The following is a 41,600-nucleotide window of genomic DNA, read 5'->3' as shown; positions in this document are numbered from 1 at the left end:
GGCCCCGTCGGGCGCGTCGGCGCCGTCCGGCGGGGCGCCGCCGTCCGGTGCGGCGGGGCCGGCCAGGTGCGCGGCGACCGTGGCCAGCACCGGCTTCGCCGCGCCCAGCCACGGCGGGTGCATCGCACCGTCCAGCCCGACCAGGCGGGCGTTCGGGAGCGCCGCGGCGAGGTCCCGGGCGAGCGCGTACGGGATCGCGCGGTCGTCACGGCGGTGCATCACGACGGTCGGCGCGGTCACCGCGGGCAGCAGCGCGCGGACGTCCGTGGCGTAGATCGCCTCCAGGATCGAGGCCGCGACCTCGGGCGACGCGGACGCGCGCTGGAGCGCGGCGAAGCGCTCGCGCAGGGACGCGCTCGCGCCGGGCAGCCAGACGTCGGCCAGCAGGCGCGAGCCCGCGCCCCAGTGCGCGCGGACCGTGGCGACGATCGCCACGCGCAACGGCTCCGGCGCGACCGCGGTACCGTCGGCGAACGCGCCGAACAGCGCGAGCGAGCGCACCCGCGCGGGCTGGGCCGCGGCGTAGGCGAGCGCGGTCGCGCCGCCCGCGGACAGGCCAAGCAGGTCGAACGCGTCCAGCTCCAGGTGGTCGACGAGCGCGGACAGCGTCGCGACCTCGTCGGCCTCCCCCACGTCGCGATCGGAGAGGCCCGTGCGCAGCCGGTCGTAGCGGATCACCGTGTGGTGTTCCGCGAGCGCGCCGACGAAGGCGCGGAACTCGGGCTCGCTCCAGTCGTGCTCGGCATGGGACACCCACAGCGCCGGGATCACCAGCGGCGGGCCGGAGCCGACGGTCGCGTAGGCGATCCGCCCACCGGGCACGGCGCAGAAACGGAGCTCCTGGTTCACCTGGCGGGCCACGCCCCGGCGATCGCGGCGACGTGGCGGTGGTCGGTGCCGCAGCACCCGCCGACGACGTTCAGGTGCGGAAGCCTGCTCGTAAGCGCGGCGTAGCGCGCGCCGAGGTCCAGCGGGTCGCCCGGGTCCAGCTCGGTCGCCTCGTCGAGCTCGGCGTGGCTGAGCCGCGAGGCGTTCGCGCGCAGGCCGCGCACGCGCTCGACCCACGGGCCGTCGAGCACGGCCTCGAAGTGGGTGGGATGCGCGCAGTTGAGCATGTAGTAGGCGGGCGCGGAGCCGGTCGCGGCGTCGACCTGGGTGATCGCGTCGCCGAGCGCCTGGCCGGACGGGAGCCGGCCGTCGGTCTCAACCGTAAAGGAGATCGCGACCGGAAGGCCGACGCGCAGCGCCGCGCGGGTGACGCCGATCGCCTCCTCCGCGTAGGTCATCGTGATCGCGCACACCATGTCCGCGGCCGTGTCGGCGAACGTGCCGATCTGGATGCTGTGGTACGCCTCAGCGGCCGTCTCCGACAGCAGCTCGCCGGGCTTGTAGCCGTCGTCGGACGGCCCGACGCAGCCGCTGATGACGACCCGGTCGTGCCCGCGCCGCAGCTCCTCCATCAGCGCGACCGCGCGCCGGTTGAAGCCGTCGAGCTCGTCGAGCCCGTACCCGAGCGCACGTGCCCAGCGCGGGCTCGCGCGCCACGTCGGCGTCTCGGCCACGAAGCCCGCGCCGCACTCGGCGGCGAGCGCCACGTACGGCTGGTAGTAGCGCCGCAGCGCGTTCGTCCCCGCCGCGTCGGCGAGCAGGTCGAAGGCCGCGAAGAGCGGCAGCTCGAGCCCTTCGTGGAAGATCAGGGCGGTCTCGATGCCGCCGTCGGTGAGGAAGAGGTCGTCGCCCACGACCTGCGGCAATCGGTCACGAAAGCTCATCGACCGATGATCCAGCCCCGCTCACGCGGGTGAAATGTGGCTCACCACACACTCATGTTCGAGCTGGCCGACAAGCCGCTAGGGTCGATTGTGAATGAGAGTGCTGATGCTCGCGCCGCCCGGCGGCGGCAAGGGAACCCAAGGTACGCGGCTCGCGACGGCGCTCGGTGTCGAGCACATCTCCTCCGGAGATCTGCTGCGCGCGGCGGTGGCCGAGGACACGCCGCTCGGCCGGCGCGTGGACGAGTACCTCAAGGACGGCCGGCTCGCGCCGGACGAGCTCGTCGCCGAAGCCATCCGGCCGCTCCTGGCGACCCGCGCCGACTACGTGCTCGACGGCTTCCCGCGCAAGCTCTCCCAGACGGAGGGCGTGGACTTCGACGTCGTCGTCTACCTCGACGTGCCCGACGCGGTCGTCACGCAGCGCCTGCTCGGCCGCGGCCGCGCCGACGATCGCGAGGACGTGATCGCCGAGCGCCTGCGCCAGTACGACGCCGACACCCGGCCGCTCGTGGACTACTACGAAGAGCGCGGCGTCCTGCTGCGCGTCGACGGCGACCGCCCCGAAGCGGCGATCGCGGACGAGCTGCAGCAGAAAGTGGCTTAGGCCACCGCGGCCAGCGCGGGCTTGCCCGCCAGCGTGCGTGCGGCGGCCCGCAGCGACTCGACCATGTGGTCGACCAGCGGGTTCTCCTCACCCGAGCGCGCCACGGCGACGACCTGGCGTGAGGGTGCGCGCCCGCGCACCGGCAGCACGACGACGTCCGAGCGCGAGCTGACGAGCGCCAGCGTCGGGATGAGCGCGACGCCGATCCCCGAGGCCGCCATGCCCTGCAGCGCCTGGTAGTCCTCGGAGGCGAAGATCACCTTGGGGTCGTAGCCCGCGTCGCGGAACGCGTGCAGGACGACGTTGGAGTCGGCGCACGTGCCCGCCACCTCGGTGATCAGCCACGGCTCGTCGCACAGCTCCTCGAGCGTCACGGACGTCCGGGTCGCGAGCGGATGGTCGGAGGCGACCGCGACGCGCATCTCGTCGTCGCAGATCGGCAGGTACTCGGCGCCCGCGCGCGGCTGGATGGGCGACAGCGGCGACTGCACGATCATCGCGACGTCGACCCGGCCGGCCAGCAGCGCCTCGACCGCGGGCGCGTCGTCCATGACCTGGAGCGCCAGCTCGGCGTCCGGGCGGCGGTTGCGCAGCTCGCGCGTCGCGCCCGGAAGGAGTCCGGCGGCCGCGGAGTTGAACGCCGCCACACGCACCTGTGCGCGGCCGATGCCCGCCGCGTCGCGCACGGCCTCCTCCGCCCGGCGTGCCGACTCGAGCAGCGCGGACGCGTGGCGCACGAGCACGTCGCCGGCCGGCGTGAGCGTCACGCCGCGGGCGCTGCGCTCGAGCAGACGGGTGCCGACGGCCGACTCCAGCCGCGAGATGTGCTGGGAGACGGCGGGCTGGGTGAAGTCGAGTGCCGCGGCCGCCTCGCTGAACGACCCGCGCACGGCGACCTCACGGAAGGTGGTGAGGAGCTTGAGATCGAGCATCACGGAGCATTATGTCATGCCCAGCAACTCATCATTGGACATGATCGTGACCACGGCCGAACATGGTGGACATGAACACCGCCATCCGCTTCGCCAACACCGACGACACCTCCGGCCTGGAGCGTCTTGCCCAGCTCGACTCGAGCGTCGTGCCCGCCGCTCCGATCCTGCTCGCCGAAGAAGGCGGCCAGCTGATCGCGGCGATCTCAGCCCGCAACGGGACGGCGATCGCCGACCCCTTCACGCGCAGCGCGAACGCCGTGGAGCTGCTCCGGACCCGCGCCCGTCAGCTCGGCGCGGGCGAGAGCCGCCCGCACCGAGCAATCAACAGCCTCAGGCTGCAGCTTCGCTGATCGCCGTCCAGACGCGCTGCGGCGTCGCCGGCATGTCGATGTTGCGCACGCCCAGGTGTGAGAGCGCGTCGATCACCGCGTTCCAGACCGCCGGCGTCGCGCCGATCGCGCCCGCCTCGCCGATGCCCTTCGCCCCGAGCGGGTTGCGGGGCGTCGGCGTCTGCGTGCGCTCGGTCTCGAAGGTCGGCAGGTCGCCGGCGCTCGGGATCGCGTAGGAGGCGAGGTTGCCGGTGACGTTGTTGCCGTCCTCGTCGAACGCGATCTCCTCGAACAGCGCCTGCGCCACGCCCTGCGCGATGCCGCCGTGGACCTGCCCTTCGACGAGCATCGGGTTCGCGATCCGGCCCGCGTCGTCGACGCTGATGTGGCGGACGAGGTCGACCATGCCGGTCTCGGTGTCCACCTCGACGACGGCCAGGTGCGTGCCGAACGGGTACGTCGCGTCCGGCGTCGCGAAGTCGTGCTCGGACGCGAGCCCGCCCTCGAAGCCCTCGGGCCGGCGCGCCGGGTCGGCCGCGGCGCGCGCCAGCTCCGCCCAGGCGATCGCCGAGGCGGGTGAGCCGGCCACGGCCAGGCCCTCGCCGTGCACGACCTGGATGTCGCCCGTGTCGGCCTCGAGCAGGTGCGCGGCGAGCCGCTTGGCCTTGTCGAGCACCTCGTCCGTGGCGTTCTGGACGGCCGTGCCGCCGACCTGGAGCGAGCGCGACCCCATCGTGCCCATGCCGCGCTTGACGAGCTTGGTGTCGGACTGGATGACCTTGATGTCCTTCATCGGGATCCCGAGCGTCCCGGCGACCAGCTGCGCGTACGAGGTCTCGTGGCCCTGGCCGTGCGAGGACGTGCCCGCGGTCACCTCGACCGTGCCGTCCTCGGCGACCGTGCACGTCCCCAGCTCGGAGCCGAAGCCGGTCCACTCCACGTAGGAGCAGAGCCCGAGGCCGAGCTGACGCACGTCGCCGCGCTCGCGCCGCGCCGCCTGGTCCGCCCGCAGCCCCTCGTAGCCCGCGTTGGCCAGGCACTTGTCGAGCGCCGCGAGGTACTCGCCCGAGTCGTAGTTGGCTCCCATCACGGTCTCGTGCGGGAAGTCGCTGATGAAGTTCCGCCGCCGCACCTCGGCCGGGTCCATCCCGATCTCGGTCGCGAACAGGTCGATCGCCCGCTCCACGAGCGCCGTCGCCTCCGGGCGCCCGGCGCCGCGGTAGGCGCCGATCGGCGTGGTGTTGGTGACCACGCAGTCGAAGTGGAAGTCGATCTTGGGGATCTCGTAGACGCCGGAGCTCATCAGGCCGGTGAGCATCGGCATCAGCGCCGCGTCGGCGGGATAGGCGCCCGCGTCGGCGGTCACGCGCACCTTCAGGCCCGTGACCTTGCCGTCGCGCGTACCGCCGATCTCGACGTCCTGCACCTGCGCGCGACCGTGCTGCATCTCCAGCATCGTCTCCGAGCGCGTCTCGATGTACCGCACCGCGCGGCCGAGCACGCGGGCGAGGGCGACGACCACGATCTGCTCGGGGTAGCACGCGATCCGGGCGCCGAAGCCGCCGCCGGTCGCGGTCGAGACCACGCGCAGCTTGTCCTCCTCGAGCCCCGTCGACTTGCAGACGGCGTCGCGGTAGGCGTGCGGCCCCTGGCTCGGGGAGTAGAGGATGAAGCCGCCCGTCTCGGGGTCGGGCGCGGCCAGCGCGGCCCCCGGCTCCATCGGCACGGCCGCGATCCGCTGGTTGACGAGCCGCGCGCCGACGCGCACCTCGGCGTCCGCGAGCGCGTCCTCCCCGGTCGGGCCGGCCGCGGCGAGGTTGCCGTTCGGGGCGTCCGGGAACAGGATCGGCGCGTCGTCGTCGAGCGCCTTGGTCATGTCGACGAGCACCGGCAGGTCCTCGTAGTCGATGTCGACGAGCAGGCTCGCGTCCACGGCCTGCGCGCGCGTCTCGGCCACGACGACCGCGATCGGCTCGCCGATGAACCGGACGCGATCGGTGGCGAGCACCGGGCGGCGCATCTCCTCCGGCGTATCCACGGGCGGGCCGGCCGTGGCGAACGGCGCCAGGTTCAGGTCCGCGGCGGTGTAGACGCCGACGACGCCCGGCGCGGCCTTGGCCTCCGCCGTGTCGATCGCGCCGAGCTTCGCGTGGGCGAAGCCGGAGCGGATGAAGATCGCGTACAGCGCGTCGGCGTTGCGGAGGTCGTCGGTGTACGGCCGGGTGCCGCGCAGGAACGGCGGATCCTCGACCCGCTTCACCGATGCTCCGTGACCCTCACCCGAACCGTTCACTGATGACATTGGCTCTCCTCGTTCCCGTGAGTGGCGAACGTTATCCGCGACGGGCCTGCCATGCCTCCGCACGTAGTGCCCAGCGCTCATGATCGCGCCAGCGACCCCCGATCTTCAGGTACCGCGGGGACAGCCCCTCATACTCGAAGCCGAGCCGCTTGACCAGCGCGATCGACGGCGTGTTGCCGGGCTGGATGTTGGCCTCGACGCGGTGCAGGCGGTGGGTGACGAAGGCCTCGCGGACCACGAGCGACAGCGCCTCGGTCATGTAGCCCTGGCCCGCGGAGTCGGCGTACCCGCAGTACCCGAGGTAGGCGCTGTGGAAGTTCCCGCGGACGATCTCGGACAGGTTCACCCAGCCGACGAGCGCGCGGTCGGAGCGGCGGCGGGCGAAGTAGCCGACCTTGCGGTCCGACAGGGCGCGCACGTACGAGCGGTACGCGTCGGGCGTGAGCGGGTTGTAGGCCCACGGGCGGTGGAAGGACCGGCTGGCGTGGTTGGCCGTGAGGAACTCGTCCTCGTCGTCGAGCGTCGGAGTGGTGAGGACCACGCGGGCCATGGCGGGATAGTCTCGCGCGATGCGCTCATTCCGTGTCGCGACGGACCGCCTCGAGATGCAGGTCCACGAGTCCGGGCCCGAGGACGGCGTCCCGGTCGTCCTGATCCACGGCAACCTCTCGACGGGGCGCTTCTACGAGCACCTCTTCGACGGCGCGCCGGAGCGCTACCGGCTGATCGCGCCGGACATGCGCGGGTTCGGGGACACGGAGCGGGTGCCGATCGACGCCACGCGCGGGCTGCGCGACTGGGCCGACGACACGGCCGCGCTGCTGCGCGCGCTGGGCATCGACGCCCCGCCCCATCTCGCGGGCTGGAGCACGGGCGGCGCGGCGATCGCCCACTACGCGCTCGAGCACGGTCCCGTCGCCTCGTTGACCTTCATCGACCCCGTCAGCCCGTACGGCTTCGGCGCGGTCAAGCGCGACGGCACGCCGCACTTCGACGACTTCGCGGGCTCCGGCGGCGGCACCGGCAATCCCGAGTTCACCGCCCGGCTGGCCGCGGGCGACGCGTCCGACGTCGGCGACACCGCGCCGCGCAACGTCCTAAACACGTCCTACTGGCGGATCGGGCACAAGGAGTCGCCCGAGCGCGAGGACCTGCTGGTCGGCGAGATCCTCAAGTCCGTCACGGGTGACGACGGCTACCCGGGCGACACGACCACCTCAGGGCACTGGCCGGGCGTCGCGCCGGGCACGCGCGGCATCCTCAACGCGCTCTCCCCCAAGTACTGCGACTGGTCGGGGATCGTCGACCTGGAGCCCAAGCCGCCGGTCCTGTGGACGCACGGCGCGCAGGACATCGTCGTCGCCGACGGCTCGCCGTGGGAGATGGGGACGCTCGGCTCGCTCGGCGCCGTCCCCGGCTGGCCGGGCGCGGAGCACTTCCCGCCGCAGCCGATGGTCCAGCAGATCCGCGCGGTGCTCAGCGCGTACGCGCAGCGGGGAGGCCAGGTGGAGATGACGATCTACGAGGAGTCCGGCCACTTCCCGCCGGTCGACGCGCAGGAGCGCTGGTCCAAGCAGTTCTTCGCACACCTGGAGCGCGCATGATCCCCGGGCTGTTCGTCGCCGAGCACGAGGTCGAGGTCCCGCTCGACCACGCGGACCCCACGGGCGAGCAGATCACGGTGTTCGCCCGCGAGATCGCCGACCCGGACGGGCGCGAGCGGCCGTGGCTGGTGTACCTGCAGGGCGGGCCCGGGCACGAGTCGCCGCGGCCGACCGGCAATCCGCGCGGCCCGGCGTGGCTGAGCCGGGCGCTCGAGGACTTCCGCGTGCTGCTGCTCGACCAGCGCGGCACCGGGCGCTCCACCCCCGTGACCGGGCGCGAGCCGGCCTCCTACCTCACGCACTTCCGCGCCGACAGCATCGTCCGCGACTGCGAGCGGCTGCGCACCGCGCTCGGCTCGGCGCCGTGGAGCGTGCTCGGCCAGAGCTTCGGCGGGATCACGCTCCTGAGCTACCTGTCGTTGGAGCCCCAGGGCCTGCGCGAGGCGTTCATCACGGGCGGCGTGCCCGGAATCGGCGTCCACGTCGACGACATCTTCGGCGCGACCTGGAAGCGGATCGAGGACCGCAGCCGCCGCTACTACGCCCGCTATCCCGAGGACCGCAAGCGGATGCTCGCGCTGCTCGAGACCGACGGCGTCGCGCCCGACCGGATCCGCTCGATCGGCAACTGGCTCGGCATGAGCGACGGCTTCGAGCGCGTGCACTACGTGCTCGAGCTGCCGCCGCACTCGCCCGCGTTCCGGGCCGACGCGCACGACCCGCTCGACCTCATCCGCAACCCGATCTACGGCCTGCTGCACGAGGCCTGCTGGGCCGACGGCTTCGCCACCAACTGGTCGGCGCTGCGGGTCCGGCCGGAGCTGCCGCCGGAGTACTTCACGGCCGAGCACATCCTTCCGTCGATGTTCGACGGCTCGGTCGCGACCACCGCGGAAGCGCTCGCGCGCCACGAGTGGCCGCGGCTGTTCGACGAGGACGTGCTGGCCGCGAACGCGGTGCCGGTCGCCGCGGTGATCTACACCGACGACCTCTATCTCGAGCGCAGGTTCTCCGAGCAGACGGTGGAGCGCTTCCCGAACTTCACGCCCTGGCTCACGAACGAGTACGAGCACAACGGCCTGCGCGTGGACGGTGGCCGCATCCTCGGCCGGCTGATCGATCTCGCCCGTGGCCGCGCCTGACCTGCGCGACCGGCTCGCCGAGCTCGAGGTCGAGCACGCGACGCTGCTGACCGAGCTCGAGGCCTTCCACGCCGAGTACCTGCGCCGCGTCGGCGTGATCGACGTGCAGGTGCAGGAGCTCCAGGCACGGCTGCTCGCCGCCACCGGCCCGCGCGTGGACGCCGACGCGGCCCAGCGGCGCTACCGGGAATCCACGACCGCGCTGGAGGCCGTTCCCGCCCCGCCCGGCCCGCCGCCGAGCGAGGACCTCAAGACGCTGTTCCGCGACGCCGCCAAGCGGATGCACCCGGACCTCCAGACCGACCCGGCCGGCCGCGGCCACGCGGAGGCGTTCATGAAGCAGCTCAACCAGGCCTACACGGCCGGCGACGCGGACGCGATCGGCAACCTCGTCCGCCAGTGGGAAACGTCGCCGTACGCGACGGCCGCCCCGAGCGGCGCCGCCCCCACGCCCGCGCTCGCCGCCGCCGTCGAGCAGGCCGAGCAGCGGCTGGAGCAGACGCGCGCGTCCAGCCTCGCGACGCTGATGGAGCAGACCTTCCTGGCCTCGATGCAGGGCCGGGATCTGCTCCAGGAGCTGCGCTGGAACGCGGAGGAGGAGCTCGCGAACGTTCGACTCCGCGTGGCCACTCTGGACACGTAGACGAATCAAGCCAACTGTCATTCGGCCGACTAACCGGGTCGGTGTCGAAGCGGATCGCACGGAGGACCCCCAAGGCCCGCACCTGGACGGCGTGGCTGCTGCTTGCCGTCTTCGTCCTGATCGCCGGCACCACCGCGTGGCTCTGGCGCGCGCAGGTCGAGCGCCAGAACGAGCAGTCCTTCAGCGCCCAGGCCGCGTCGATCGGCGCCTCCGTGACCACCGCGGTGCGCCGGATGGACGACCTCACGCTCGCCGCCCGCACGCTGCTCGGCTCACGGCCCGCGATGACCGACACCGAGTTCAAGCGCTGGTACCGCTCGATGGGCGTCGACCAGCGGTTCGCGGGCGTCGCCGGCTTCAGCTACGTCGAGCTCGTCCGCGAGCGCCGCGCCGACGTCTACCCCGCGGGCAACCGCCCCTACTACTGCCTCCCGAAGCTGAGCGTCGCCGGGCCGGGCATGTCCCAGACCATGGGCGAGCTGACGGTCCCCGGGCTCGACCTCTGCCAGCTCACCAAGCTGCTCGGCGAGACGCGCGACACCGGCGAGTTCAGCGCGTTCGTCGTGACCTCGAGCCACGGGCACGAGATGTTCGAGGTGATCGCGCCGGTCTACAAGGGCGGCGGCGTGCCCACGTCGCTGTTCGGCCGCCGCGCCGAAGCGACGGGCTGGATCATCGGCCTCTTCGACGCCGAGCCGATCCTCGCCTCGGCGATCTCCAGCATCGGCGGCGTGTCCGTCAGCCTGGAGCGCGAGCAGGCCGCGGTGCCCGACTACCGGATTCCGACCGGCGCCGGCGCCGCGTTCCGAACGCTTTCGGAGACGATGCACAGCGACGCGGTGGCCCGCGTCGGCAAGGTGGCGGTGGGCGACCGGATCACCCGACGCATCTCCGTCGAGGCCGACGGCCGCTGGACGGTCGCGGTCACCGGCGCCGAGCCGACCGGGGTCAGCGACCCCGAGGTCCAGGGCGGGCTCGTGTTCGTGAGCTGGCTCACGCTCGGGCTGCTCACGTTCGTCCTGGTCCAGGTGCTCGCCCGCGGCCGTGCCCACGCGCTGAAGATGGTCGAGGAGAAGACCGGCCAGCTGCGCCACCAGGCGCTGCACGACGCGCTCACCGGCCTCCCGAACCGGGCGCTGATCATGGACCGCACGGAGCAGATGCTCCGCCACGCTCGCCGGTCCGGCGTCGACGTGTCGGCGATGTTCATCGACCTCGACGGCTTCAAGGGCGTCAACGACACGTACGGGCACCCGGTCGGCGACGAGCTGCTGCGCGTCGTCGCGACGCGGATCAAGCACGTCCTGCGCGACACCGACACGATCGGCCGGCTCGGCGGCGACGAGTTCGTCGTGCTGGTCGAGGGCGGAGCGGAGCAGATCGCCCAGCGCATCGTCGCCGTGCTGCAGGAGCCGTTCGAGCTCGGCACGGGCGGCAGCCCGGTCACGATCACGGCGTCCATCGGCATCGCCACCGGCGACCGCGAGGCCGCCAAGGACCTGCTGCGCGACGCCGACATCGCGCTCTACGAGGCCAAGGGCGCCGGCCGCAACCGCTACGCCGAGTTCCGCCACGAGATGCACATCGCCGCGCACGAGCGGCTCGAGCTGGAGTCCGACCTGCGCGGCGCGCTGGGCCGCGACGAGCTGTTCCTCGTCTACCAGCCCATCCTGGAGCTCGACAGCGGCGAGGTGACCGCCGCCGAGGCGCTGCTGCGCTGGCAGCACCCGACGCGCGGGCTGATCCCGCCGACCGAGTTCATCGCGCTCGCCGAGGAGTCCGGCGTGATCGTCGACATCGGCGCCTGGGTGCTGGAGACCGCCTGCGAGCAGGCCGCGCAGTGGGCGCAGGCCGGCATGCCGACCCGCGTCTCGGTCAACGTGTCCGCCCGCCAGCTCGACGATCCCGCGCTCGTGACCACGGTCCTCCAGGCGCTCACGCGCTCCGGCCTTGACGCCGACCTACTGACGCTGGAGATCACGGAGACGGCGCTCATGCGCGACGCCGAGTCCGCCGCGCAGGTCCTGCACGAGCTGCGCCGCTTCGGCCTGCGGATCGCGATCGACGACTTCGGCACGGGCTACTCGTCGCTCGCCTACCTGCAGCAGTTCCCGGTCACCGCGCTCAAGATCGACCGGACGTTCATCGCCGCGAGCGAGCAGAACGACGCGCTGATCTCGACGCTCGTGGCGCTCGGCCGCAGCCTCGGCCTGGTCACGATCGCCGAGGGCGTCGAGGAGGAGAGCCAGCTGGAGCGCCTGCGCGAGCTCGGATGCGACCGCGCCCAGGGCTACCTGTTCGCGCCGCCGCTCGAGGCGGCCGCGCTGGAGCGCTTCCTCGCTGACCACCGCGCGCTCGTGTAGGTACGGACAGCCGCACCAAAGACGGCGGTCGAGCGCATTGACCGCCTACTCACCGCCGCTTTAGGCTCGCCCTGTGAGTCAACGCGAGGTCGATTCGGTCGCACAGTCGGACCCGGTCGCCCCCGCGGAGACCGCCGCGATGCCCGTGGTCCCGCTGCCCGGGCGGGCCGTGCCGCTCGCCCGGATGGGCGTCGACCAACGCGCCGCCGCGGTCCGCGCGCTGAGCGCCGGAGCGGGCAACGCGAGCGTCGCGCGGATGCTCTCCCGCAGCATCCTGAGCGACCTCAAGGAGTTCAAGCACGGCATCGAGATCGACCTGCCGACGGCGTCGACCGAGGAGAAGCTCGCGGAGATCGAGCGGCTGCTGGGCTCGCAGGGCGGCGCGTTCGGCGCGACCGTGGTGTGGGAGTCGATGCCGGACCTGCTCACGGTGGCGAAGGCCAACGCGGCGCTGTTCATGCGCAGCGCCAAGCGCGACCCGTCGCTGCTCGAGAACGAGGCCTTCGACAGCGTGCGCGAGCGCTTCAAGGCGGCCGTCGAGGGCCGCGTGCTCGGCAACCTGCAGGCCAACCGCGACTACGTGACCGCGCAGATGGAAGCGGTCGGCGTCACCGCGGGAACCGAGCCGGAGTCGGCCGAGACGACCGCCGAGCAGGACCTCGCGGTGCGCAAGGCACAGCTCCTCGCCGAGCAGGTCGCGGCCTGGCAGGCGGGGATGGCCAACGCGAAGCTGATCAAGGTCGGCCGCAACACGGAGCACCGCAGCGGCGGCTGGCGGCGCGACTTCGCGTCCGACGTCGAGGTCCCCGCGCTCTTCGACCCCGACAAGCCGCCGCAGATCAGGGGCCCGCGCGAGGGCAGCGGGGAGAGCGGCTACCAGGACTACGACGCGGTCAAGGGCCACTACGACACGCTCGACAAGGCGGTCAAGAAGGTCCTCGCCGACTCGCCCGCCGTGTACGCGATCGTCACGCACGGCGAGGCGGGCGCGGCCAAGGACCTCGCCAAGCAGGACACCAAGCAGGCGCGGGCGCAGATCGGCAAGGCGATGACCGCGATGGGCGCGAAGATCGACGAGGCCGTGCCGCTCGTCGGCGACGACCTCGACTACCGCGACTTCATCCCGGTCCACCAGCAGCTGATGGCCGGCGGGCCGTTCTCGGGTGAGCTCGAGAAGGCGATCATCGCCCGTGACGTCGAGGGCCACGAGATGGGCAAGGTCCTGCGGTCGCTGGCGCTCGGCGCGCTCAGCGCCGCCGCGTTCCTCGTCGCCGAGTTCGCGACCGCCGGCATGGCGACGTTCATCGCCGTCGCCGTCGGCATCACCGCCAGCGTCGGCAACGCCGCGATCTCGATCGAGGACTACCTCGACAAGGCGAAGGCGATCGACGCGCACACGGGCGACGCCCGCAACGACATCGTCACCCAGGAGCAGGTCGACAGCGCGCTGTTCCAGGCCGTGATGGACTCGGCGCTGGCGTTCATCGACGGCGCGGTCGGCATCGCCTCGGCCGCGTCCAAGCTCGGCGGGCCGGCGGCGAAGCTGCTCGAGGCGGCCGAAGCCGGCGCGGCGAAGATGGGCACGGCGGGGCTCTCGGAGGCGCTGAGCGGCGCCGATCTCGGGCTCAAGCAGCTCGCGATCGAGAAGTCGCTCGGCGAGGCCGGCATCGAGGCGACGATCAAGGCCTCCGGCAAGAGCGCCGAGGAGCTCGCGACGATCGTTGGCAAGGAGAGCGAGGCGGGCAAGCGCCTGCTCGCCGCCGGCAACCTGGGTGGGGAAGCGCTCGAAGGCCTGGTGGCCAACCTCGCCGACTTCGCCAAGCTCGAGCCGGCCGAGCGCGCGGCGACGATGCGCGCCGCGATCGACCAGTTCGGCTACGCGGGCGCCCTGCGCCGGGCCGGCGGCTGGAAGACGGTGACCAAGACGCTCGGCGAAGGCCATCCGATCGCGACCGAGCTGGACGCCTGGCGCTCCTCGCTCGTGCGCGACATGCAGGCCTGGATGGAGGCCGCGTCCAAGGGCGAGTCCAAGGCCGTGCAGACCGGCACCGCGGCGTCCACGTCCGATGTCGACCTCTCCACCGTCGGCCGCGACGCCGCCCAGCAGGCCGACCGCGCGCTCGAGTACATCGCGCGCCGCGCCGGCGTCTCCCGCACCGAGCTGGAGTCGGTGCTGGACCTCGACGCCGCCGTCAACCCCGCGCGCATGCACCTGCAGGACGTCGTCAAGGACCTGTCCCCGCAGGCGCGAGCGGCGATCGACCGCGAGGCCGCGCGGTTCGAGGAGGCGCTCGCCAAGGCCCGCGCCGACGGCACGTTCACGCCGCTGAGCAAGGAGCAGGTCGGCGCGCTCAACAAGCGCATGGACGACTGGTCCGCGGCGCTCGCCAAGCTCGAGGCCGAAGGCGGCGCTGAGGCCGAGAAGGCGGCGCTGATCCAGAAGATCGGCCGCACCCAGGCCGAGGTGCTCGCCTCCAGCGACACGATGTACGGCACGGGAGGCTCGATCCGCACGTGGGTGACCGAGCGCGCGGCGGCGTCGGGCGTGAAGTCCGACCTGGAGAAGCTGGCCGAGGCGGGCGTGAAGGTCGACCCCGCCGCCGCGACGATCTGGCCCGGCCAGCGCTTCACGTCGATCCTGGGCGAAGGCCACTTCCTCGACCGCGCGTTCGCCGCGATCGCGCGCGGCGCCGAGGGCCCGGCGCTCGTCGGCGCGATCAAGGACCTCGGCAAGCACGGCGGGCGCGTCGTCGAGATCCTCGGCCGCGACGTCGCCGTGACCGGCATGAGCGCCGCGAAGATGGAGTCGCTGGCCGAGGCGCTGGCGGGCTGGCTGAAGGCCTCCAAGGGCCCGCTGGCGGACACCGTCAAGGACGCCGCGGAGCTCGCGCGCATCCGCGGCGAGCTCGCCGGCCAGATCGGCCAGCTGCGCACGGCGATGAACAACGGCACCGGCGCGCTACGCGCCCAGGCCCAGCTCGGCCCGGCGCTGTCGGCCTCCGAGCTGGCGGGCATCGACGCCTGGGTCCGCGCCCAGGCCGCGGCCGAGCTGCGCGGCCAGGCGCTCCTCGACAGCCTGCTCTCGCTCGAGCAGTCGGTCTCGCTCCCGGCGAAGGTGGGCTCGGCGGCGGCGGCGACCCCCGAGCCCAACACCTCTACGCCTGACGGCCCGGTCTACTCCCCTCCGCCGTCTTCAACGCCTTGAACGCCGCGCCGTTGATGCGGCGCGCGTGGTCGTGGAGCGCGACGACCGCGGTCTCCCCCTTCAGCAGCGCGAACGAGCGGAAACCGCCCGTGCCGCCGTCATGCATCAGCAGGCCGTGCCCGCCCGGGGCCTTGAACCAGGCGAGCGAGGCGCGGGCCGGCTCCGACGTCAGGAAGCGCAGCACGTCGCTCGCGGTCGACCGCAGGCCGCCCGCGCCGGCCAGCGCGGCGAGGTTCCAGGGCGGCGTGGGGCGGCCCGCGAACGTGTGGCCCTGGACGAGGCCCGGCGTGTCGAGCCCGGTCCGCGTCATCGCGAGCGGATCGGTGAGACGCGTCCGGATCAGCTCCCCGTAGGTGCTCGACGCCGCGTGGCCGAGCGCGAAGCCGAGCAGCCCGTAGCCGTAGTTGGAGTACGCGACGCGGCCGCCCGGCTCAGCCTTGGGGGCGGTGCGCGCGATCACGTCCGGCATGCGGTCGGCGGTGAACTGCGCGTACGGGTCCCTGCGGTCCCAGCGCTCGAGCTTGCGCGGGACCCGCGGCAGGCCGGAGCGGTGCGTGGCGAGGTCCTCGAGCGTGATCGGCCTGCCTTGGACGGGCGGCGCGACCGGCAAGTGCCGCGCGACGGGATCGTCGAGCGCGACGACCCCGTCCTCGACCAGCAGCGCCAGCAGCGCGCCGGTCAGCAGCTTCGTGAGCGAGCCGATCTCGAACACCGCATCGGTGCCCGAGATCGTCGTCTCACCGGCGTGGCGAACTCCAAGCGTCTTCACTCAACCCAATCTAGGGTCCTCTGCACCGCTTTCTTCCAGCGCGCGTACTCCTTCTCGCGCGTGTCCTCGTCCATCTGCGGCTCCCAGCGCTTGTCCTCCGCCCAGCGCTCACGGAGCTCGTCCTGGCTCGCCCAGAAGCCGGTCGCCAGGCCCGCGGCGTAGGCGGCGCCCAGCGCGGTCGTCTCGGTCACCTTCGGACGGATCACCGGCACGCCGAGCACGTCCGCCTGGAACTGCATCAGCAGGTCGTTGCCGGTCATGCCACCGTCGACCCGCAGGTCGGTGAACGGCACGTCGGCCACGTCGTTCGCGGCGTCGACCACCTCGCGTGACTGCCAGGCGGCGGCCTCCAGCGCGGCGCGGGCGATGTGGCCCCGGTTCGCGTAGGCGGTGAGGCCGACGATCACGCCGCGCGCGTCGTCACGCCAGTACGGCGCGAACAGGCCGCTGAACGCCGGGACGAAGTACACGCCGCCGTTGTCGTCCACGGTCTTGGCCAGCTCCTGCACCTCGGGCGCGGAGTCGATGATCTTCAGCCGGTCGCGCAGCCACTGGATGAGCGCGCCGGTGACGGCGATCGAGCCCTCGAGGGCGTAGGTCACCTTGCCGTCGCCGAGCTTGTAGGCGGCGGTGGTCAGCAGCTTCTCGGTGTGGACGATCTCCTCGCCCGTGTTCACGAGCAGGAACGAGCCCGTGCCGTACGTGTTCTTCGCGTCGCCGCGGTCGAAGCACGTCTGGCCGAACAGCGCCGCCTGCTGGTCGCCGAGGATGCCGGCGATCGGGGTGCCGCCGATCGCGGTGCCCTTGACCTCGCCGTAGACCTCCGAGCTCGACTTGATCTCGGGCAGCATCGAGCGCGGGATGCCCATCAGCTCGAGGCTCGGCTCGTGCCAGTCGAGCGTCTTGAGGTCCATCAGCAGCGTCCTGGACGCGTTCGTCACGTCGGTGACGTGCTGCTCGCCGCCCGTGAGGTTCCAGATCACCCACGAGTCCATCGTCCCGAACGCCAGGTCGCCGTTCTCCGCCCGCTCGCGAGCGCCGTCGACGTTGTCGAGGATCCACTTGATCTTCGGCCCGCTGAAGTAGGTCGAGAGCGGCAGGCCCGTGGCCTCGCGCACGACGTCCGCGTCGCCGAGCTCCCGCACGATCTTGTCCGTGCGCGTGTCCTGCCAGACGATCGCGTTGTAGACCGGCTCGCCCGTCTTGCGGTCCCAGACGACCGTCGTCTCACGCTGGTTGGTGATCCCGACGGCGGCGATGTCGCCCGCCTCGAGCTTGGAGTTCGCGAGCGCGCCGCCGATCACTTCCCGCGTGCGCGTCCACACCTCCTTCGCGTCGTGCTCGACCCAGCCCGCCTTGGGCGTGATCTGCTCATGCTCGCGCTGATCGACCGTGACGATGTTGCCGTCCTTGTCGAAGACGATGAAGCGGCTGCTCGTCGTCCCCTGGTCGATCGCGCCGATGTACTCCGCCATTGGCTTGCTCTCCTCCTCAGTCGATCGCCGTGCGGCCCTCTTCGGACACGTCCGGGTCAGGTTTGATCCCGCGGGCGATCAGCGTGTTGCGGATGCAGAAGTCATAGATCGCCGCACCTACGCCGGCGCCGACGATCGGCCCGAGGATGGGTATCCAGAAGTAGGTGTTGATGTTGCCGTAGTTGCCGGGCATCGCGTTGTCCCCCCAGCCGGCGAACCACGCGAACATGCGCGGCCCGAAGTCACGTGCGGGGTTGATCGCGTAGCCCGCGTTCGCGCCGAACGAGATGCCGACGGCGACGACGATGAAGCCGATGATCAGCGGCGCCAGGTTGGCCTTGACCACCGCGTTGTACTCGTCCGTGACCGCGAAGATGAACGCGACCAGGATCGCGGTGCCGATCACCTGGTCCAGGAACGGCCCGAACCAGTTCTGGTAGTACGGCGCGGGGCTCGTGCCGAAGATGCCGAACGTGCCGGCCCCGCTGTCCGCGTCGCGGACGATGTCGTTCGCGGTCTCGTAGCTGACGATCGCGTAGCGGTAGTTGGCGTAGACGACCGCGGCGCCGGCGAACGCGCCGAGCACCTGGGCGACGATGTACCCCGGCACCTTGTTCCACTCGAAGCCGCGACGCCACGCGAGCGCGAGGGTCACCGCCGGGTTCAGATGCGCGCCGGACACACCACCGGCGACGTAGACGGCGAAGCACACGGCAAAGCCCCAACCCCACGTGATCAGCAGCCAATCGCCGCTGGCCGCGAAGATCAGCTCGCCACGTCCGGACTGGTTGAGCGCCGCGACCGCCATCGCGACCACCCCGTTGCCGAGCAGGATGATGATGAACGTCCCGAGGAACTCGGCGACGTGCTCCCCCAGCACCGACTGTTGCCAGCGCCAACGGCGGGTACCACTCATGCGGGTCTCTCCTCTCGCTAGCCTCCGAGGGGAAACCTACTCCCCGCAGGAGCCCGCTCTTGAACGACCGCAGCCGTCTTGGTCCCGAGCAACGCCGCGAAGCGCTTACGCGCTTGGAGTCCGAGGTATTCGATGTCGTGGTGATCGGCGGGGGCACCGTGGGCGCCGGTTCGGCTCTGGACGCGGCCACACGCGGCCTCAACGTGGCGCTCGTGGAGGCGCGGGACTTCGCCTCCGGCACCTCGTCACGGTCGAGCAAGCTCGTGCACGGGGGCTTGCGCTACCTGGAGCAGCGGGACTTCGGCCTGGTGCGTGAGGCGCTGCGCGAACGTTCCCTGCTGTTGAACGTCATTGCGCCACATCTCGTGCAGCCGGTCCCGTTCATGCTGCCGCTGACCGAGCACTGGCAGCGCCCGTACATCGGCGCCGGGCTGATCCTGTACGACTCGCTCGGCGGCTACAAGGGGCTCAAGCGCCACCGGCACCTGACGAAGCGGGGCGCGCTGCGCATCGCGCCGGCGCTCAAATCGGACTCACTGGTCGGTGCGCTCCAGTACTACGACGCGAAGGTCGACGACGCCCGGCACACGATGACCGTGGCGCGAACGGCGGCCTCACTGGGCGCCGCGGTGGTGTCCAACGCGAAGGTCGTCGGCTTCCTGCGCGAAGGTGAGCGGGTCACGGGCGTCAAGGTCCGCGACATGGCCAGCGAGGCGGTGATCTCGGTGCGTGCGCACGAGGTCGTCAACGCCACCGGCGTGTGGACCGACGACGTCCAGCACCTCGTCGGCGAGCGCGGCAAGTTCCAGGTGCGCGCCTCCAAGGGCATCCACCTCGTGGTGCCGAAGGATCGGCTCCAGCTGGACACCGGCCTGATCCTGCGCACCGAGAAGAGCGTGCTGTTCGTGATCCCGTGGGGCCGCCACTGGATCATCGGCACCACCGACACCGACTGGAATCTCGACAAGGCGCACCCCGCCGCGTCGTCGTCGGACATCGACTACGTGCTCGAGCACATCAACGCGGTGATCAACCAGCCGCTGACGCGCGAGGACGTCGAGGGCGTCTACGCGGGGCTGCGGCCGCTGCTCACGGGCGAGTCCGAGTCGACGTCGAAGCTCTCGCGCGAGCACACGGTCGCCGTGCCCGTCCCGGGCCTGATCGCCGTGGCCGGCGGCAAGTACACGACCTACCGCGTGATGGCCAAGGACGCGATCGACGCGGCCGTGCACGGCCTGGACCGCCACGTCCCGCCCTCGGCCACCGACGTCACGCCGCTGGTCGGCGGCGACGGCTTCCAGGCGCTCTGGAACCGCCGCGAGCGCGTGGCCACCGAGTCGGGCGTGCACGTCGCGCGGATCGAGCACCTGCTGCGCCGCTACGGCACGCGCACCGACGAGCTGCTCTCGATGATGAAGGACGAGCCTGCGCTGGGCGAGCCGCTGCCGGGCGCGGACGACTACCTGTGCGTCGAGGTCCGGTACGCCGCCTCCCACGAAGGCGCGCGCCACCTGGACGACGTGCTCGCACGCCGCACCCGGATCTCGATCGAGACCTGGGACCGCGGCCTGGAGTCGGCCGAGCCGGCCGCCCGCCTGATGGCCGGTCCGCTCGGCTGGGACGAGGACACGATCGCCCGCGAGGTGTCGCTCTACCGCGAGCGGGTCGCGGCCGAGCGTCGCTCGCAGGAGCAGCCCGACGACCGCGCGGCGGACCTGGAGCGGCTCAGCGCGCCGGACGTGTTCAGCCCCGCCGGCTGAGGTAGACGCCCAACCCCACGGGCGTCAGCAGGAGGAGGAGCACCGCGGCGCCGATCAGCTGGCCGCCGTCGGCGCCCTCCCGCTGCATGCCCCAGTAGGCCCCCAGGCTCGCGGCGATGTAGAGGCACACGAGCGTCACGGCTGCGAACAGGACCGTGGCGCCCGTCCCCCACTTGCGCCCGGCCGGGCGCGCCGGCCGCGGCGGGCGCGGCGCCTCGGCGTCCACGATCTCCTCGGGCGCGCCCAGCCGCGCCAGCACCTCACGTACCTCGGCGTCGCTGGGCTCCGGGCTCAGCGCCTCCAGCAGGTGCGCCTCGATGTCGTCGACCAGCTCACGTCGCCGGGCGCGCGGCAGGTGGGCGGCCGCCCGGTCGAGCCGCTCCAAGTAGTCCTCGGCGAGCGGGTGCAGGGTGTGCGTCATGCGGGTTCCCCATGGCCAGCAGGCCATCGACGGACCGGGAGAAGCGCCGCCACTCGACGACGAACGCGTCGAGCGTGGCCTCCCCCTCGGCGGTGAGCGTGTAGTAGCGGCGTGGCGGGCCGGACGTGGACTCGCGCCAGGTGGTCTCTACGAGCCCTTCCTTGCGCAGCCGCGAGAGCAGCGGGTACAGCGTTCCCTCGCTGGTGACCATCCCGTCGGCCTCGCCGAGCGTCGTCACGAGCTCGTACGCGTAGCGCTCGCCGTCGCGCAGGAGCGCGAGCACGCAGTACTCGAGCACGCCGCGCCGCAGCTGGGAGATGGCCGGTGCCATGCGCAGCAAGGTACCTGGCCACGCGGACCAGTGCAAGGGGGGGAATGCCGGGCGCGGCTCGCACGTCTGGCGCGACATGCGCACACACAGAGCAGTGGTGGCGGCGGTGCTCGTGCTCGGCGTGGGTGCGCCGGCCGCCGCCGCGCACGACGCGGAGATCTTCGCCACGAACAACACCGCGATCATCACGGACCCCGCGGACCCGCGGCTGGACGATCCGTTGATCGCGTTCGAACGTGAGGCGAGCCGGCTGATCGAGGACGGCGGCGGGCGGGTGCGGGGCTCGGACCTGCTCGACGGCGTGTTCTTCGACTCCGGCTCCGGAAGCACCACCTTCGAGCGCTCGCGGGTGTTCGCGGTCGGCGGGGTCGAGCCGGACGAGCTGCACACGATCGCCGACACGATCCGCGCGCGCTTCAGCCAGCAGTCGGTGCTGACGTTCGACCGGCTGCCCGCCTCCGATCCGCGCGTGGATGGAGTCGAGCTCGACGTGCCGAGCGTGACCGCCGACGAGCTGCGCACCGGGTTGCTCAATGACCGGCCGGCCGCCGAGCGGCTGTTCGGCGGCTCGGTCACGCAAGCCGACCACCTGCGCCTCGTCGCGGCGGTCGAGGACCGGCAGTTCGCGCTGGACTTCGCGCAGCGGATCGGCGGGGACGCCAAGCGGGCGCGGATCGCCTACGGCGACCGCGAGTTCGTCGAGGGCCCGCTGCCGGTGCGGGTCGAGCAGCGCACGCTGATCGTGGAGGGAACGGCCGATCCCGACGACCTCGCGCTCGCGTTCGAAGGCGGGCGCGTCCGCGTCGGCGACGCCACGTTCGCGCGGCACCGCTTCGACCGCGTGCGCGTCGACTTGGGCGACGGCCTGGACACGCTGACGATCAGCGGCCGGCGCCGCGTCGAGCTCTCCGCGCAGGGTGACCGCGTGCGCTTCGACGAGGTCGAGCTCGACAACACCGACGTCCTACAGGTGGAGACCGGTGACGGCGCCGACACGCTCGCCGTCGGCGACCTCTCGGCCACCGACACGTTCCAGGTCATCGCCGACCTCGGCGCGGGCGCGGACCGGGCGACCGTCTACGGCTCCGAGGACGGCGACCAGATCTCGTTCGGCACCTTCGGCGTGCTCGCGCCCACCTACGTGCTGTTCGACCAGCCCGAGCGGATCGACCGGCTGACGATCGACGGCCGCGGCGGCGACGACATCCTCAGCGCATCCGTGGACTCGATGGCGGTGACGCTCGTCGGCGGCGCTGGCGACAACGTCCTGCTCGGCGGACCGGGCGACGACCTCCTCGTCGGCGGCCCCGGCTTCGACGACGCCCGCGGCGGCCTCGGCCGCGACACCGCGAAGCTCGGCGGTGACTTCGACCGCTTCAGCTGGCGCGCCGGCGACGGCAGCGACAGCGTCGACGGCGGCGCCTCCCGCGACTCGGTCTTTATGGAGGGCTCCAGCGCCGCCGAGACCTTCACCGTCAAGCGCGGCCGGATCGTGCACGACTCAGACGTCCTCACCGTCGACGACCTCGAGGAGCTGAACCTCGTGGCCGGCGGCGGCGCCGACACGATCGACGTCGCCGACCGGCCCGGCCTGGAGCTCGTCGACGTGAGCCTCGCCGGCCTCCCGATCACGGCCAAGGGCGACAACGCCGCCGACCGCGTGCTCGTCGACGGAACGCCCGGCCGCGACCGCCTGACGCTCACCGGCAAGGGCACGACGGCGACGCTGACCGGACTCCAGGCGAAGGTCAACGTCAGCCACGCCGAACCGGCCGACACGCTGCGGATCGACACCGGCCGCGGACGCGACGACGTGGATACGAGCGCGTTCACGCCCGGCGTGATCGGGTTGCAGATCCTGGACTAGCGGACCCGGAGCTCGGTCTCGCCGAGCTCCAGCACGTCCCCGCGGCGCAGGCGCGCCCGGGTGACGAAGTGGCCGTTGAGGCGCGTGCCGTTGCAGGACCCGAGATCGCGGACGAGGCAGATTCCCGCCCGGACCGCGATCTCGGCGTGCCGGCGGGAGACGCTATCGTCGAGCAGCGGGATCTCGCACCCGGAGCCGCGGCCGAGCGTCCAGCGGCCGCGCTCCTCCAGCGGCCACTCGTGGTCGTGGAGGACGAGCCCGCGGACCGGCTCGCGGGCGAAGAGGCGCCAGCGCGGGAGGTCCCAGACCGCGTCGTCGGCACGGCCGCTCAGCGCGAGCGCCGTGCGCACCTCGAGCGTGGCCGTGCTGACGTGGCCGGCGCCGTAGGCGTCGCGGAGCCTGCGCAGCGCTCGGTCGGCCGCGTCCACTCACCGCATCATGCCACCGCGATGTCGCAGACGAGACCGCTCAGGTCGGGCTCGTGACGAGCGGCGTCCTCGCCCTCGAGCGCGAAGCCCTCGCGGACCCAGTACTCGAAGCCGCCCAGCATCTCCTTCACCTCGGTGCGACCGGCGGCGACGAGCCGGGCGCAGGCCTTCACCGCGCCGTTGCAGCCCGGGCCCCAGCAGTAGACGACGAGCGGACCGGCGGGGAGGTCGGCGATCGCCGTGCGGCGCAGGCAGATCGCGCCGGGGATGTGCGCGTCGTCGTAGGCGCGCTCGCTGCGGGAGTCGATCACGGTGAACGTGCCGTCGTTCAGCGCCTCGGCGACGTCGGCGGCGTCGGTCTCATGAAGCAGGCGCTCGGCGAAGTAGTTGGTCATGAGCAGCATGCTCCCGAGACTTGCGACATCCGACCAGTGACCTGATGGACGACATGCGTCAAGATCTGGCCACCATGCCCGCGCATCGTGTCGTCGCCCTCCTCCCCCCGCGGATCGCCCCGTTCGAGCTGGGGATCGTCACCGAGGTCTTCGGGCTCGAACGGCCCGAGCTCGACGTGCCGTGGTGGTACGAGCTCACGCTGTGCGCCGAGCATCCGGGCGTGATCCCGGCCACCACCGGCGGCTTCAGCTTCGTCGTCGAGGCCGGGCTCGAGGCGCTGCGCGACGCCGACACGATCGTCGTGCCGGGCTGGAGCGGGGAGCCCTCAGACGCCGTGCTGGCCGCGGTGCGCGAGTCGAGCGCCCGGATCGTGAGCATCTGCAGCGGGGTGTTCCTGCTGGCCGCCGCGGGCCTGCTCGCCGGCCGGGAGGCGGCGACGCACTGGCGTTACGCGGAGACGCTCGCGGCGCGCCATCCGGAGCTGACCGTCAACGCGGACGTCCTGTACGTGGACGGCGAGGACGTGCTCACGAGCGCGGGCAGCGCCGCGGGGATCGACCTGTGCCTGCACCTCGTGCGCCGAGACCACGGGTCCGCCGTGGCCAACGCGGTCGCGCGCCGGCTGGTCATCCCGCCGCACCGCGACGGCGGCCAGGCGCAGCTGATCGACCTGCCGATGCCCGCGCACCCGGACGACGACCCGATCGCGCGCGCCATGGCCTGGGCGCTCGAGCGCCTGCAGGAGCCGCTGGACCTGGCCACGCTCGCCGCGCACACCCACATGAGCGTGCGCACGTTCACGCGTCGCTTCCAGCGCGCGACCGGCACGACGCCGGGGCGCTGGCTGATCGAGCAGCGCGTGCGGGCCTCGCTCGCGCTGCTGGAGGCGTCCGAGGACTCCGTCGAGACGGTGGCCGCGCGGGTCGGGTTCGCCACGGCGGCGACGTACCGGCATCACTTCACCGCGATCATGCGCACGACGCCAACGGCCTACCGGCGCGCGTTCTACGCCGCCGCCGCGTAGTCGTTCTGGAGGCGCTGGCGCCCACGGTGCAGTCGGCTCATCACGGTGCCGACGGGGATCTGCAGCACCTCGGCCGCCTCCGTGTAGGCGAGCCCAGCGACATCGACCGCGGCGATCACCTGACGCTGCGCGGTCGGCAGGGCGTGGATCTTGGCCAGCACCTCGCGGGTGTGGATGACCTCGACCGGCTCACCGTGGGCGGGCGCGACCAGCCGCGTGTCCTCATCCTCGAGCGGCGCCAGCACGGGCCGCCGGTCACGCGTCCGCAGCGCCGAGATGTGCGTGTTGCGCAACGCCTGGTGCAGGTACGGGCCGGCGCCGGCAGGACCGACGGTCCGCGGCCGCGCCAGCACCTTCACGAGCGTGTCCTGGACGAGGTCCTCGGCGTCGTGGTGCGAGCGGGTCATGGCACGGGCGGCGCGGCGGAGGGAATCAATGTGGACGGGAAGCGTCTCTGGGTTCAAGGACTCGGTGGGCATGCACCGAGACTCCCGTTTGGCGCGCCCGCGCCATATGGGGGAACTCCCCCTGCCTGCCCCCAACATAAAGGGGTCAGACCCCTAAACGCGACAGCTGTCGCTAAAGAGGGACAGTCCCTCTTTAGAAATGGGTGTCCCGGGTTGGGCGGGACGAAGGTCCCATTGAGGGTCCTACCTGGGCGCGGGAAGGCTCTGGGTACGTCATGTCGCCCGCTCGCCAGCTCAGCCCCTCCGCCCTCGTCGCCGCCTCCGATGCCCGATTGGTGGCGCTCACGCGGGCCGGTGACGAGCGCGCGTTCGCCACGATCGTGGATCGCTATCGCGGTCCGCTCGCCCGTCACTGCCGGCGGTTCCTCGCCGCCGCGCCCGCCGACGACGCGCTCCAGCAGACGTTCATCAACGCGCACGGCGCGCTCACCGACCCCGGCGCCACGCTGCCGCTCGCGCTCAAGCCGTGGCTGTACCGCATCGCCCGCAACGCGGCGCTGAACATCGCTCGCGACCCGCAGCTCGCGTTCGGGCCGGTCCCGGACGACTTCCTGGGCCACGAGAGCGAACCCGAGGACGCGTTCGCCCGTCGCGAGTGGTTCGACGGCGTCGTGGACGCGATCGGAGCGCTGCCGGACTCCCAGCGCCAGGTGATCGTCCGCCACGCCTTCAACGGCGACAGCCACGAGCGGATCGCGGCCGACCTCGGGATGACGGCGGGCGCGATCCGCCAGCTCGCCTACCGCGCCCGCGGCACCCTCCGCGCGGCGGCGTGAAGCTAAAGTGGAACTAAGGCTGAACTAAAGGCCCTGGGTCTTTAAGCTCGCGGCGCCGGGCATCCGCTCCCTCCCGGTCCGAAGCGCGGCCCCCTCCCGGTGTGGCTTCCCGCCCCCGGGGGCGGTGGGTTTGCGCGCGGCGACCTCGCGCCTGCCCCGGTTCTCACGGCGCGACGCGGTTGGGACGCTGGATCGCGATGATCACGACCCTCTCCACCCGCACCGAGGCGCGGCTCTTCCGGGCCGGGAGCGCGCTGCTCGGGCTGCGGGTGCTCGACGACACCGTCCTGCAGCCACCCGCCGGCGTGCCGGTCACCGACCGACCGTTCGCCGCCCTCGTCCCGCTGGCGCTGCTCGCCGTGGCGGCGTGGGCGTACCCGCGGCTTCGGGGGACGGCACGCGGCGCGCTCGCGCTCCTGCTCGGGGTGCTCGGCGTCGCCACCGGACTCGACGCCGTCTACTACACCAGCGAGCTCGGCCTCTCCAGCGACGACGTGACCGGCTGGCTCGCCCTCCCCGCCACGCTGGGGCTGATCGGCCTCGGTACGGGCACGCTGTGGCGGACCCTCCGGCGTGGCGGACGCCGGCTCGCCCGCCGCACCGCCCTCGGCGTGGGGCTCCTCGTGACGGCTTTCATCGCCGTCCTGCCGGTCGGAGTCGCCTACGTGCACTCGCACACGGCACGGGCCGTCGTGCCGGAGAACCGCATGGGCGTGCCGGTGCGGGACGTCACCTTCACCTCCACCGACGGGCTGAAGCTGCAGGGCTGGTACGCCCCGTCGCGCAACGGGGCGGCCGTGATCGTCTTCCCGGGCCGCAAGGGCCCGCAGGCGCAGGCCCGCATGCTCGCCCGCCACGGCTACGGCGTGCTGCTGTTCGACCGCCGCGGCGAAGGCCGCAGCGAGGGCCAGCCGAACGGCTGGGGCTGGGGCGGCGGCCGCGACGTCAAGGGCGCGATCGCGTTCCTGGAGCGGCAGGGTGTCGACCGGATCGGCGGGCTCGGGCTCTCGGTCGGTGGCGAGCTGATGCTGCAGGTCGCGGCCGAGACGCCGGCGCTGGACGCGGTCGTCTCCGAAGGCGCGGGCGCGCGGACGATGGGCGACGAGCTCGACGCCGACCTGCGCTGGTACGACCACGTGGGCGCCGCGATCTCGTACGGCCTCCGTGACCTCACGCTGGCGATCGAGACCGGGGAGACGCCGCCGCGGCGCCTGGACGGCCTCGTGGAGCAGCTCCGGCAGCCGGCGCTGCTGATCGCCGCGCCGAACAGCCCCAACGGCGAGCGACTGAACCGCCGCTACACCCAGGGATCGAACGCCGAGCTGTGGGAGATCCCCGAGTCGGCGCACATCGGCGGCCTCCGTGCCCGCCCCGCGGAGTACGAGCGGCGCGTCGTCGGCTTCTTCGACCGATCGCTGTAGGACCCCTTAAACACAAACGCCCGCGGCATGAGCCGCGGGCGCCCGCGCAGAACTGGTGTGGTTCTTAGATCGACGTCACGTTGACGGCGTTCGGGCCCTTCGGGCCGTTCTCGGCCTCGAAGGAGACCTTCGCGCCCTCGGCGAGGGTGCGGAAGCCGTTGCTGTTGATGCCGGTGTGGTGGACGAAGAGGTCCTTGCCGCCGTCATCGGGCGTGATGAACCCAAAGCCCTTTTCGTCGCTGAACCACTTCACGGTTCCGGTAGCCATTGGTTGTGCCTCCACGGAGTTGTGTGCTGCGAACGCGGAGGAGCCATGAAGCAACTTGCGGGCGCTGCGCACTGCTTATGGCCAGGATTCGATTTCCCGGCCCGTACTCCACGTATTCTAGACAGATCCTGCTGCCTCATGCAGTGCTCACGCCTTAGGATGCCCCCACCGGCACCATCGAGGAGGGAGAGACGGGTGGGCGACCAGGAGCTCGAGTTCGCAGAACGGTGGCGCGACAACGCCTACGGATGCTTCTCATCCGGGCACAAGTTCTGCCGTGAGGTCTGCCCCGTGATGCAGGTCACGCGGAACGAGAACCACACGCCGACGGCCTTCCACGCGAGCATCGTCGCGATGGAAAAAGGCCTGCTAAACGTGGAAGATGTCGCCGACGACTTCGTCCATTGCACGCAGTGCGGCGCGTGCGAGCTGCGGTGTCCGAACACGCTGATGACGGGCGACTTCTACCGCCATCGCACCCGCACGGTGGACGTCGTGAAGGCCATGCGCGCGCTCATGGTCGAGACCGGAAATGAGCAGGAAGCGTGGAAATTGTGGAACGAACGCCTTGCGCTCGACCACAACGAACCCGTCCTCGGGGACACAAGAGTTTCACAAGAACATGTGGCCGACTGGGCGATCGGGCTGGACATCCCGGTCGGCGGGCAGACGCTCCTGTTCGTCGACTGCGAGGCCGCGTTCTTCCGCACCTCCTACACACGCGCGTTCGCGCAGCTGCTCCAGAAGGCCGGCGTCGAGTTCGGGCTGATGCGCGAGCAGTGGTGCTGCGGCGGCCCCGCGGCCGAGATGGGCTACCAGGACCTGGCGCTCAAGCACGCGACCCACAACGTCGAGGACTGGCGCGCCGTGGGCGCGACCCGCATCATCGCGCCCGACCCGCACGACTTCATCGCCTTCACCGAGGACTACCCCAAGTACTTCGGCGAGGCCTACGACTTCGAGATCGTGCTCGGCGTCGAGCTGATCAACGACCTCGTCAAGGGCGGCAGGATCGAGCTCACGCAGCCCGTCGAGCGCACCGTCACCTACCACGACCCCTGTCGCCTGAACAAGCGCAAGGGCGTCCACGAGGCGCCGCGTGAGCTCATCCGCGCCATTCCCGGCATCACCTTCAAGGACGTGGACCGCGTCACCCAGTGGTCCTACTGCTCCGGCGGTGGCGGCGGGCTGCCGGTGGCCAAGCCCGAGATCACGAAGGAGATCAGCCGCCGGCGTGTCGCGAAGGCCGCCGAGCTGGAGGTCGACACGCTGATCAGCGCCTGCCCGTGGTCCGAACGCCCGCTCTCCGAAGCCGGCCACGAGGCCAACCTCGGCGTGATGGACCTGTTCGAGCTGGTGGCGGTGAGCGCGGGGATCGAGCCGTGAGCCCCGTCGCCTTCAAGAGCGCCGTCGACGACCACGTCGTCGAGGAGCTCAGAGCGATCATCGGCGACGACGCGCGCGTGCGGCCGGACCAGTCCAGCCGCGCCTTCCGCAGCCGCGTCCCCGCCCCGTTCCCCGTCCACCGCTGGGCGGAGCACTACCCGGACGTCGTGATCCTCCCGAAGACGGCCATCGAGGTCTCCGAGGTCGTCAAGCTCGCGAACCGCCACAAGATCCCGATCGTCCCCCGTGCCGGCGGCACCGGCCTGAGCGACGGCGCCGTCCCGCTGCGCGGCGGGATCATGATCGACTGCAAGCTCATGAACCAGATCCACGAGATCGACCTCGTGGACCGCACGGTGACCGTCGGACCGGGCATCAACATGCTCAAGCTCAACGAGGAGCTCAAGCAGCACGGCGTCATCTATCCCGACGACCCGGCGAGCTACCCGTGCAGCCTCGTCGGCGGGCGCATCGGCACCGGCGGCTGGAGCCTGCTCGGCGCCCGCTACGGCCACACGCGCGACCTCGTCATCAGCATGGAGGTCGTCCTCCCCACCGGCGAGATCGTCGAGATCGCCGAGGGCGGCGGCCGCAAGCTGCGCAAGTCCTCCACCGGCCTCACGCTCAAGCAGCTGTTCACGGGCCACCAGGGCACGCTCGGGATCACCACCCAGGCGACGCTCGAGCTGGTGCCGCGCCCGGAGGTGGAGTTCGCCGCGTTCTTCGCCTTCGACGAGTACATCAAGGCGTGGGAGACGACGGGCATCCTCACCAAGTCCGGGCTGGCGACGATCGCGGGCGTCGTGCTCTTCGACGAGAAGAAGATCGAGTACCTGCGCCGCGACGACGAGGCCTACATCCCGCAGCCCGACACGGTCAACGCCGTCGTCGCGGTCGCGATGTACGGGCGCCGGTGCGAGGTCGAGCCGGCGTCGAAGGAGATCATGCGGCTCGGCAAGTCCAACACCGGCAAGTACCTCGGCGACGAGATCTCCGCCGGCGACTGGGCCTCACGCCACGACCGCTACGCCACGCCCCTCCACGGGCGGGACCTCGACGGCCAGGCCGTGCTCATGAGCTGGCACTGCGAGGACGCGGCGCTCAACTACTCCGTCCTCCCCCAGGTGCGCGAGGAGTGGCACGCGATCGTCGCCCGCTACCGCGAGCGGTACGGCATCTTCGACGACTGGGGCATGTTCGCCTACACGTCGGGCGCCCACAAGCCGTGGGCCGACTACCTGGTCGAGATCGACGTGGGCATCTGGGAGCAGAAGCTCAACGACGAGTACTGGGCCGCCTGGGTCGACTGCAAGCGCGAGATCGCGCAGGTCAGCCTCAAGTACGGCGGCTCGATCACCGCCTGCCACGGGGCCACGCGCGAAGGCGACGCCGACCTCGTCCCCGAGGAGATGGGCAGCGCCTGGCCGGTCGTGAAGGCGATCAAGCGCGCCCTGGACCCCAACAACGTCATGAACCCCGGCAAGCAGTCGCTCGACGAGGCCTACGAATGACGATCTTCCGCCTCGGCGAGCAGACGCCGCCGCCACCACGCCGCATCACCGACACCGTCGTCGAGCGCCTCGAGCATCAGTACGAGGTCGACCCCGATCTGATGCAGATCACCCCACAGCAGGACATGCCGGTCTGGGACTCCCGCCGCATCTTCAACGCCCGCTGGGACCACCTGGACTGGATGCACGCCCATTTCGCCGACGAGGTCCTCCTCGCCGGCGAGGAGTCCGAGACCATGGAGGAACACCCGTGAGGTTCAGCTACTGCATGCTGCCGGACTACCCGCTCGACGAGTGCATCGAGATCATCAAGACCGCGGACGAGCTCGGCTTCTACGCCGCGTACTCGGTCGATGAGACCTGGCACAAGGACCTGTGGGTGCTGTTCGCGGCCGCGGCGCGCGAGACGAAGCAGATCCGCTTCGGGCCGAACGTCACGCACGTGTTCCTGCGCGAGCCGACGCTCATCTGCCAGCAGATGGCGACGCTCGACGAGCTGACCGGCGGTCGCACCGAGATCGTCGTCTCCACCGGCAACTTCGGCCTGCTGTCGCAGTACAAGATCGACTGGGAGGGCCAGAAGCCGCTCTCACGCCTGAAGGAAGCGATCCACGTGATGCGCACCTTCCTGAGCGAGGGCGCGATCACCTTCGACGGCGACTTCTTCCAGTACAGCGGCCTGTACACGTTCGCCAAGCCCGTCCAGGACGGCGGCATCCCGATCAAGATGGGCGCGATGAAGGGCCCGCGCTCGTTCCGCACCGCGGGCGAGATCGCCGACGGCATGCACCAGGCGCTCGCGTACAGCCGCGAGGCCTACGACTACTCGTCCGGGCTGCTCAGGGAGGGCGCGGAAAGGGCGGGCCGGGACTACGCGAGCCTCGACAACGGCGCCTGGGTCGTGACCGTGGTCTCCGAGGACAGCGAGGCGGCCAAGCGCGCCGCACGCATCCTCGTCGCGTTCTACATCTCCTCGATGCCCGCCGAGCAGCTCGCCCGCCACGGGATCGACGCGAGCGAGCTGGCGCCGGTGGTCGAGGCGCTCGGCGGCGGCGACGTCAAGAAGGCGATCAGCCTGTTCGAGCCGCACTACGCGGAGAAGCTGAGCCTCGCGGGCACGCCGGAGGAGGTCGTGGAGAAGATCAAGACCGACCTCGAGCCCGCCGGCGTGAACCACATGATCCTCGCGCTCAGCGACCCCGCGCTCGTGAAGCTGTTCAGCGGCGAGGACGTGCCGAACGTCCCCGACATCCGCGGCCAGCTCAAGTTGGTCAACGAACGCGTGATGCCGGCGTTCGGGTAACCGCACCCCCGGACTCGCGGTGCCACGGCGGCAGGGGGAGGGAGCGCCGGAGATGATCGTCATCAATGGCTGCTCTGACCTCCCCCTCCCGCTCCGATTCCGTCGGCTATGGCGTCACGCTGACCTTCGAGACGCTGGGTGCAGACGCCCCGTTGCGCGTTCGTCCCTGGGACGACACCCTCCTGCGCGTGATCGACGGTGTGATCGCCCTCCGCTTCGACGGTGAGGAGCGTCTCCTCTCCCCCGGCGGCGAGGCGATCGTGCCCGCCGGCTTCCACCACACGATGTGCGCCGTGACCGGCGAAGCCCGGATCGTGATGGGCTACCGCCGCGCGTTCAAGGGCGCGGCGTAGCGGTGATCGCGTCGATCAGCCCGTCCCACCCGGCGACGAGCTGATCGAGCGAGTACCCGAGCAGCCTGCGCATGCGCAGGTGGTACGCCGGGTCCAGCATCGCCAGCAGCGCCTCGGCCGTGTAGCGCGGGTCCAGGTGCGGCGTGGCCTCCTCGAGCAGGATCCGCAGGTGCGTCGAGTAGAGCCCGAGCACGCCCGCCGACTCCTTGACGCTCGGCGCGGCCGCGACCATCAGCGGCGCGTGCGTCTCGAGCAGGTCGAGGAAGCCCGCGCCGAACGCGTGCAGGCGCTGCGCGGCCGGGATGCCCGGGCCGAGCGGCGGCGGGCCGGCGATCAGCGCGTCCTGGAAGTCCTTGGTCTGGTCGTCGAGCAGCGCGAACGCGAGCCCGGCCCGGTCGCCGAAGCGCCGGTACAGCGTGCCGGTGCCGACGCACGCCGCCTTCGCGACGTCCTCCATCGAGACGGAGTCGATCCCGCTCTCGGCGACGAGCGTGCCCGCAGCCGCCAGGATGCGCTCGCGATTGCGGGCCGCATCGGCCCGCTCACGGGGCTGTTCCTGAAACTGCGGGAGCTCGAACATCAGACCTCGACCGGAGCCGTGACCTCCCGCACCAGATCGGCGATCAGGTCCGTGTAGCGCTGCGTGAGCTCGGGGTCGTTGAGGGTGCCGTCGTCGGCGAACGCGTAGTCGGCCAGGCCGACCGGCAGCTCCGTCTCGACGGGGTGCGCGCCGGAGGCCTTGAGGGCCTTGCGCGCCTCGGCCTGCGCCCACACCGCGCCGAACAGGCCGGTGCTCGCGCCGACGACCGCGACGGGCTTGTTCTTGAGCACGTTCTCGGGGAACGGGCGTGAGGCCCAGTCGAGGGCGTTCTTGAGCGCGCCCGGGATCGACGCGTTGTACTCCGGCGTGGCGATCAGCAGAGCGTCAGCATCCACGATCGCGCGGAAGAACTCCAGCACGGACTCGGGCGGATCGTTCTCCAGGTCTTCGTCGAAGGCCGGGATGCCCGCGAGGTTGTCCCACTCCACCAGCTCGACTCCAGACGGGAGCAGGTCGCTCGCCGCCTGGAGGAGCCGGCGGTTGTGGGATCCTCGGCGCAGGCTGCCGGCGATGCCGAGGATCCGCATGGCTGCTTAGGCCTGCTCGACGAGCGCGAGCTCGATGGTCAGCGTGACCTTGTTGGCCAGCGCGACGCCGCCCGACGGCAGCGGGGCGTTCCAGTTGATCTCCCACTCGGTGCGGTCGATCTCGGTCTCGAGGTTCAGGTGCGCGCGGGTGTTGCCGAACGCGTCCGGGGCCGGGGCGACCCAGGTGCCCTTGGCCGTGACCGGCTTGGTGATGCCCTTGATCGTCAGGTCACCGGTGACCTCGACCGTGTTGTCGCCGGCGACGTCGAAGCCGGTCGACACGAAGGTGATCTCCGGGTGCTTGTCGGCGGCGAAGAAGTCGTCGCTGAGGACGTGCGCGCGGAACTGCTCAGGAGTGCGGATCGAGATCGACTCGACCTGGGCCTTGCCCTCGAGCTTGCCGTCGGTCAGCGTCGCCTCGACGGCGTCAAGCGTGCCCTTGAAGAGCGAGACGCCCTGATAACGGACGGCGAACGCGAAGTTCGAGTGGACCGGATCGGCGTTGAAGGTACCGGCGAGGGGGCTGGCGGTGGTGCTCATGCGGGGCTTCCTCCAGGGAAGTGAATGTCTCTGACGACCCGTAAACGGAATCGATTCCGCTTACGTGCCCCACTGTAGCGCATCCAATTCCATATGCAACTAGTCGGAAACCAGATCGGTTTTCGTGCATACCTTTCCGGCGGGACCGCTGATGCGCACCATCACGTGGTCGGCGCCCTTGTAGTCCCGCATCCGGTGCGTGTAGGTGAACGGGCCGTGCCGCTTCCCGCGCCAGGCGACGTGCCCGTCGTGGACCACAACCACCCGCCAGTCGGCGGGCTCGGCGACCGTGATCGTCGCCGCGAGCTCGCCCTCCGACGCCCGCAGGTCCAGCGTGAGGCAGTCCGCGGCGGCCCGGACGGTCCCGCAGCCGGCGAGGAGCAGGACGAGCAACGACAGGCAGCGGCGGCGCATGCCACCGCAAGGTGTCAGCGCCCCGGTCGGGGACTCAATGCGACTTTCGGCCCACTCCGTGGCGCTCGGCCCAGAGCGCGGCCTGCGTGCGGTCGGTCACGTCGAGCACGCGGAAGATCCGCGTCAGGTGCGACTTGACGGTCTTCTCGCTGATCTCCAGCCGGCGCGCGATCAGCTTGTTGGGGAGGCCTTCCACGAGCGCGTCGAGCACCTCGCGTTCGCGCTGGGAGAGCCCGGCGAGCGGGTCGGGTTCCGAACGCGCGCTGAGCACGGTGCGCGCGGCGCGCGGGTCCAGCGGCGACTCGCCCCGGGCGGCGGCGCGGATGCCCTCGGCCACGTCCTCGGACGCGGCGTCCTTAAGCAGGTAGCCGCACGCGCCCGCCTCCAGCGCGCCGAGGATCCGCTGGCGATCGCTGAACGCCGTGAGCACGAGGACGTTGGTCTGCAGAGCGGCGAGGATCTGCCGCGTCGCCTCGATCCCGTCCACGCGCGGCATGTCGAGGTCCATCAGCACCACGTCGGGCGTCAGCCGCTTGGCCAGCTCGACCGCCTCGGCGCCGTCGGCGGCGGTGCCGACCAGCTCGACGTCCTCGAGCCCGCCGATGAGGCGGCCGAGGCCGTCGCGGATCACGCCGTGGTCGTCGGCGAGCAGGACGCGGATCATCGGGGGAGCTCCAAGATCACGGTGGTGCCCTCTCCGGGCACCGGGCGAACGAGGAGCTCGCCGCCGGACTGCTCGACCAGGTCGGTCAGCAGCGACAGGCCCACGTGCCCCTGCGCGGCACGGGCCGCCTGCTCGTGCGCGTCGAACCCGCGGCCGTTGTCGGCGACGGTGAGCGTGGTCGGCGTGACCGTGACGTCGACGCGGGTCGCGCCCGAGTGCGCGACCACGTTGCGCAGCGCCTCACGGGCGACGCGGTACACGAGGTCCTTCGCGTGCGGGTCCTCCTCCACGTGCAGGTGCGTCTCGATCCCGGCCTTGCGGAGCGGGCTCAGCAGGTCGTGCAGGACGGGTTCCAGGCCCGCCGTCTCGAGCCGCGGCGGGTGGATCTCGACCAGCAGCGTGCGCATGTCCCGTACACCCTGACGCAACGTGTCGACGGCATCGTCGACCACCCGCGCCTCCTCGTCGTTGCCGCGCCGGCGCGCGTCGGCGGCCAGCGGGGCGAGCCCGAAGGCGACGCCCGCGAGGTCCTGCACGACGCCGTCGTGGAGGTCGGAGGCGATCCGGCGGCGCTCCCGGTCTGAGGCCTCGATCGCGCCCGCCAGCAGGCGCTCGCGCTCCTCGTGGCCGCGCTGGAGGTTGCGCGCGAGCCGCCAGGCCAGCGGGGCCTGGAACAGCAGCAGCACGAGCAGGCCCGCGAGCACCGGCCGCGCGAGCGTCTTGAGGATCTCCGTCGCGGACGCGTTGATCGAGCTGAAGCGCTGGTAGATCTCGAACAGGACCTGCGTGCGGTCGGGCGTGCGGATAGCCGTGTGCGCCTCCAGCAGCTTGCCCTCCTGGCGCTCGTAGCGGTTCTCGGGCTCGGACAGGTCGCTGAGCTCGGCGTCGGCGCCGCCGGTCTCGAACAGCTCGGCCTCCTCCTCCCCCAGCTCGAACTGCTGCCCGATCAGGCGCGGCTCGTCGGAGTAGAGGATCGTGCCGTCCCGCGCCCACACCTTCACGCGCACGACGGTCTCGCCCAGGATCTGGCCTTGGACGATGTCGTCGAGCCGGCGCAACGCGTCCGGCTCGCCGGTCAGCACGCCGTTCTCCAGCGCCGCGGCCTCGATCAGCTTGCCTTCGAGCAGCACGCGCTCGCGGGTGTCGCGCTCGGCCTCCTGGGTGGCGACGTCACGCAGCGCGAAGAAGCCGCCGACCAGGATCACCGCGATCGCGGCGAGGCTGCCGAGCATGAACCGCGTCACGGCGGACGCGACGCGTGGGGGTGCCGAGCGACGCACCCATGCAGTTTTACGGGGTGTGGGCGAGCAACTCCCCCAGGCCCGTGATCTCCACGGCCTGGCGGACCGGGCCGTCACCGGCCACGATCTCGAGCGTGACGCTGCGGGCTCTCAAGGTGCTGCGCAGCTCCAGCAGCCCGCCGAGCCCGGTGCTGTCGATGAAGTCGACGTCGCTGAGGTCGAGCCGCAGGCGATCGCAGTTCTCGCACGACTCGGTGACGGCCGCGCGCAGGTCGCCGACGGTCGAGAGGTCGATCTCGCCGGCGGCGGTGACGATGACGGTGGAGCCGTCACGAGAGGTCCGGATGGTGAGGTCGTCGTCCATGCGTGGCGGTTCAGTACCCCCTCGGTGGCGAGTTCCAACGCCCTGACTTATCGTTTGGCTGGCTGATGACACACAGTGATCTCTCGGACGTCCAGATCAGGGTCCGTGCTTTGGAGAGCGCGCTCGTCGCCGGTGGCCACGTGGACCCCGCCGCGCTCGACGCGCTCGTCGAGACCTACGAGCACCAGGTGGGGCCGCACAACGGGGCGCGCGTGGTCGCGCGGGCGTGGGTCGATCCCGGCTATCGGGAGCGGCTGCTGGCCGACGCGACGCCCGCGATCGCCGAGCTCGGGATCCGCGGCCGCCAGGGCGAGCACATGGTCGCCGTCGAGAACACGCCGGACGTGCACAACCTCGTCGTCTGCACGCTCTGCTCGTGCTACCCGTGGAGCGTCCTCGGGCTCCCGCCCGTCTGGTACAAGAGCGCGCCCTACCGCTCGCGGGCGGTGGCCGATCCGCGCGGCGTGCTGACCGACTTCGGCGTGACGCTGGGCGCGGACGTGTCCGTGCGCGTGTGGGACTCCACCGCCGAGGTCCGCTACCTCGTTATCCCTCAACGTCCAGCTGACAGTGAGGGTATGACCGAGGACGAGCTGGCGGCGCGCGTCACGCGCGACTCGATGATCGGCGTCGGGACCCTGTGAACGGCGCCCACGACATGGGCGGCGTGCACGGCTTCGGGCCGGTGGTGGCCGAGGTCGACGAGCCGCTCTTCCACGCCGAGTGGGAGAAGCGCGTGCTGGGCCTCGTGCTCGCCTTGGGCGCGGGCGGGAAGTGGAACATCGACATCTCGCGGTTCGCGCGCGAGAACCGGCCGCCCGCCGAGTACCTGTCGCTGAGCTACTACGAGATCTGGCTGGCCGGGCTGGAGCGGCTGCTGGAGGAGCGCGGGCGCCCCACGCGGGTCCTGGCCGCCGCGGACGTCCCGGCGACGCTCGCCCGCGGCGGCCCGGTCGATCGCGAGCCGACCCACGAGGCGCGGTTCGCGGTCGGCGACGCGGTGGTCACGAAGAACCTCAACCCGCACGGCCACACGCGGCTCCCTCGCTACGCCCGCGGCAAGCACGGCGTGATCGAGCGCGTCCACGGCTTCCACGTCTTCCCCGACGTGAACTCGACGGGCACGGGCGAGGACCCGCAGTGGCTCTACCTCGTGCGCTTCAGCGGCAGCGAGCTGTTCGGGCCGGACGGCGACCCCGGCTCGTCGGTCTCGATCGACGCCTTCGAGCCCTACCTCGAGCCGGCGTGACGCAGTTCGAGGAGCCGTGGGAGGCCGAGGTCCACGCGCTCGCGACGTTGCTGAGCGACCGCGGCCTGCTCACCTGGCCGGACGTCTCCGGCCGCACCTCCTACCTGGAGCTGCTGGCCTCGATCGAGCGCGTCGTCGTCGAGCGCGACCTGGCCTCGTCCGACGAGCTGTCGTCGCTGCGCACCGCCTGGGACCGAGCGGCGCACCGCACGCCGCACGGCACCCCGATCGAGCTCACCCAGGCCGACTTTGATCCAGCAGCCCCGGGGGCAGCACCGAAGTCGCCGAGTCGGTGATCTCGATCCGCGCGAGGCGCCCGTAGAAGTCGAAGTGCAGGACGATCGACTCGAGGGCGGGCGGACCGTCGGCGACCTCGTCCAAAGCGATCGACTCGCGGATCTCCCCGCCGCCCGAGAAGTCCAGCAGCGCGCCGCCGTCCTCGCTGACCGTCAGTCCGATCTCCGCCATGGCGCTCCTCCTCAGGTCACGCTGAACCCACCGTCGACATCGAGGATCGTGCCAGTGATCCAGCCCGCGCGCGGCGAGGCCAGCCACGCGATCGCGGCCGCGACGTCGTCGCTCTCCCCCAGCCGCCGGGTCGGGTAGGCCTGGGCCATCGCCTCGGCGCGCTCCTCGAAGTCCGGGCGGTCGGTGTAGGCGAGGTCGGTCTTGACCACGGCGGGCAAGACGGCGTTGGCGCGGATGCCGTCCGGGCCGTACTCGACCGCGAGCGCTTTCGTGAGCGAGACGATCCCGCCCTTGGCGGCCGCGTAGGCGCCGATCCCCGGCACGAGCTTGTGCGCGAGCGTCGAGCCGACGTTGACGATCGAGCGGTCGCCGTCGGCCGCGAGCAGGTGCGGGAGCGCGGCGTGCAGGATCCGGAAGTGGCCCGTGAGGTTGGTCGCGAGCTGCTCGTCCCAGACCTCCGGCTCGATCTCGTGCAGGCGCCGGTTGCGCCGGATCGAGCCGGCGTTGTTGACGACGACGTGGAGCGCGCCCAGCGCCTCGACCGCCTCGGCGACGATCCGCGGCGCGTCGGTGACGATGTCCCCGGTGACGACCAGGGCGCCGGTCTCCTCCGCGATCGCCTCGCAGGGCCCGCGCCGGCGGCCCGTGACGACGACCTGCAGGCCCTCGGCGACGAGCGCCCGCGCCGCCGCCGCGCCGATGCCCGTCCCGCCGCCGGTGATGAGCGCGCCGCGCGTCATGCCGGCCACGTGAAGCGGGGATCGCGCGTGTAGTCCTGCCGGCGCGTCTCGAGCGCCAGCGCGATGTGCTCCGGCGCGTCGTCGCCGACGATCAGCCGCAGCGGGCCCGACTCGGCGTCCACGTGCGCGAGCAGGGCCGCGGCGGCGGCGCGCGGATCGGGCTCCCCGGTGGCCTCCTCGGGCACGGGCCAGGGCACCTCGGCCGTGCCGAACAGCGCGGTGCGCAGCGGGTCGTAGTCTCGGTTCGGCGTCGCGAAGGCCATGCTCGAGCCGCCCCAGTCGGTGCCGAAGCCGCCGAGCTCGGCGATCGTCACGCGGACGCCGAAGCCGGCGACCTCCGCCGCGAGCGCCTCGCTGAAGCCCTCCAGGCCCCACTTGCTCGCGTTGTAGAGGCCGAGCAGCGGCACCGTGCCGACCGCGCCGGTGGTGGAGACCTGGACGATGTGGCCGCTGCCCTGCGCGCGCAGGTGCGGCAGCACCGCCTGGCAGACCCAGAGCGGGCCGAGCAGGTTGACGTCGAGCTGCCCGCGCGCGTCGGCCTCGGAGACCTCCTCGGCGCCACCGACGAGCCCGTAGCCCGCGTTGTTGACGACGACGTCGAGGCCACCAAACGCGGCCCACGCCTCCTCGACGGCCGCGAACACGGCGGCGCGGTCGCGCACGTCGAGCGTGAGGACCCGCAGCCGGTCGCGCTCGGGCAGCGCCGCCGGGTCGCGGACGGTGGCGACGACCTGGTCGCCCGCCTCGAGGGCCGCCTGGGCGAAGGCGCGGCCGAGACCCCGGCCCGCACCCGTGATGAGCCATGTGCGCATCAGCGGAACCGTAATGCGCCGTCGTCGAGCGAGCCGTGCCGGAGCGTGATCACGTCCTGCGCGTAGTTCATCCCGAGCTTCCATGGCGCGTCGGCACCCGCCTGGGGGAAGAGATGCAGCGAGCGCTGGACGTAGCCCGCCTCGAAGTCGAGCAGCGGCTTGCGCTCGGTGTGAGGCTCGTCGACCGGCGTGCAGGCCGTGTAGCCGTGCTGCCCCATGTGCGCGAGCACGCGGCACACGAACTCCGCCACCAGGTCGGCCTTCAACGTCCAGGACGCGTTCGTGTAGCCGATCGTGAACGCGAAGTTCGGCACGCGGCTGAGCATCATGCCCTTGTAGGCGAGATGGTCGGGCAGGTGCACGGGCGCGCCGTCGACGACCAGCTCGATGCCGCCGAACGCCTGCAGGTTCAGGCCGGTCGCGGTGACGATCACGTCGGCCTCGAGGTGCTCGCCCGAGGTCAGCTGGAGGCCGCCCGCCGTGAAGCGCTCGATCGTGTCGGTGACCATCGAGGCCTGTCCCTTGCGCAGCACGCGGAAGAGGTCGCCGTCGGGCACGAGGCACAGCCGCTGGTCCCACGGGCCGTACGTCGGGTTGAAGTGCCGGTCGACGTCGAAGCCGGCCGGCAGGCGCGCGCTCACGCCCTTGCGGATCAGCCGCCGCATGAGCTTCGGGAAGCGCTGGGAGGCCTGGTAGACGAGCGTCGAGACCGCGACGTTCTTCCAGCGCGTGACCTGATAGCCGCGCTGGTCGCCGAGCCGCTTGCGCAGCTTGATCGCGAGCTTGTCGCGCGACGGCAGCGAGAGGATGTAGCTCGGCGAGCGCTGCAGCATCGTCACGTGCGCGGCCTGCTCGGCCATCGCCGGCACGAGCGTGACCGCGGTCGCGCCGGAGCCGATCACGACCACGCGCTTGCCCGTGTAGTCGAAGCCCTCGGGCCAGAACTGCGGGTGGATGCGCTCACCCTCGAAGTCCTCTGCGCCGGGGAAGGCCGGCAGGTAGCCCTCGTCGTAGCGGTAGTAGCCGCCGCACACGTACAGGAACGCGCACGAGAGCGGCTCGTGGCCCTCGACCTCGACGGTCCAGCGCCCGTCCGCCCACGACGCCCGCCGCACGCGGTGCCCGTAGCGCACGCGCTCGTCGATGCCCGCCTCGCGCGCGGTCTCGCGCACGTACTCGAGGATCGACGGCCCGTCCGCCAGCGACTTCTCCGCCGTCCACGGCTTGAAGCGGTAGCCGAGCGTCTGCATGTCCGAGTCCGAGCGCACGCCCGGGTAGCGGAACAGGTCCCACGTGCCGCCGATCGCCTCGCGCGCCTCGAGGATCGCGTAGCTGAGCCCCGGGAGGCGGTCCTGCAGGTGGTGGGCGGCGCCGATCCCCGAGAGACCGGCGCCGACGATCACGACGTCGACATGCTCCAAATCACCGCACAGTGAAGCGCAGCGTGCTCGCGGGGCCGCCACCGGCGCTGAGCTTGGCGGTGTAGACGCCGGCCTTCAGCCCCTTGCCGAAGGCCACCGTGACCTTCGCGGCCTTCGGCTTGATCGTCACCTTGCCGGCCGCGACCTGCGCGGTGCACTTGCGCCCCTTCTTCGCGCCGGCCTTGCACTGCTTGCCGACCTTGCGTCCGGCGGCCGCACGCGTGAGCGTCACGGTCACGGTGGCCTTCTCGCTCAGCACGAGCGAGAGCCGCGTGCCCTGCTTGCGCTTGAACGTCTTCTTGGCGAGCTTGGCCGAGACCACCCGCGGTTTCGGCACCGCAGGCGTCGGCGTGGCGGTGGGCGCGGGCGCGGCCGGCGTCGCCACCGGCGGCGTCACGACCCCCGGACGCGCCGGCACCACGGCCACCATCTCGCCCACGCGATGGGCCTTCGTCAGCGGCGCCGCCGCGATGATCGAGCCGAGCGCGGCCACACGCACGAACTCCTCGTTGGGCCCGCCCGGGTCGAGCACGACCACGTCCCCGGGCTCGAACCAGCCCTGCGCGCCCGGCACCAGGATGAGCGCGCTCATGTCGTTGATGTCGATCCGCGTCTCCCCCGCCGCGACCGCCGTGCGCACCGACGTCTGCGGGAGCGTCGTCACGGTCTGGCCGCCGGGCAGCGTGTACGGCCGCCAGCCGCCCGCCTCGGTCCACTCCTCGAAGCTGCCGTCGAGGTTGCGGCGGATCAGCCGCGCGTCCGGGGAGCGCGAGAGGATCGCGCCG

Annotated in this window: 46 protein-coding genes (1 of these 46 only partly in view); 20 read left to right on the top strand and 26 right to left on the bottom strand. The window is 71.8% G+C overall.

Annotated elements, in window-relative coordinates; translation table 11 throughout:
- Positions 1–861, bottom strand: an 861-nt coding sequence (locus OJ997_RS06910; RefSeq protein ID WP_270024331.1) for an alpha/beta fold hydrolase, incomplete at its 3' end; no start/stop codon positions are given.
- Positions 846–1,772 (bottom strand): homocysteine S-methyltransferase family protein, encoded by a 927-nt coding sequence (locus OJ997_RS06905; RefSeq protein ID WP_270024330.1) that lies wholly within the window; start codon positions 1,770–1,772, stop codon positions 846–848. The genes OJ997_RS06910 and OJ997_RS06905, both read right to left, overlap by 16 nt.
- Before the next feature lie 94 nt (positions 1,773–1,866).
- Between OJ997_RS06905 and OJ997_RS06900 the strand changes: the two genes are divergently transcribed.
- Positions 1,867–2,379 (top strand): adenylate kinase family protein, encoded by a 513-nt coding sequence (locus tag OJ997_RS06900; RefSeq protein ID WP_270024329.1) that lies wholly within the window; start codon positions 1,867–1,869, stop codon positions 2,377–2,379.
- Here the strand turns inward: OJ997_RS06900 and OJ997_RS06895 are convergent.
- Complete coding sequence (locus OJ997_RS06895) at positions 2,376–3,311, bottom strand: LysR family transcriptional regulator (protein ID WP_270024328.1); 936 nt, start codon at positions 3,309–3,311, stop codon at positions 2,376–2,378. The genes OJ997_RS06900 and OJ997_RS06895 overlap by 4 nt on opposite strands.
- A gap of 71 nt (positions 3,312–3,382) precedes the next feature.
- On the opposite strand from OJ997_RS06895, the gene OJ997_RS06890 reads away from it, so the two are divergent.
- Positions 3,383–3,664 (top strand): hypothetical protein, encoded by a 282-nt coding sequence (locus OJ997_RS06890; RefSeq protein ID WP_270024327.1) that lies wholly within the window; start codon positions 3,383–3,385, stop codon positions 3,662–3,664.
- On the opposite strand, the gene OJ997_RS06885 is transcribed toward OJ997_RS06890, so the two are convergent.
- A complete protein-coding gene (locus tag OJ997_RS06885) occupies positions 3,645–5,903 on the bottom strand; it encodes a xanthine dehydrogenase family protein molybdopterin-binding subunit (RefSeq protein ID WP_270024326.1) in 2,259 nt (752 codons plus the stop codon). The two genes, OJ997_RS06890 and OJ997_RS06885, sit on opposite strands and share 20 nt — an antisense overlap.
- A 73-nt stretch (positions 5,904–5,976) precedes the next feature.
- Complete coding sequence (locus OJ997_RS06880) at positions 5,977–6,495, bottom strand: GNAT family N-acetyltransferase (RefSeq protein ID WP_270024325.1); 519 nt, start codon at positions 6,493–6,495, stop codon at positions 5,977–5,979.
- Positions 6,496–6,514: 19 nt separating this feature from the next.
- Here OJ997_RS06880 and OJ997_RS06875 point away from each other — a divergent pair, with 19 nt between their 5' ends.
- The 5 genes from OJ997_RS06875 to OJ997_RS06855 all read left to right on the top strand — a co-directional run bounded on the left by OJ997_RS06875 (position 6,515) and on the right by OJ997_RS06855 (position 14,902).
- Entirely contained in the window at positions 6,515–7,549 is a 1,035-nt protein-coding gene (locus OJ997_RS06875) for an alpha/beta fold hydrolase (RefSeq protein ID WP_270024324.1), read from the top strand.
- On the top strand, positions 7,546–8,691 hold the full coding sequence (locus OJ997_RS06870) for an alpha/beta fold hydrolase (RefSeq protein WP_270024323.1): 1,146 nt from the start codon (positions 7,546–7,548) through the stop codon (positions 8,689–8,691). The genes OJ997_RS06875 and OJ997_RS06870 overlap by 4 nt, the downstream gene beginning before the upstream one ends.
- On the top strand, positions 8,678–9,334 hold the full coding sequence (locus OJ997_RS06865; protein ID WP_270024322.1) for a hypothetical protein: 657 nt from the start codon (positions 8,678–8,680) through the stop codon (positions 9,332–9,334). Before OJ997_RS06870 ends, OJ997_RS06865 begins: the two co-directional genes overlap by 14 nt.
- A gap of 41 nt (positions 9,335–9,375) precedes the next feature.
- A complete protein-coding gene (locus tag OJ997_RS37410) occupies positions 9,376–11,697 on the top strand; it encodes a putative bifunctional diguanylate cyclase/phosphodiesterase (protein WP_270024321.1) in 2,322 nt (773 codons plus the stop codon).
- Positions 11,698–11,770: 73 nt separating this feature from the next.
- On the top strand, positions 11,771–14,902 hold the full coding sequence (locus OJ997_RS06855) for a hypothetical protein (RefSeq protein WP_270024320.1): 3,132 nt from the start codon (positions 11,771–11,773) through the stop codon (positions 14,900–14,902).
- Here the strand turns inward: OJ997_RS06855 and OJ997_RS06850 are convergent.
- Genes OJ997_RS06850 through OJ997_RS06840 form a run of 3 tightly spaced genes read right to left on the bottom strand, consistent with a single transcriptional unit; the run spans position 14,853 to position 18,062 of the window.
- Entirely contained in the window at positions 14,853–15,671 is an 819-nt protein-coding gene (locus OJ997_RS06850; RefSeq protein ID WP_270024319.1) for a serine hydrolase domain-containing protein, read from the bottom strand. The two genes, OJ997_RS06855 and OJ997_RS06850, sit on opposite strands and share 50 nt — an antisense overlap.
- Complete coding sequence (gene glpK / locus OJ997_RS06845) at positions 15,668–17,146, bottom strand: glycerol kinase GlpK (RefSeq protein ID WP_270024318.1); 1,479 nt, start codon at positions 17,144–17,146, stop codon at positions 15,668–15,670. Before glpK ends, OJ997_RS06850 begins: the two co-directional genes overlap by 4 nt.
- A gap of 16 nt (positions 17,147–17,162) precedes the next feature.
- Positions 17,163–18,062, bottom strand: a complete 900-nt coding sequence (locus OJ997_RS06840; protein WP_270024317.1) for an MIP/aquaporin family protein — start codon at positions 18,060–18,062, stop codon at positions 17,163–17,165.
- Between the two features lie 113 nt (positions 18,063–18,175).
- On the opposite strand from OJ997_RS06840, the gene glpD reads away from it, so the two are divergent.
- On the top strand, positions 18,176–19,822 hold the full coding sequence (gene glpD, locus OJ997_RS06835; RefSeq protein ID WP_270024316.1) for a glycerol-3-phosphate dehydrogenase: 1,647 nt from the start codon (positions 18,176–18,178) through the stop codon (positions 19,820–19,822).
- On the opposite strand, the gene OJ997_RS06830 is transcribed toward glpD, so the two are convergent.
- Together OJ997_RS06830 and OJ997_RS06825 are read right to left on the bottom strand one after the other, a co-directional pair.
- Positions 19,806–20,243 (bottom strand): HAAS signaling domain-containing protein, encoded by a 438-nt coding sequence (locus OJ997_RS06830; protein WP_270024315.1) that lies wholly within the window; start codon positions 20,241–20,243, stop codon positions 19,806–19,808. The two genes, glpD and OJ997_RS06830, sit on opposite strands and share 17 nt — an antisense overlap.
- Complete coding sequence (locus OJ997_RS06825; protein ID WP_270024314.1) at positions 20,155–20,574, bottom strand: PadR family transcriptional regulator; 420 nt, start codon at positions 20,572–20,574, stop codon at positions 20,155–20,157. The genes OJ997_RS06830 and OJ997_RS06825 overlap by 89 nt, the downstream gene beginning before the upstream one ends.
- Positions 20,575–20,650: 76 nt before the next feature.
- Between OJ997_RS06825 and OJ997_RS06820 the strand changes: the two genes are divergently transcribed.
- Entirely contained in the window at positions 20,651–22,441 is a 1,791-nt protein-coding gene (locus OJ997_RS06820) for a hypothetical protein (RefSeq protein WP_270024313.1), read from the top strand.
- Here OJ997_RS06820 and OJ997_RS37405 read toward each other — a convergent pair.
- A complete protein-coding gene (locus OJ997_RS37405) occupies positions 22,438–22,869 on the bottom strand; it encodes an FHA domain-containing protein (RefSeq protein WP_270024312.1) in 432 nt (143 codons plus the stop codon). The two genes, OJ997_RS06820 and OJ997_RS37405, sit on opposite strands and share 4 nt — an antisense overlap.
- A gap of 8 nt (positions 22,870–22,877) precedes the next feature.
- Positions 22,878–23,264 carry a rhodanese-like domain-containing protein gene (locus tag OJ997_RS06810; RefSeq protein WP_270024311.1) on the bottom strand — a complete coding sequence of 129 codons (387 nt, stop codon included), beginning with the start codon at positions 23,262–23,264 and terminating at the stop codon, positions 22,878–22,880.
- Positions 23,265–23,338: 74 nt separating this feature from the next.
- Between OJ997_RS06810 and OJ997_RS06805 the strand changes: the two genes are divergently transcribed.
- Positions 23,339–24,289 (top strand): helix-turn-helix domain-containing protein, encoded by a 951-nt coding sequence (locus OJ997_RS06805; RefSeq protein ID WP_270024310.1) that lies wholly within the window; start codon positions 23,339–23,341, stop codon positions 24,287–24,289.
- Here OJ997_RS06805 and OJ997_RS06800 read toward each other — a convergent pair.
- A complete protein-coding gene (locus OJ997_RS06800; protein WP_270024309.1) occupies positions 24,271–24,768 on the bottom strand; it encodes an RNA polymerase sigma factor in 498 nt (165 codons plus the stop codon). The genes OJ997_RS06805 and OJ997_RS06800 overlap by 19 nt on opposite strands.
- Positions 24,769–24,971: 203 nt before the next feature.
- Between OJ997_RS06800 and OJ997_RS06795 the strand changes: the two genes are divergently transcribed.
- The gene (locus OJ997_RS06795) at positions 24,972–25,532 is read left to right on the top strand and encodes an RNA polymerase sigma factor (RefSeq protein ID WP_270024308.1); all 561 of its coding nucleotides are present in this window, start codon (positions 24,972–24,974) and stop codon (positions 25,530–25,532) included.
- Positions 25,533–25,729: 197 nt separating this feature from the next.
- Positions 25,730–26,953, top strand: coding sequence for an alpha/beta hydrolase (locus OJ997_RS06790; protein WP_270024307.1), 1,224 nt, complete (start codon positions 25,730–25,732; stop codon positions 26,951–26,953).
- Positions 26,954–27,017: 64 nt separating this feature from the next.
- Here OJ997_RS06790 and OJ997_RS06785 read toward each other — a convergent pair whose 3' ends face one another.
- On the bottom strand, positions 27,018–27,221 hold the full coding sequence (locus tag OJ997_RS06785) for a cold-shock protein (protein WP_121258458.1): 204 nt from the start codon (positions 27,219–27,221) through the stop codon (positions 27,018–27,020).
- A gap of 159 nt (positions 27,222–27,380) precedes the next feature.
- Here OJ997_RS06785 and OJ997_RS06780 point away from each other — a divergent pair, with 159 nt between their 5' ends.
- The 5 genes from OJ997_RS06780 (at position 27,381) to OJ997_RS06760 (ending at position 31,774) form a co-directional block, all read left to right on the top strand.
- Positions 27,381–28,607, top strand: coding sequence for a (Fe-S)-binding protein (locus OJ997_RS06780; protein WP_270024306.1), 1,227 nt, complete (start codon positions 27,381–27,383; stop codon positions 28,605–28,607).
- Complete coding sequence (locus tag OJ997_RS06775) at positions 28,604–30,118, top strand: FAD-binding oxidoreductase (protein ID WP_270024305.1); 1,515 nt, start codon at positions 28,604–28,606, stop codon at positions 30,116–30,118. Before OJ997_RS06780 ends, OJ997_RS06775 begins: the two co-directional genes overlap by 4 nt.
- Positions 30,115–30,372 (top strand): hypothetical protein, encoded by a 258-nt coding sequence (locus OJ997_RS06770; protein ID WP_270024304.1) that lies wholly within the window; start codon positions 30,115–30,117, stop codon positions 30,370–30,372. The genes OJ997_RS06775 and OJ997_RS06770 overlap by 4 nt, the downstream gene beginning before the upstream one ends.
- On the top strand, positions 30,369–31,421 hold the full coding sequence (locus OJ997_RS06765; RefSeq protein ID WP_372517873.1) for an LLM class flavin-dependent oxidoreductase: 1,053 nt from the start codon (positions 30,369–30,371) through the stop codon (positions 31,419–31,421). The genes OJ997_RS06770 and OJ997_RS06765 overlap by 4 nt, the downstream gene beginning before the upstream one ends.
- Before the next feature lie 65 nt (positions 31,422–31,486).
- Positions 31,487–31,774 carry a hypothetical protein gene (locus tag OJ997_RS06760; RefSeq protein WP_121258468.1) on the top strand — a complete coding sequence of 96 codons (288 nt, stop codon included), beginning with the start codon at positions 31,487–31,489 and terminating at the stop codon, positions 31,772–31,774.
- On the opposite strand, the gene OJ997_RS06755 is transcribed toward OJ997_RS06760, so the two are convergent.
- The 7 genes from OJ997_RS06755 to OJ997_RS06725 form a co-directional block, all read right to left on the bottom strand.
- A complete protein-coding gene (locus OJ997_RS06755) occupies positions 31,758–32,354 on the bottom strand; it encodes a TetR/AcrR family transcriptional regulator (RefSeq protein WP_270024301.1) in 597 nt (198 codons plus the stop codon). The two genes, OJ997_RS06760 and OJ997_RS06755, sit on opposite strands and share 17 nt — an antisense overlap.
- Positions 32,354–32,902 (bottom strand): NADPH-dependent FMN reductase, encoded by a 549-nt coding sequence (locus tag OJ997_RS06750; protein WP_270024300.1) that lies wholly within the window; start codon positions 32,900–32,902, stop codon positions 32,354–32,356. The genes OJ997_RS06755 and OJ997_RS06750 overlap by 1 nt, the downstream gene beginning before the upstream one ends.
- Positions 32,903–32,908: 6 nt before the next feature.
- A complete protein-coding gene (locus OJ997_RS06745; protein ID WP_270024299.1) occupies positions 32,909–33,442 on the bottom strand; it encodes a YceI family protein in 534 nt (177 codons plus the stop codon).
- A 99-nt stretch (positions 33,443–33,541) separates the two neighbouring features.
- Positions 33,542–33,856 (bottom strand): hypothetical protein, encoded by a 315-nt coding sequence (locus OJ997_RS06740; protein WP_270024298.1) that lies wholly within the window; start codon positions 33,854–33,856, stop codon positions 33,542–33,544.
- A gap of 34 nt (positions 33,857–33,890) precedes the next feature.
- Positions 33,891–34,520: a response regulator gene (locus OJ997_RS06735; RefSeq protein WP_270024297.1), complete on the bottom strand. Its 630-nt coding sequence runs from the start codon at positions 34,518–34,520 to the stop codon at positions 33,891–33,893.
- The gene (locus OJ997_RS06730; RefSeq protein WP_270024296.1) at positions 34,517–35,800 is read right to left on the bottom strand and encodes a sensor histidine kinase; all 1,284 of its coding nucleotides are present in this window, start codon (positions 35,798–35,800) and stop codon (positions 34,517–34,519) included. The genes OJ997_RS06735 and OJ997_RS06730 overlap by 4 nt, the downstream gene beginning before the upstream one ends.
- A 10-nt stretch (positions 35,801–35,810) precedes the next feature.
- On the bottom strand, positions 35,811–36,125 hold the full coding sequence (locus OJ997_RS06725; RefSeq protein WP_270024295.1) for an STAS domain-containing protein: 315 nt from the start codon (positions 36,123–36,125) through the stop codon (positions 35,811–35,813).
- 65 nt (positions 36,126–36,190) lie between these two features.
- Here OJ997_RS06725 and nthA point away from each other — a divergent pair, with 65 nt between their 5' ends.
- From nthA to OJ997_RS06710, 3 genes are read left to right on the top strand one after another with little or no spacing between them, the layout of a single operon-like run.
- A complete protein-coding gene (nthA, locus tag OJ997_RS06720) occupies positions 36,191–36,769 on the top strand; it encodes a nitrile hydratase subunit alpha (protein ID WP_270024294.1) in 579 nt (192 codons plus the stop codon).
- The gene (locus tag OJ997_RS06715; RefSeq protein ID WP_270024293.1) at positions 36,766–37,374 is read left to right on the top strand and encodes a nitrile hydratase subunit beta; all 609 of its coding nucleotides are present in this window, start codon (positions 36,766–36,768) and stop codon (positions 37,372–37,374) included. Before nthA ends, OJ997_RS06715 begins: the two co-directional genes overlap by 4 nt.
- Complete coding sequence (locus tag OJ997_RS06710; RefSeq protein ID WP_270024292.1) at positions 37,371–37,670, top strand: hypothetical protein; 300 nt, start codon at positions 37,371–37,373, stop codon at positions 37,668–37,670. The genes OJ997_RS06715 and OJ997_RS06710 overlap by 4 nt, the downstream gene beginning before the upstream one ends.
- On the opposite strand, the gene OJ997_RS06705 is transcribed toward OJ997_RS06710, so the two are convergent.
- The 5 genes in view from OJ997_RS06705 to OJ997_RS06685 are tightly spaced (at most 11 nt apart) and all read right to left on the bottom strand, a layout consistent with a single transcriptional unit that may run on beyond the window.
- Positions 37,609–37,842, bottom strand: a complete 234-nt coding sequence (locus tag OJ997_RS06705; RefSeq protein ID WP_270024291.1) for a hypothetical protein — start codon at positions 37,840–37,842, stop codon at positions 37,609–37,611. The two genes, OJ997_RS06710 and OJ997_RS06705, sit on opposite strands and share 62 nt — an antisense overlap.
- Positions 37,843–37,853: 11 nt before the next feature.
- Entirely contained in the window at positions 37,854–38,582 is a 729-nt protein-coding gene (locus OJ997_RS06700; RefSeq protein ID WP_270024290.1) for an SDR family NAD(P)-dependent oxidoreductase, read from the bottom strand.
- Positions 38,579–39,394 (bottom strand): SDR family NAD(P)-dependent oxidoreductase, encoded by an 816-nt coding sequence (locus tag OJ997_RS06695; protein ID WP_270024289.1) that lies wholly within the window; start codon positions 39,392–39,394, stop codon positions 38,579–38,581. The genes OJ997_RS06700 and OJ997_RS06695 overlap by 4 nt, the downstream gene beginning before the upstream one ends.
- Positions 39,394–40,815: a flavin-containing monooxygenase gene (locus OJ997_RS06690; protein WP_270024288.1), complete on the bottom strand. Its 1,422-nt coding sequence runs from the start codon at positions 40,813–40,815 to the stop codon at positions 39,394–39,396. The genes OJ997_RS06695 and OJ997_RS06690 overlap by 1 nt, the downstream gene beginning before the upstream one ends.
- A 1-nt stretch (position 40,816) precedes the next feature.
- Positions 40,817–41,600: the 3' portion of a calcium-binding protein gene (locus OJ997_RS06685; protein ID WP_270024287.1), read on the bottom strand. Its footprint extends 3,875 nt past the window's final position; 784 of the gene's 4,659 nt are visible here — the last part of the coding sequence; its start codon lies off the right edge, out of view; it ends in the stop codon at positions 40,817–40,819.

Source organism: Solirubrobacter phytolaccae, assembly GCF_027587195.1.
GTDB classification, from domain to species: Bacteria; Actinomycetota; Thermoleophilia; order Solirubrobacterales; family Solirubrobacteraceae; genus Solirubrobacter; species Solirubrobacter phytolaccae.
Note: the sequence above shows the minus strand (reverse complement) of the source record. Positions and strands in the feature narration are given on the sequence as shown.

Bases quoted from the DNA above. Each gene is read 5' to 3' on its own strand.
- OJ997_RS06905 (WP_270024330.1), bottom strand. From the start codon at position 1,772: ATGAGCTTTCGTGACCGATTGCCGCAGGTCGTGGGCGACGACCTCTTC.
- OJ997_RS06900 (WP_270024329.1), top strand. From the start codon at position 1,867: ATGAGAGTGCTGATGCTCGCGCCGCCCGGCGGCGGCAAGGGAACCCAA.
- OJ997_RS06895 (WP_270024328.1), bottom strand. From the start codon at position 3,311: ATGCTCGATCTCAAGCTCCTCACCACCTTCCGTGAGGTCGCCGTGCGC.
- OJ997_RS06890 (WP_270024327.1), top strand. From the start codon at position 3,383: ATGAACACCGCCATCCGCTTCGCCAACACCGACGACACCTCCGGCCTG.
- OJ997_RS06880 (WP_270024325.1), bottom strand. From the start codon at position 6,495: ATGGCCCGCGTGGTCCTCACCACTCCGACGCTCGACGACGAGGACGAG.
- OJ997_RS06875 (WP_270024324.1), top strand. From the start codon at position 6,515: ATGCGCTCATTCCGTGTCGCGACGGACCGCCTCGAGATGCAGGTCCAC.
- OJ997_RS06870 (WP_270024323.1), top strand. From the start codon at position 7,546: ATGATCCCCGGGCTGTTCGTCGCCGAGCACGAGGTCGAGGTCCCGCTC.
- glpK (WP_270024318.1), bottom strand. From the start codon at position 17,146: ATGGCGGAGTACATCGGCGCGATCGACCAGGGGACGACGAGCAGCCGC.
- OJ997_RS06840 (WP_270024317.1), bottom strand. From the start codon at position 18,062: ATGAGTGGTACCCGCCGTTGGCGCTGGCAACAGTCGGTGCTGGGGGAG.
- OJ997_RS06830 (WP_270024315.1), bottom strand. From the start codon at position 20,243: ATGACGCACACCCTGCACCCGCTCGCCGAGGACTACTTGGAGCGGCTC.
- OJ997_RS06825 (WP_270024314.1), bottom strand. From the start codon at position 20,574: ATGGCACCGGCCATCTCCCAGCTGCGGCGCGGCGTGCTCGAGTACTGC.
- OJ997_RS06820 (WP_270024313.1), top strand. From the start codon at position 20,651: ATGCGCACACACAGAGCAGTGGTGGCGGCGGTGCTCGTGCTCGGCGTG.
- OJ997_RS06810 (WP_270024311.1), bottom strand. From the start codon at position 23,264: ATGACCAACTACTTCGCCGAGCGCCTGCTTCATGAGACCGACGCCGCC.
- OJ997_RS06805 (WP_270024310.1), top strand. From the start codon at position 23,339: ATGCCCGCGCATCGTGTCGTCGCCCTCCTCCCCCCGCGGATCGCCCCG.
- OJ997_RS06800 (WP_270024309.1), bottom strand. From the start codon at position 24,768: ATGCCCACCGAGTCCTTGAACCCAGAGACGCTTCCCGTCCACATTGAT.
- OJ997_RS06795 (WP_270024308.1), top strand. From the start codon at position 24,972: ATGTCGCCCGCTCGCCAGCTCAGCCCCTCCGCCCTCGTCGCCGCCTCC.
- OJ997_RS06790 (WP_270024307.1), top strand. From the start codon at position 25,730: ATGATCACGACCCTCTCCACCCGCACCGAGGCGCGGCTCTTCCGGGCC.
- OJ997_RS06785 (WP_121258458.1), bottom strand. From the start codon at position 27,221: ATGGCTACCGGAACCGTGAAGTGGTTCAGCGACGAAAAGGGCTTTGGG.
- OJ997_RS06780 (WP_270024306.1), top strand. From the start codon at position 27,381: ATGCCCCCACCGGCACCATCGAGGAGGGAGAGACGGGTGGGCGACCAG.
- OJ997_RS06770 (WP_270024304.1), top strand. From the start codon at position 30,115: ATGACGATCTTCCGCCTCGGCGAGCAGACGCCGCCGCCACCACGCCGC.
- OJ997_RS06760 (WP_121258468.1), top strand. From the start codon at position 31,487: ATGGCTGCTCTGACCTCCCCCTCCCGCTCCGATTCCGTCGGCTATGGC.
- OJ997_RS06755 (WP_270024301.1), bottom strand. From the start codon at position 32,354: ATGTTCGAGCTCCCGCAGTTTCAGGAACAGCCCCGTGAGCGGGCCGAT.
- OJ997_RS06750 (WP_270024300.1), bottom strand. From the start codon at position 32,902: ATGCGGATCCTCGGCATCGCCGGCAGCCTGCGCCGAGGATCCCACAAC.
- OJ997_RS06745 (WP_270024299.1), bottom strand. From the start codon at position 33,442: ATGAGCACCACCGCCAGCCCCCTCGCCGGTACCTTCAACGCCGATCCG.
- OJ997_RS06740 (WP_270024298.1), bottom strand. From the start codon at position 33,856: ATGCGCCGCCGCTGCCTGTCGTTGCTCGTCCTGCTCCTCGCCGGCTGC.
- OJ997_RS06735 (WP_270024297.1), bottom strand. From the start codon at position 34,520: ATGATCCGCGTCCTGCTCGCCGACGACCACGGCGTGATCCGCGACGGC.
- OJ997_RS06725 (WP_270024295.1), bottom strand. From the start codon at position 36,125: ATGGACGACGACCTCACCATCCGGACCTCTCGTGACGGCTCCACCGTC.
- nthA (WP_270024294.1), top strand. From the start codon at position 36,191: ATGACACACAGTGATCTCTCGGACGTCCAGATCAGGGTCCGTGCTTTG.
- OJ997_RS06705 (WP_270024291.1), bottom strand. From the start codon at position 37,842: ATGGCGGAGATCGGACTGACGGTCAGCGAGGACGGCGGCGCGCTGCTG.
- OJ997_RS06700 (WP_270024290.1), bottom strand. From the start codon at position 38,582: ATGACGCGCGGCGCGCTCATCACCGGCGGCGGGACGGGCATCGGCGCG.
- OJ997_RS06695 (WP_270024289.1), bottom strand. From the start codon at position 39,394: ATGCGCACATGGCTCATCACGGGTGCGGGCCGGGGTCTCGGCCGCGCC.